The sequence below is a fragment of the Nocardia sp. NPDC051981 genome (assembly GCF_040680715.1).
Taxonomy (GTDB): domain Bacteria; phylum Actinomycetota; class Actinomycetes; order Mycobacteriales; family Mycobacteriaceae; genus Nocardia.
Map to the genome: position 1 here is coordinate 1 of NZ_JBFAXK010000031.1, position 54,907 is coordinate 54,907.

Annotated in this window: 57 protein-coding genes and 2 pseudogenes; 38 read left to right on the forward strand and 21 right to left on the reverse strand. The window is 67.3% G+C overall.

Translation table 11 applies throughout. The features are described 5' to 3' along the window. Positions 1-737: 737 nt before the first annotated feature. Positions 738-1,064, reverse strand: a complete 327-nt coding sequence (locus tag AB0L60_RS35865; protein ID WP_364623701.1) for a hypothetical protein — start codon at positions 1,062-1,064, stop codon at positions 738-740. 695 nt (positions 1,065-1,759) lie between these two features. On the opposite strand from AB0L60_RS35865, the gene AB0L60_RS35870 reads away from it, so the two are divergent. The 8 genes from AB0L60_RS35870 (at position 1,760) to AB0L60_RS35905 (ending at position 7,255) form a co-directional block, all read left to right on the forward strand. Beyond that, on the forward strand, positions 1,760-1,930 hold the full coding sequence (locus AB0L60_RS35870; RefSeq protein ID WP_364623703.1) for a hypothetical protein: 171 nt from the start codon (positions 1,760-1,762) through the stop codon (positions 1,928-1,930). Then, positions 1,927-2,718, forward strand: coding sequence for a hemerythrin domain-containing protein (locus tag AB0L60_RS35875; protein ID WP_364623705.1), 792 nt, complete (start codon positions 1,927-1,929; stop codon positions 2,716-2,718). Before AB0L60_RS35870 ends, AB0L60_RS35875 begins: the two co-directional genes overlap by 4 nt. 244 nt (positions 2,719-2,962) lie before the next feature. Beyond that, positions 2,963-3,292: a plasmid stabilization protein gene (locus AB0L60_RS35880; protein WP_364623707.1), complete on the forward strand. Its 330-nt coding sequence runs from the start codon at positions 2,963-2,965 to the stop codon at positions 3,290-3,292. Between the two features lie 80 nt (positions 3,293-3,372). Then, a complete protein-coding gene (locus tag AB0L60_RS35885) occupies positions 3,373-3,519 on the forward strand; it encodes a hypothetical protein (RefSeq protein ID WP_364623709.1) in 147 nt (48 codons plus the stop codon). 484 nt (positions 3,520-4,003) lie between these two features. Beyond that, positions 4,004-5,035, forward strand: a complete 1,032-nt coding sequence (locus AB0L60_RS35890; RefSeq protein ID WP_364623711.1) for a lysophospholipid acyltransferase family protein — start codon at positions 4,004-4,006, stop codon at positions 5,033-5,035. Between the two features lie 37 nt (positions 5,036-5,072). Further along, complete coding sequence (locus tag AB0L60_RS35895; protein WP_364623713.1) at positions 5,073-5,642, forward strand: hemerythrin domain-containing protein; 570 nt, start codon at positions 5,073-5,075, stop codon at positions 5,640-5,642. A gap of 585 nt (positions 5,643-6,227) precedes the next feature. Further along, on the forward strand, positions 6,228-6,548 hold the full coding sequence (locus AB0L60_RS35900; protein WP_364623715.1) for a hypothetical protein: 321 nt from the start codon (positions 6,228-6,230) through the stop codon (positions 6,546-6,548). Between the two features lie 65 nt (positions 6,549-6,613). Further along, the gene (locus AB0L60_RS35905) at positions 6,614-7,255 is read left to right on the forward strand and encodes an endonuclease (RefSeq protein ID WP_364623717.1); all 642 of its coding nucleotides are present in this window, start codon (positions 6,614-6,616) and stop codon (positions 7,253-7,255) included. A gap of 54 nt (positions 7,256-7,309) precedes the next feature. On the opposite strand, the gene AB0L60_RS35910 is transcribed toward AB0L60_RS35905, so the two are convergent. Continuing rightward, positions 7,310-7,615, reverse strand: coding sequence for a hypothetical protein (locus AB0L60_RS35910; protein ID WP_364623719.1), 306 nt, complete (start codon positions 7,613-7,615; stop codon positions 7,310-7,312). 77 nt (positions 7,616-7,692) lie between these two features. Next, positions 7,693-7,914: a hypothetical protein gene (locus tag AB0L60_RS35915; RefSeq protein ID WP_364623722.1), complete on the reverse strand. Its 222-nt coding sequence runs from the start codon at positions 7,912-7,914 to the stop codon at positions 7,693-7,695. A 266-nt stretch (positions 7,915-8,180) separates the two neighbouring features. On the opposite strand from AB0L60_RS35915, the gene AB0L60_RS35920 reads away from it, so the two are divergent. From AB0L60_RS35920 to AB0L60_RS35930, 3 genes are all read left to right on the forward strand, one after another. Continuing rightward, the gene (locus AB0L60_RS35920) at positions 8,181-8,636 is read left to right on the forward strand and encodes a hypothetical protein (protein WP_364623724.1); all 456 of its coding nucleotides are present in this window, start codon (positions 8,181-8,183) and stop codon (positions 8,634-8,636) included. Between the two features lie 183 nt (positions 8,637-8,819). Beyond that, positions 8,820-9,239, forward strand: coding sequence for a transposase family protein (locus AB0L60_RS35925; RefSeq protein WP_364623887.1), 420 nt, complete (start codon positions 8,820-8,822; stop codon positions 9,237-9,239). A gap of 6 nt (positions 9,240-9,245) precedes the next feature. Continuing rightward, a complete protein-coding gene (locus AB0L60_RS35930) occupies positions 9,246-10,718 on the forward strand; it encodes a lipase maturation factor family protein (protein ID WP_364623726.1) in 1,473 nt (490 codons plus the stop codon). Between the two features lie 112 nt (positions 10,719-10,830). Here AB0L60_RS35930 and AB0L60_RS35935 read toward each other — a convergent pair whose 3' ends face one another. Both AB0L60_RS35935 and AB0L60_RS35940 read right to left on the reverse strand, forming a co-directional pair. Then, on the reverse strand, positions 10,831-11,586 hold the full coding sequence (locus AB0L60_RS35935) for an MFS transporter (protein WP_364623728.1): 756 nt from the start codon (positions 11,584-11,586) through the stop codon (positions 10,831-10,833). An 84-nt stretch (positions 11,587-11,670) separates the two neighbouring features. Next, entirely contained in the window at positions 11,671-12,240 is a 570-nt protein-coding gene (locus tag AB0L60_RS35940) for a TetR/AcrR family transcriptional regulator (RefSeq protein WP_364623889.1), read from the reverse strand. Between the two features lie 23 nt (positions 12,241-12,263). Between AB0L60_RS35940 and AB0L60_RS35945 the strand changes: the two genes are divergently transcribed. From AB0L60_RS35945 to AB0L60_RS35960, 4 genes are all read left to right on the forward strand, one after another. Next, positions 12,264-12,575, forward strand: coding sequence for a cytochrome P450 (locus AB0L60_RS35945; RefSeq protein ID WP_364623729.1), 312 nt, complete (start codon positions 12,264-12,266; stop codon positions 12,573-12,575). Further along, positions 12,544-12,864, forward strand: a complete 321-nt coding sequence (locus AB0L60_RS35950; RefSeq protein WP_364623730.1) for a cytochrome P450 — start codon at positions 12,544-12,546, stop codon at positions 12,862-12,864. Before AB0L60_RS35945 ends, AB0L60_RS35950 begins: the two co-directional genes overlap by 32 nt. A gap of 229 nt (positions 12,865-13,093) precedes the next feature. Next, a complete protein-coding gene (locus AB0L60_RS35955; RefSeq protein ID WP_364623732.1) occupies positions 13,094-14,221 on the forward strand; it encodes a cytochrome P450 in 1,128 nt (375 codons plus the stop codon). A gap of 563 nt (positions 14,222-14,784) precedes the next feature. After that, complete coding sequence (locus AB0L60_RS35960) at positions 14,785-16,560, forward strand: acyl-CoA dehydrogenase (protein ID WP_364623734.1); 1,776 nt, start codon at positions 14,785-14,787, stop codon at positions 16,558-16,560. Between the two features lie 359 nt (positions 16,561-16,919). On the opposite strand, the gene AB0L60_RS35965 is transcribed toward AB0L60_RS35960, so the two are convergent. From AB0L60_RS35965 to AB0L60_RS35975, 3 genes are read right to left on the reverse strand one after another with little or no spacing between them, the layout of a single operon-like run. Beyond that, on the reverse strand, positions 16,920-18,143 hold the full coding sequence (locus AB0L60_RS35965; protein WP_364623736.1) for a cytochrome P450: 1,224 nt from the start codon (positions 18,141-18,143) through the stop codon (positions 16,920-16,922). Continuing rightward, positions 18,140-18,607, reverse strand: coding sequence for a hypothetical protein (locus AB0L60_RS35970; RefSeq protein WP_364623738.1), 468 nt, complete (start codon positions 18,605-18,607; stop codon positions 18,140-18,142). The genes AB0L60_RS35965 and AB0L60_RS35970 overlap by 4 nt, the downstream gene beginning before the upstream one ends. 26 nt (positions 18,608-18,633) lie before the next feature. Next, positions 18,634-19,065, reverse strand: a complete 432-nt coding sequence (locus AB0L60_RS35975; protein WP_364623740.1) for a hypothetical protein — start codon at positions 19,063-19,065, stop codon at positions 18,634-18,636. A 1,636-nt stretch (positions 19,066-20,701) separates the two neighbouring features. Here AB0L60_RS35975 and AB0L60_RS35980 point away from each other — a divergent pair. Then, positions 20,702-21,034 carry an STAS domain-containing protein gene (locus tag AB0L60_RS35980; RefSeq protein ID WP_364623742.1) on the forward strand — a complete coding sequence of 111 codons (333 nt, stop codon included), beginning with the start codon at positions 20,702-20,704 and terminating at the stop codon, positions 21,032-21,034. Between the two features lie 398 nt (positions 21,035-21,432). Further along, positions 21,433-21,915, forward strand: coding sequence for a GNAT family N-acetyltransferase (locus tag AB0L60_RS35985; protein WP_364623744.1), 483 nt, complete (start codon positions 21,433-21,435; stop codon positions 21,913-21,915). Positions 21,916-21,932: 17 nt separating this feature from the next. Here the strand turns inward: AB0L60_RS35985 and AB0L60_RS35990 are convergent, their stop codons facing one another. Both AB0L60_RS35990 and AB0L60_RS35995 read right to left on the reverse strand, forming a co-directional pair. Continuing rightward, on the reverse strand, positions 21,933-22,100 hold the full coding sequence (locus AB0L60_RS35990) for a DUF6372 family protein (protein WP_364623746.1): 168 nt from the start codon (positions 22,098-22,100) through the stop codon (positions 21,933-21,935). After that, a pseudogene (locus AB0L60_RS35995) lies at positions 22,073-22,138 on the reverse strand (DUF6372 family protein); the annotation flags it as partial. The gene AB0L60_RS35990 and the pseudogene AB0L60_RS35995, both read right to left, overlap by 28 nt. A gap of 590 nt (positions 22,139-22,728) precedes the next feature. Here AB0L60_RS35995 and AB0L60_RS36000 point away from each other — a divergent pair. After that, a complete protein-coding gene (locus AB0L60_RS36000; RefSeq protein WP_364623748.1) occupies positions 22,729-23,985 on the forward strand; it encodes an FAD-dependent monooxygenase in 1,257 nt (418 codons plus the stop codon). Then, positions 23,933-24,437: pseudogene (locus tag AB0L60_RS36005) on the forward strand (Hsp20 family protein). The gene AB0L60_RS36000 and the pseudogene AB0L60_RS36005 overlap by 53 nt, the downstream one beginning before the upstream one ends. Here AB0L60_RS36005 and AB0L60_RS36010 read toward each other — a convergent pair. After that, positions 24,377-25,036, reverse strand: a complete 660-nt coding sequence (locus AB0L60_RS36010; RefSeq protein ID WP_364623751.1) for an SDR family NAD(P)-dependent oxidoreductase — start codon at positions 25,034-25,036, stop codon at positions 24,377-24,379. The pseudogene AB0L60_RS36005 and the gene AB0L60_RS36010 sit on opposite strands and share 61 nt — an antisense overlap. 91 nt (positions 25,037-25,127) lie before the next feature. Here AB0L60_RS36010 and AB0L60_RS36015 point away from each other — a divergent pair, with 91 nt between their 5' ends. Continuing rightward, positions 25,128-25,508: a MerR family transcriptional regulator gene (locus AB0L60_RS36015; RefSeq protein WP_364623753.1), complete on the forward strand. Its 381-nt coding sequence runs from the start codon at positions 25,128-25,130 to the stop codon at positions 25,506-25,508. A 313-nt stretch (positions 25,509-25,821) separates the two neighbouring features. After that, on the forward strand, positions 25,822-26,835 hold the full coding sequence (locus tag AB0L60_RS36020; RefSeq protein WP_364623755.1) for a M48 family metalloprotease: 1,014 nt from the start codon (positions 25,822-25,824) through the stop codon (positions 26,833-26,835). A 428-nt stretch (positions 26,836-27,263) separates the two neighbouring features. On the opposite strand, the gene AB0L60_RS36025 is transcribed toward AB0L60_RS36020, so the two are convergent. Continuing rightward, positions 27,264-27,752, reverse strand: a complete 489-nt coding sequence (locus AB0L60_RS36025; protein ID WP_364623757.1) for a hypothetical protein — start codon at positions 27,750-27,752, stop codon at positions 27,264-27,266. A gap of 185 nt (positions 27,753-27,937) precedes the next feature. Between AB0L60_RS36025 and AB0L60_RS36030 the strand changes: the two genes are divergently transcribed. Both AB0L60_RS36030 and AB0L60_RS36035 read left to right on the forward strand, forming a co-directional pair. Next, positions 27,938-28,408 carry a hypothetical protein gene (locus AB0L60_RS36030; RefSeq protein ID WP_364623759.1) on the forward strand — a complete coding sequence of 157 codons (471 nt, stop codon included), beginning with the start codon at positions 27,938-27,940 and terminating at the stop codon, positions 28,406-28,408. Continuing rightward, positions 28,402-28,764 carry a hypothetical protein gene (locus AB0L60_RS36035; RefSeq protein ID WP_364623761.1) on the forward strand — a complete coding sequence of 121 codons (363 nt, stop codon included), beginning with the start codon at positions 28,402-28,404 and terminating at the stop codon, positions 28,762-28,764. The genes AB0L60_RS36030 and AB0L60_RS36035 overlap by 7 nt, the downstream gene beginning before the upstream one ends. Positions 28,765-29,423: 659 nt before the next feature. Here AB0L60_RS36035 and AB0L60_RS36040 read toward each other — a convergent pair. The 7 genes from AB0L60_RS36040 to pcaH are packed head-to-tail and all read right to left on the reverse strand — an operon-like array spanning position 29,424 to position 35,840. Further along, the gene (locus tag AB0L60_RS36040; RefSeq protein ID WP_364623763.1) at positions 29,424-30,089 is read right to left on the reverse strand and encodes a 3-oxoacid CoA-transferase subunit B; all 666 of its coding nucleotides are present in this window, start codon (positions 30,087-30,089) and stop codon (positions 29,424-29,426) included. Continuing rightward, positions 30,086-30,784, reverse strand: coding sequence for a 3-oxoacid CoA-transferase subunit A (locus AB0L60_RS36045; RefSeq protein WP_364623765.1), 699 nt, complete (start codon positions 30,782-30,784; stop codon positions 30,086-30,088). Before AB0L60_RS36045 ends, AB0L60_RS36040 begins: the two co-directional genes overlap by 4 nt. Continuing rightward, positions 30,781-31,974, reverse strand: a complete 1,194-nt coding sequence (locus AB0L60_RS36050) for a thiolase family protein (protein WP_364623767.1) — start codon at positions 31,972-31,974, stop codon at positions 30,781-30,783. Before AB0L60_RS36050 ends, AB0L60_RS36045 begins: the two co-directional genes overlap by 4 nt. After that, positions 31,971-33,227, reverse strand: coding sequence for a 4-carboxymuconolactone decarboxylase (gene pcaC, locus AB0L60_RS36055; RefSeq protein WP_364623769.1), 1,257 nt, complete (start codon positions 33,225-33,227; stop codon positions 31,971-31,973). The genes AB0L60_RS36050 and pcaC overlap by 4 nt, the downstream gene beginning before the upstream one ends. Next, entirely contained in the window at positions 33,224-34,486 is a 1,263-nt protein-coding gene (locus tag AB0L60_RS36060) for a lyase family protein (protein WP_364623771.1), read from the reverse strand. The genes pcaC and AB0L60_RS36060 overlap by 4 nt, the downstream gene beginning before the upstream one ends. Continuing rightward, positions 34,486-35,043, reverse strand: a complete 558-nt coding sequence (gene pcaG / locus AB0L60_RS36065) for a protocatechuate 3,4-dioxygenase subunit alpha (RefSeq protein WP_364623773.1) — start codon at positions 35,041-35,043, stop codon at positions 34,486-34,488. Before pcaG ends, AB0L60_RS36060 begins: the two co-directional genes overlap by 1 nt. After that, positions 35,040-35,840 (reverse strand): protocatechuate 3,4-dioxygenase subunit beta, encoded by an 801-nt coding sequence (gene pcaH, locus AB0L60_RS36070; protein WP_364623775.1) that lies wholly within the window; start codon positions 35,838-35,840, stop codon positions 35,040-35,042. The genes pcaG and pcaH overlap by 4 nt, the downstream gene beginning before the upstream one ends. Before the next feature lie 69 nt (positions 35,841-35,909). Here pcaH and AB0L60_RS36075 point away from each other — a divergent pair, with 69 nt between their 5' ends. The 12 genes from AB0L60_RS36075 (at position 35,910) to AB0L60_RS36130 (ending at position 48,347) form a co-directional block, all read left to right on the forward strand. Next, positions 35,910-36,674: an IclR family transcriptional regulator gene (locus AB0L60_RS36075; protein ID WP_364623777.1), complete on the forward strand. Its 765-nt coding sequence runs from the start codon at positions 35,910-35,912 to the stop codon at positions 36,672-36,674. 66 nt (positions 36,675-36,740) lie between these two features. Next, positions 36,741-37,934, forward strand: coding sequence for a 4-hydroxybenzoate 3-monooxygenase (locus AB0L60_RS36080; RefSeq protein WP_364623779.1), 1,194 nt, complete (start codon positions 36,741-36,743; stop codon positions 37,932-37,934). Positions 37,935-37,939: 5 nt separating this feature from the next. Further along, positions 37,940-38,629, forward strand: a complete 690-nt coding sequence (locus tag AB0L60_RS36085) for an HD domain-containing protein (RefSeq protein ID WP_364623781.1) — start codon at positions 37,940-37,942, stop codon at positions 38,627-38,629. Between the two features lie 54 nt (positions 38,630-38,683). Further along, positions 38,684-39,463 carry an IclR family transcriptional regulator gene (locus AB0L60_RS36090; RefSeq protein WP_364623783.1) on the forward strand — a complete coding sequence of 260 codons (780 nt, stop codon included), beginning with the start codon at positions 38,684-38,686 and terminating at the stop codon, positions 39,461-39,463. 121 nt (positions 39,464-39,584) lie between these two features. Further along, positions 39,585-40,844: a cytochrome P450 gene (locus AB0L60_RS36095; RefSeq protein WP_364623785.1), complete on the forward strand. Its 1,260-nt coding sequence runs from the start codon at positions 39,585-39,587 to the stop codon at positions 40,842-40,844. A 3-nt stretch (positions 40,845-40,847) separates the two neighbouring features. Further along, on the forward strand, positions 40,848-41,960 hold the full coding sequence (locus AB0L60_RS36100) for a PEP/pyruvate-binding domain-containing protein (RefSeq protein ID WP_364623787.1): 1,113 nt from the start codon (positions 40,848-40,850) through the stop codon (positions 41,958-41,960). 26 nt (positions 41,961-41,986) lie between these two features. Continuing rightward, a complete protein-coding gene (locus tag AB0L60_RS36105) occupies positions 41,987-43,804 on the forward strand; it encodes a PEP-utilizing enzyme (protein ID WP_364623789.1) in 1,818 nt (605 codons plus the stop codon). A 4-nt stretch (positions 43,805-43,808) separates the two neighbouring features. Beyond that, a complete protein-coding gene (locus AB0L60_RS36110; protein WP_364623791.1) occupies positions 43,809-44,573 on the forward strand; it encodes an SDR family oxidoreductase in 765 nt (254 codons plus the stop codon). Positions 44,574-44,591: 18 nt separating this feature from the next. After that, positions 44,592-44,906, forward strand: a complete 315-nt coding sequence (locus AB0L60_RS36115; protein ID WP_364623793.1) for a 2Fe-2S iron-sulfur cluster-binding protein — start codon at positions 44,592-44,594, stop codon at positions 44,904-44,906. After that, positions 44,903-46,180: an FAD-dependent oxidoreductase gene (locus tag AB0L60_RS36120; RefSeq protein ID WP_364623795.1), complete on the forward strand. Its 1,278-nt coding sequence runs from the start codon at positions 44,903-44,905 to the stop codon at positions 46,178-46,180. The genes AB0L60_RS36115 and AB0L60_RS36120 overlap by 4 nt, the downstream gene beginning before the upstream one ends. Before the next feature lie 11 nt (positions 46,181-46,191). Further along, positions 46,192-46,863, forward strand: coding sequence for an HD domain-containing protein (locus AB0L60_RS36125; protein WP_364623797.1), 672 nt, complete (start codon positions 46,192-46,194; stop codon positions 46,861-46,863). Beyond that, entirely contained in the window at positions 46,860-48,347 is a 1,488-nt protein-coding gene (locus AB0L60_RS36130; RefSeq protein ID WP_364623799.1) for an aldehyde dehydrogenase family protein, read from the forward strand. The genes AB0L60_RS36125 and AB0L60_RS36130 overlap by 4 nt, the downstream gene beginning before the upstream one ends. Before the next feature lie 1,050 nt (positions 48,348-49,397). On the opposite strand, the gene AB0L60_RS36135 is transcribed toward AB0L60_RS36130, so the two are convergent. Then, the gene (locus tag AB0L60_RS36135) at positions 49,398-50,654 is read right to left on the reverse strand and encodes an MFS transporter (protein WP_364623801.1); all 1,257 of its coding nucleotides are present in this window, start codon (positions 50,652-50,654) and stop codon (positions 49,398-49,400) included. Between the two features lie 76 nt (positions 50,655-50,730). On the opposite strand from AB0L60_RS36135, the gene AB0L60_RS36140 reads away from it, so the two are divergent. Continuing rightward, entirely contained in the window at positions 50,731-51,093 is a 363-nt protein-coding gene (locus tag AB0L60_RS36140; RefSeq protein WP_364623803.1) for a MerR family transcriptional regulator, read from the forward strand. A gap of 83 nt (positions 51,094-51,176) precedes the next feature. Then, positions 51,177-51,971 carry an alpha/beta hydrolase gene (locus AB0L60_RS36145; RefSeq protein ID WP_364623805.1) on the forward strand — a complete coding sequence of 265 codons (795 nt, stop codon included), beginning with the start codon at positions 51,177-51,179 and terminating at the stop codon, positions 51,969-51,971. 607 nt (positions 51,972-52,578) lie between these two features. Here the strand turns inward: AB0L60_RS36145 and AB0L60_RS36150 are convergent. Then, entirely contained in the window at positions 52,579-52,962 is a 384-nt protein-coding gene (locus tag AB0L60_RS36150; RefSeq protein ID WP_364623807.1) for a hypothetical protein, read from the reverse strand. 751 nt (positions 52,963-53,713) lie between these two features. Here AB0L60_RS36150 and AB0L60_RS36155 point away from each other — a divergent pair. After that, the gene (locus AB0L60_RS36155; protein WP_040861373.1) at positions 53,714-53,917 is read left to right on the forward strand and encodes a cold-shock protein; all 204 of its coding nucleotides are present in this window, start codon (positions 53,714-53,716) and stop codon (positions 53,915-53,917) included. The last annotated feature ends 990 nt before the right edge of the window (positions 53,918-54,907 follow it).

The window sequence follows — 54,907 nt, forward strand, 5'->3', positions numbered from 1 at the left end:
ATCTCCGCACCCCCGGCCCCCCCCGACACCCCCACCCGCCCCACCCCCACGCCGCCCACCCCCCCCACCCCCCCCCCCGGGGGGGGCGCCCCCCCCCCCCCCGCGGCCGGGTCCACACAGTCGACGACCAGCGCCGGTCCGCGCGCGAGGCCCGCCCCCGCAGCGCCGGCGCCAGCCGGTCGCAGAATGCGAGGAAAGCGAGGTGATGCCTGTCGAACACAGTGACGTTTCTCGCGTCGGGCGCGGTCGCATCGACCCCGAGGCCTGCACGAGGGCACCGAATCCGCCCGGAACTCCCCGAAGTCCCCTTCCGGGCGTGTGCACCGCCACCCCATGTGGCAGCCGCAGGCAGAAGCGGCCCTCGCCCATGCGAGAAACCCGAACCTTCACGATCTCCTCCGTCGACGGGTGGGCCCGTTCAGCAGCACGCTTGCGGGCCCACCCGGCTCTGTTTCTCGGTCCCGCCGCGTTTCTCGGTCCCGCCGCGCACCGACCACACCGCGGCGTTCCACCAAGGTTGCAGGGGGCTGGGTTCGGGCCACCGGCACGTCGCCGGTCGGCTGCCGCGCTCGGTGTCCGGGCCGGGTCCACCGCACACGGGCGATGAACGAGAAGTACCGGGTACGAGGTTATTCGGTTCAGTCACTTCGGGTGCTCGCTCAGCAGGTGGATCCTTCATTGCGGCATCCACGTCGGATCAGGACGCGCGCGCTGAGCGAGAAGTGTCCAGGTGCGCGTCAATGCCCGCGTTGCTCATGCAATGCCAGCCCCTCTCTGGCCTTGATCCGCCGGTGCTCGAACAACAACCAGCCGACACCCGCTGCAAAACTCGCGGCACAAACCAGCCCGGCCACCATTGCCCGCAGCGCAAATCCGTACCCGGCCGCGGTCAATGCGCATGCCAACGCCACGATCCCCACCGCGCACAAAACCATGCCAGGAATGTTGTAACCATCCTCGATCGTCTCCCCCGCGTGAGCGCGTGTCGTCCGCGCACGGTCGGGAAACCCTCCGCTCGACCTGACCTCCGTCCCCCTCGGCCACATCCTGGACACCTCGGCCATCGCTGTCTCCTCTCCGCTGAAGGCGGCACCCCGTCCGGCCCGCCGGGCTGTCCCCGTGCTACCCACGAGCTGCCTGCCCAATCAAGGGACGGCGGCGGTTCGCACTCCGTCCGGGTGAAATCTGCCACCTCGTTTACCCGAGTCCTCGCAATCGCCAGGACACGAACACGTAGGGTTCAGAACCGCCCACCGTCTTCGAATGCGCCGGTGCCGCTGTTGAATTCGCCGATGTACCCTGCGGCCATCGTCGGCGGATGCTGCCGGGTTCCAGGATCAGCTCGTCGCGCACACCTGCCCGGCGATGGCGGTGTAGGAGAATCCGTGTCCACGTCGTCGCCGGATGATGCCCGTACCGTCGATGGTGCTGCGCCGCAGCTGAATCGGTACCCCGCTCAGTACCTCTGCGGCGCCGCTGGCGGCCGCTGGTCCGCGCGGTGGACGGGGTGGCTGAACATTTGCGTTTCCTGGCCGCGATATCGGTGTGCAGCGGCCGGATGCCCCGCCGCGGCGAGAGCAGACAGGTGAGCTGCTCGTTTGAAGCACCGGGGCCCGGGTACAGCGACCTCACCGAGCACAGGTTCGCAGGCGCGCTGGAGGGCCGTCGGCGGATGCGGATTTGATATCCGGTGCAACGCAATCAGTTTCGCGTTCTCCAGGATGTGGATTCGAGGCATTTCGATGAAGGAGGAGCAGACATGGGTAGCAGGACAGGCGACCCGCGCGAGCGCGCCGATCTCGACGACGATGACGAGGCCGACTTTGCGGACGAACACGAGAACGTGACGACCGATCGCCAACCGGACGGCGAAACCGAGTCGCCGCGGGGATTGGGCGGTATGGACCCCCAGACTGGCGGCGCGGTTTGACCGATGGCGGCATCGGCCGCGCGTCGGCGATTCTGTTCGGCTGTGCGGACTCAGTTCCCGGGCACCTGGCTGTCGGCATGGACCGCATCGAGGACGATGGACGCGGGCCGGGGAGGCGTGTTGTCCGCGTCGGTAACGTTTGGCCAACCATCGCCCGGGTAGGTCGTGAGCGGGTTGCGCCCGCCGCAGCCCGCGTTCTGCATTCGAATCGGAGGGAGAGCCACATGTCGACTGAGCAGGACGATGTCGTTGCGCTGCTGGAGGAACAGCACACGCAGATCAAGGATCTGTTGCAGCAGGTGGAAACGGCCTCGGGGGATGCCAAGCGGCAGCCTTTCGAGGATCTGGTGCGGTTGCTGGCCGTGCACGAGAGCGCTGAGGAGCAGGTCGTGCATCCGGCGTCGCGGCGCGCCAAGGTCGCCGGGGAGGTCATCGACGATCGGCTCCATGAGGAGGATGAGGCCAAGCATGTGCTGGCCGAACTCTATGAGCTCGGTGTCACCCATGACCAGTTCGCGGGCAAGTTCCGCGACTTCGCCGGGTCGGTGATCGAACACGCCGAGTTGGAGGAGAAGGAGGAATTCGCTCAGTTGCGCAGGAGCCTCTCCGAGCGCGACAGCACTCGTCTCGCGACCGCGGTACGGGTCGCCGAGGCCGTTGCGCCCACTCGTCCGCATCCGCAGGCCGGGGAATCGGCGACAGCCAATGTGGTGTTCGGGCCGCCATTGGCATTGTTCGATCGGGTTCGTGACGCTGTGCGTGATTGGCGGACAAAATCCGAGGAATGACCGAGCTCGGCGGCGAATCGAACGACAGCCAATATCGGCTGGCTCGTTTTTCTCTATGATCGCGCTCCAAGCGCGGTCTGAGCGGGCGAAAGATCACCACGGATCGCATTCCCGGTACGTGGCCGTGCGGCGAGAAACCAGAGCCGAATCCTCGCCGCACGGTGCTCACGGCAGTGCACGAGCCACCGATAGCGATGGTGAAGGGGTCGTTTTTCACGAACACTGCAATGACAGGAGTCCCACCATGCCAAAGGAATGGACGAAGAAGCAGGAACGCCAATACGAGCACATCAAGGACTCTGCCCGCGACCGCGGCGAAACCAGCGAACGTGCCAAGGAGATCGCGGCCCGCACCGTCAACAAGAACCGTGCGCAGTCGGGGCAGAGCAAGACCGCAAGCCGAAGCTCCACCGACGACAAGTCGCCCCAGCAGCGCGGGGGACAGCGGTCCGGACGCCGCGGACCCAAGGGGCCCACGCGCGATCAGCTCTACAACGAAGCCAAGAAACGAAATATCGATGGCCGCTCGACCATGACCAAAGCGCAACTGGCCCATGCGCTAGGGCGCGATTGACCACAGATCGGTCGTCTCCGCAGTGGCCCGGATCTGGATGATCGGCTCGCACGTGGCGGGCATTTGAGACACGTGTCGCGATGCTGGCGGTCGCCGCTGGAAACGACGGACTGATCCTGAGCCGCAGCCATAAGCGGCGGCGGCTCAAGGCCCCGCAGCGCGCGGTCGGCATGATCAGCCGGGTGCAGGCCGCGGTCCGCGCACTGCCCGCCCCGGCACTGCCGTAGGACACGGTCGCCACCACGACCGTGGACGATCTCGCCTACCCACGCCCTCGACGCCTGCACCCTGGCCGTCGTCGCCCGCAAAGACCGCCACATCGGCCTGATCGCCGCGATGACCACCGCGCAGCTACTCGGCGTCACCGCCACCGTCGTCGGCAGCGCGATCGCCGTCACCCTCGGCTGACTCTCCGTCACTGGCTCACTGCTTCACCGCGTCAAATGAGGCCACAGCGGTCCCGGTCGGCGATGGTTTCCACCTGCCGAGGTTCGGCAGGTGATCGAACCGGGATACGATCGAAACCGCTTGTCCCGCTTCTGTGTTCCACAACTCCACGGTTCCCGTTTCCCACACGAATCGAACGGTGGTCCACTTCATGCACATCGGGAAAGACACAGTGCAGGCATCCGGCGACCTCGTCGGGCGGCACTTCGACACCACACACGCGACTCCTCGCTCCCGGCCGAGACCGGAACAAGGAGCACGCCGATGAGTGATGTGGCCAAGGTGATTCCACTGCACGACGGCGACTTCCACGCGCGGCAGCGTCCGGCACACCGGCAATGGGCCGGCCAGCCGGCATCGTCGTTACGCCCGGTGACGTCGCTGACCCAGCGAGTAGCGGAGATGACCCCGCGCCAGCCGCGCGGCCTGGCTGATCTGATCCGCGCCACGATCACCGATGGCGTCCGTGGCACCGCCAATTTCGCTCGCCGCCGCCTGACCGGCGAATACCAGGTCGACGAATTCGGCCTGGACGAACACCTGCTGGAATCGGTCCTGCTGCCGGTCCTGCGGCCGCTGTCGGAGCTGTGGTTCCGGGTGCAGGTCACAGGCATCGAGAACATCCCCGAATCCGGGGGCGCGCTGATTGTGTCCAACCACGCCGGCGTAGTCCCGATTGACGCACTGATGCTGCAGCTGGCCGTGCACGACCGGCACCCGAAACAGCGGGTGCTGCGGCTGCTGGCCGCCGATCTGGTCTTCGAACTGCCCATCCTGGCCGGGTTGGCCCGCAAGGCCGGACACACCCTGGCCTGCCCCGCCGACGCCGAACGCCTGCTGCGGGCGCACGAGCTGGCCGGAGTGTTCCCCGAGGGCTTCAAGGGCGTCGGCAAGCCCTATCGCGAGCGCTATAAATTGCAGCGGTTCGGACGCGGCGGGTTCGCCTCGACGGCGATCAAGACCGGCGTGCCGATCATTCCCTGCTCGATCGTTGGCTCCGAGGAGATCTACCCCAAGCTCGCCGACATCACCCCGCTGGCCCGGCTGCTCGGGCTGCCCTACTTCCCGGTGACGCCGACGTTTCCGCACCTGGGCGCGCTGGGTGCGGTTCCGTTGCCCTCGAAGTGGTACATCGAATTCGGCACGCCCATCCCGGCCGACGGGTTCGCCCCACGGGCCGCCGAGGACCCGATGACCGTGTTCGAGGTCACCGACCAGGTCCGCGACACCATCCAGCAAACGCTGTACAAACTGCTCACCCAACGCCCCAACCCGTTCACAGGCCCCAACAGCTAACCCATGCTGACTTCAGATGTATTTCAAGGGAGAAGTTGTGGACATAACCGAGCTGATCCTGGATGACCACCGTGAGCAACGGCGGCTGTTCGCGATCCTGGAGCAGATCGATTGCGGGGAGACCAGTGTGCTTTCCGCGATCTGGGACAGGCTCTCGGCGTTCCTCGAGTTGCACGCGCAGGCGGAGGAGGAGATTTTCTACCCGGCGTTGCTACGTGCCGGCCTTGCGACACGGCGCGCCGGTGGAGTGGAAGGCGAGACCGTCGACGCAATTCATGATCACAATCAGATCCGGGATGCCATCGCCGACGTGGCACGTCATCGAGTCGGTACCGAGGACTGGTACGCCGCCGTCGCGGCCGCGAACCTCGCCAACAGCGATCACATGGCAGAAGAGGAACGCGAGGGCCTCACCGACTTTCGCCGCCTGAGCGGACTGCAAGCCCGCCACCAGCTGGCAGTCGTCTTCGCTGACTATGAGGCGCGAAACTACGCCGGCATCAAACCGGTGGACAAGGACCCCGACGCGTACGTCCGGGCCGTAGAGAGTAGGGACCATGACATCGCGAGCGGATCGTTGAGCGTCGGCAGCCTGAAACACGACTGACCAGGCACCGGGCGTTGACCTGGAACTTCCCATGCGTGCAAGCGCATCGTGACACCACAAGGGTTTGCGGTAGCCCGCCGAATCCAACGAACTTCAGCGCCGGTCCGCACCAAGCGGACTGGTTGCGGCTCAGGAGAACCAAGACCCGACCGAGCGGGGTCTCTGCGATGAAACAGGCCCCCGCCATCGGTGACGCGGTGCCGAGTGGGCCCACATGAGTGAATCGTCTGTTCGGCCGGTGTCGGTGGCGGGTCCGCTGCACGCGGGAGATCCGGAGGCCCGGGGCGCTCAACCTCCTTTTGCAGAGGCTTCATGTACCTGGTGACACGATTCTTACCGGCACCTCTCCTGTGGGTTCAGCCGGACTGAAGCGAATTCAGCTGGAACTCACGGTGTTTCGACGGGCGCACGCACGGAATCGCGATGGGTTCGCAACCGGAGTCTAACGGGTCTCTGGATTCGGCTCCTCGAGTTCATCGGCGAGCAGCCGCTCGGCGATGGAGGTGTAGCGCACCGCGGTCTCGCGGCTGATGTTGAACACCATCGGAGCAGGCGCGGTGGATCTGGGCCGCCGGTCAGCGCCTCGTGCAGGATGCGGTCGGCGCGGATCCGGTCGATGCTGAAACCATTGGGGCCCAAGGAGAACCGCACGACTTCAGGAGACACCGGTCCGGTGCCGAGCGAGGTGCGTTTGCTGATGAGGACGTGCCGATTCGGGCTGTTTGGCCAGGTCACGCGTCGATCTCCCGGAGCGAACACGCGCCGCGCTTCTGCAGCGTCCGCGCGGATATCGATGGCGCGATGGCGCGGGCCTACGCCGATATCTCCGCCGAGGAGCTGGCGATCGCCGCGCGGGTGCTCGCTCGAGTGACCACTCAGCTCAACGCGGTGCCGGAAACCGCGTGACCCGTCGCCTGTGTCGATCTGTCGCCTGCGGGTACGCCTGAAGTTACCGAGGCAGGGAGAACACAATGACTCAGCAGGACGTGGTGAACGCATTGATGGATCGGGCGGGCACGGGCTACGCGGCCGAGGCCGGAATAAACCTGGCCGATAAACCCGCTCCACTGTTTCAACTGCTGATGCTCGCCGAATTGCTCAGCACCAGGATCTCCGCCGATATCGCCGTCGCCGCCGCCAAGGAGCTGGTCAGCGCCGGATATCGCACCCCACAGCGGGTCGCCGACGCCGACTGGCAGGAACTGGTCGACGCGCTCGGCCGCGCCCACTACAAGCGCTACGACGAAAGTACGGCTTCCCGCCTGGGGGATATTGCTTCCCGCATCCTGGACCGCTACGGCGGCGACCTGCGCAAACTGGCCGACGAAGCGGGGCACGACCCGGCCCGCGCCGCCCAATTGCTGCAACAGTTCCCGGGGATCGGCCCCACCGGCAGCGATATCTTCCTGCGCGAAGTCCAAGACATATGGACCTGGGCACGACCGCATTTCGACGAACGCGCGCTGCGCGGCGCCGAACGCGTCCAACTGCCCGCCGACCCGGACCGACTGGCCGACCTCGCCCCCGAAAACCACACCGCCGACCTGGCCGCGGCGCTGGTCCGCGTCACCCTGAACAACGAGATCGCCGATCAGGTCCTCGCCGCAACCTGACCTCTCGACATCAGGCGAAACCGGGCCTGCGCCACGTCGCGACCGAACCCGCTGCTACGGCCACAATTCGTTGTCGGGAGGATGCCGGTCGCCGCGAGACGACACGCGCTGGGCGAAGGTCTGTGTCCACGCGGCCGTCTCCGATTCGTCCTCGATGAGCCCGGACGCGCGCCATCCGGGCCTCGGGCCAGCGGCGCGGCTGTCGTGCCTCGTGCCGGGGCGGGCCTGCAACGCGAACGCGAACAGCCGCGCTTCCCACGACAGGTAGGCCTCCACGCTCATTCCCGCGCACTCGGCCGCATCGTTGAGCGCGAGCCAGTCGTCCTCACACACCGTGACCACAATGTCCCTGCTCGCCATGCCAATCCACGCTAGACCCCGTCCCGGAGCTGGCCGACAACCTCACCGCAGCCGCGGGGCGTTTCCCACGCGGGCTGTCAGTGGTCGGTCAGCTGCTTGTAGCGCAGGAATTCCTCGAAGGAAATCTGCCCTTCGGCCCAGATGCGGTCTTGCTCGATGCGGCGCCCGACGATGTCGCGCACGTGCGGGTCCTGGGCCGCACCCCAGACGAGCGCGTCGTCGAAGGTGATGAAACCGTCGCCGTCGGTATCGATCTCGTCGAACTCCCGCCGGGTCGCGATGAACTGCTGCTGATCCATACCCTTTCTCCTCTACCGGTTGGTTACTTCCCGAACAGCATCTTCGTTCGTCATCGATCCAGCACAAGAGTACGCGGAAAGTTTGCTGACACCCAGATCGGCGGGGAATCGAAACGGACCCCAGCGCCGGTCTCGACTCGGGGCCGCCCAGCATGTCGACGTCCAGGCGGCGGCGATCGCGATGGCGGTTTCGGCGCCGATGGTGGTTTTGTCGCAATAGTGTCGCATCGCTTCGAGCACACAAAGACTGCCTATAGTCGTTCGCTATGAAATGGAGGAGACGCAAGCAGGCAGCCGTGGACCGTGCTGCGGTGGCCGGGGTCGGGGAGGCCGCGCGGCAGCAGCCGGGCGGTTTGACTCCACACCACGGGTTTGCTGAACGGATACTGTCGACGCCGGCGGTCCCGGCGTGGATCCACTGGGTCTATGACCGCGACCCCGAGATCGCGCGTTTCTACTTCCAGCTGCACTATCCCCTCGACGATGGCCACGGCGATGAGCAGCGGACCTTCAAGCGGGCCTACCAGGCCGAGCAAGCCGCACGGTGTGTGGAACGCGCCCGCCGCTTCCACAGCGACAGACCGGTGGTGAGCGCGTACTTTCCCGCGCTGCCCGACGACGAGGACTTCCACGCCGCCTGCGATGCGGGGCGGGAATGGGACGGGCACTGGTACTCCCGCGACCCGCTGCGAGCCTGGCCCGACGTCCACGGCCTCCAATAGGCCGCCAGTGTCAACAGCACGCCAATCCGGGATCTGGCACGGTTTGCGTGATTGCCGCGTTCGAAATGCGCTTGGGCGCTTGATGGTTGAAGATGTCGCGGGTGCTCTGATCTTGGACCGGTGGCGGTCCTGTTCCCGCATCTTGCCCAGCTGTCGATCGAGCGCGTCTATGCCTCCGACCGGGTGTTGTTCATCCAGGCCGGCACTCACGGCGAGCCTGGTGCCTGTCCAGGATGCGGAGCGATGTCGCAGCGGGCGCACAGTCGGTATGAACGGCGGCTATCCGACGCCGCCGTTGCCGGCCGCGAGGTACTGATCCGGCTGCGAGTCCGCCGGTTGTTCTGCGACAACAGTGATTGTGTAGGAAGGACTTCCGTAGAGCAGGTGCCGAGCGTGGCGGTCCGGCATGCTCGGCGCACGACAATCTCGGCGCACGACAATACTGCAGCGGCTGCTGTGCACGGTCGGGCTGGCGCTGGGTGGTCGTGCCGGTGCCCGGCTGACCGCCCGCGTCGCGGCGCCGTCACCGCGACGTCGGAAAGAATCCGGCCGGATCGAGCGTTCTTCTCGAAGAAGCGGAAGTCAGCTATCTACCAGCAGTGACCAGCGATGTTCGGGTTCTACGACTCCGGTTACGTACTCGCCCGGCTGATCTTCGAGCGGCTACTGGGCCTGGTATACCTCGTCGCGTTCTTGTCGACCTTCGCCCAATTTCGTGCCCTGTGCGGGGAACAAGGTCTGTTGCCGGCGCCGCGGTATCTTCGTTTCGCTGGTTTTCGGGCAGCACCCAGTGTCTTCTGCTTCCACTACAGTGACCGTTTCGCCCGCGCGCTGGCGGCGCTGGGCGCGGTCGGCTCAGCCGGAGTCGTCCTCGGTGTGGCCGATGTCGCGCCGCTGCCGCTGGCGATGATGGTGTGGATGGCGCTGTGGGCGCTGTACCTGTCGTTCGTCAACGCCGGGCAGGCGTTCTACGGCTTCGTCTGGGAGATGCTGCTGCTCGAGGCCGGCTTCCTGACGGTCTTCCTGGGGAATGCGGCAACGGCCCCACCAATCGCGGTGGTGATGCTGATGCGTTGGCTGCTGCTCCGGCTCGAAGTAGGAGCGGGCCTGATCAAGCTCCGCAACGATCCGGCGTGGCGTGACTTCACCGCGCTGTGCTACCACCACGAGACCCAGCCGCTGCCGAACCGGTTCAGCTGGTACTTCCATCATCTGCCCACACCGATTCATCGCCTGGAGGCGCTGGGAAACCATGTCGCGCAGCTGATCGTGCCGTTCGGGCTGCTGTTCCCGCAGCCTATCGCCACGGGATCGGCCGCGATCATCATCGCGACGCAGCTGTGGCTGATGGTCAGCGGGAATTTCGCGTGGCTGAACCTGCTCACGATCGCACTGGCCACCCTCGCGCTCGATGGCCGCCTGCTCGCGGCGGCACTACCGGTCCGGCTGGCACACCCCGTGCCCGGTCCGGGGTGGTTCACGATCATCGTGACGATCCTGACCCTGGTCATGGCGGTTCTGAGCTGGGCGCCGGTACGCAATATGGCCTCCCGGCACCAGATGATGAACGCCGCGTTCAACCGGCTGTATCTGGGCAACACCTACGGGCTGTTCGGTCACATCATTCGTCACCGGTTCGAACTGGTCATCGAGGGCACCGATGACGAACCGGGCCCGGAGGCGACATGGAGCGTCTACGAATTCAAAGCCAAACCCGGGACCGTGTCCCGCCGTCCACGGCAGGTTGCCCCCTACCACCTCCGGCTGGACTGGCTGATGTGGTTCGCGGCGATCTCGCCCCTGAGAGCCGAGGCCTGGTTCGTGGCGCTGGTTGTCAAGCTGCTCCGCGGCGACGCGCCGACGCTGCGCCTGCTGGCGAGCAATCCGTTCCCGCAGCGACCGCCGAAGTACGTGCGAGCCCTGCTCTACCTCTACCGCTTCACGACCAGGGATGAGCGCCGCCGCACCGGGGCCTGGTGGACCCGCCGCTACCTGGGCCAATACCTGCCCCCAGCTCGACTGTCCCCGACCACCGAAGCTCCCCCTGAAACCACCAACGGTGAGGATTCCTCAACCACGTGACCCGGGGCTGCAGCTGGCCGTGGCCGGTGGTCGGGCCGGCCATGCCAGTGGTTGGAGCCTGCCTGTGGGGTTCTCCATTGGGGCGTCCTCGGCTCGTGGTGCGGACGTTGCATCACAGGCCGAACAGCAGGCCGATGCCCAGTGGGCTGGCGCCGAAGGATCGGGTCAAGTGCAGTGGGAGCACCGGTTCGATCGCGGCGATCATCGCGGCGCTGAGCAGTACCACTACAACGACCGGGACCGTGCCGGGCACCCGCAGCACCGTCAAGGGCCCGGTGGGGTCATCGGTTCCGGCGTGATCGACGCGGACGAACACCACCCGGGCGATACCGTCGACGACCGCGAGTCCAGCGGCGAGCAAGAACGGAACAACGGTGCCGAAGTGCTCGACCAACAATCCACCCACCGGAGGCCCGGTGAGAATGCCGACGCTGATCATGCTCATCGCCGCACCCATGACCGGTCCGCGTTTGGACGACGGCACCGTGGCCGCGATCAGCGACAAGCTCGCCACCCATGCCATGCCCGCGGCCAGCCCCTGCAGCGTGCGGCCGACGACCAGCAGCCACCACGGCGCGCCGAGCGCGAAAACGACGGTGGCCGCGGCCAAACCGGACAAGCCGATCAACAGCGGCATGCGCGGGCCGTGCCGGTCGACGAGGGCCCCGGCCACCGGTGTGGCCAGCAACATCGCCGCGGCGTAGCTGGCGAACAGCAAGCCCGTCGCGGACGGGCCGGCGTCCACGGTCGCCGGCAACAGTGGCAAGACCGGGATCGCCAAACCGTAGATGAACATGTCGGTGAACAAAGCCAGGCACGCGACGATCACCGCCGCGGTCGAGGAGCTACTGCTCATGCGAGCGGTCACGAAAAACGCCTTTCTGCACCATGACTCGCCCCTGGCGAAGTCACTGGATTCCCGGCGCGCCAACGCGGCCGAGATGGATGGGTTCTAGTCGGTTGCGGCCACCAGACCGTGGACGCACGCGGTGGCCAGCGCGTGCGCGCCCGCGCTGTCGGCGGGCAGCAGCTCGGGTTGGGTCGCCGCGGTCATCGTCAATCCGTGGATGAGGGTCACGATCGCCAGCACCGCGACACCTGCGGTGACACCCGGGCCCAACACGGTGTCGGCCAACGCCTCCCCGATCCCGTCCTCCCACGCCGACATGCCGCGCCGCTTGGCCGCCAGCCCGGCGTCGAGCGCGACGGCTTGCGGCGCAACGATGGTGGACACGATCGCGAGCCGTCGAAACCGGTCGTCGCCGGTCAACGCGAGCACATAACCGGACAAGAACGCAACCAGCCGCTGCCCACCGGATTCCCCGCGAGCCCCCAAAGCGGCCAGCAACGGCGCAGCCGCATCGGCCCACCCCTCGTCCAGGGCCGCCGTCAGCAACGACACCTTGTCGGGAAAGGGGTGATGAACCGCGCCGCGCGTGACTCCCGCCCGCGCTCCTACACCGACGAATGTCGTTCTCTCCCACCCGACCTCGGCGAAAGACGCCAACCCCGCCGCTAAAATGCTCGCCCGCGGCTGGCGACGACATGACCAGCGTTCTGATTACCCACCGCGATGATGACGACGGCTCGACACTCACCGAACAAGAACTCGTCGACGCGTTGCTTCTCGTTATCAGCGCGGGCCACGAAACCACGGTCAACCTGATCGACCAAGCCATCTATCTGCTGCTGACTCGGCCAGAGCAGCGCGCCAAGGTCGGCACCGGGGCCGTGACGTGGGCCGAGGTGATCGAGGAAGCGCTGCGGTTCGGGGCGCCGGTGGCACACCTGCCGCTGCGCTACGCCGTCGAGGACATCGATACCGATGCCGGGCCGGTCCACATTCGGCAAGGGTGAACCCATCCTCGCCTCCTACGCCGCCGCGGGCCGCGACCCCAAGATCCACGGCGACACCGCCGGCGAGTTCGACGTCGCCCGAGAGATCAAGCACCACTTGGCCTTCGGCTACGGCGCGCACCTGTGCCTGGGAGCACCGCTGGCCCGGATGGAAGCCCACATCGCTTTGGCGGCGCTGTTCGAGCGATTCCCGGCGATGCGCCTGGCCAAGAATCCGGCCGAGCTAGGCACCATCAGTTCGTTCATCTCCAACGGTCACGCCTCGCTGCCGGTGTATCTCGGTTCCTGACCGCCACCGACCACCGCTCGTACGGGCACGTCGATCCACGGTCGACGTGCCCGTCGCTTGCTGGGTAATATTTCGCCGCAACCGATTTCATGGCACACTTTGGGAGACTTACGTGGATCCGCAGCACGCGCATCAGGGTGCTACCGCCGGCACGATCTCGCCGCAAGATGTGCGAATCCCGATCTACAGTGCTGAGTTCGCAGCCAATCCCCACGGACACTACCGACGAATGCGCAGCGAGTACGGGGCGTTGGTACCAGTCGAGATGTGGCCGGGAGTACCCGCGACGCTGGTCGTCAACTACGCGACCGCAGTGCGAATCCTCAACGATCCCATCCACTTTCCGGCCGATCCTCGGACGTGGCAGAAGACCGTCCCCGCCGACATTCCGATCATGCCGATGGTCGAGTACCGACCCAACGCCATCCGTACCAGCGGACATGAGCACGCGCGCTACCGCAGAACGCTCTCCGACGCGCTGGCCGGCATCGACCTGTACGCGGTGCGTGACATCGTCGGGCGCTCCGCAGTCGACATCATCAACGGATTTGCCACCCAAGGCCACGCCGATGTCCTCAGCCAATACGCCCTCCCGATGGTCTTCTCCGCCTTCTGCGAAATCCTGGGCTGTCCACCGGACATCGGCCAGCGAGTCGCGGCCGCCAGCGCCGCCATGTTCGACGGGGTGGACACGGCGACGGTCAACGCGCAGATGGCTGAGGCCCTTCTCGATCTCACCGCACTCAAGCGCGCATATCCGGGCGACGACGTCACCACGCGGCTGGTCCAAGATCCCGCCGCACTGTCCGACGAGGAGATGGCCCACCAGCTGGTGCTGCTGTTCGCCGCCGGTGTCGAGCCGCCTCTGAACCTCATCGCGAACACCCTGCTGCTGATGATGACCGACAGGCGCTTCATCAGCACCCTCGACGCGCCTCCCCTGCCGACCAGCGTGGCCATCGACGAGCGTTTGGCGACAGACCCGCCGATGGCGAACTACTGCCTCACCTATCCACCGCAGCCGGTCTTCATCGACAAAGTCTGGCTGCCCGCCCATCAGCCGGTCATCATCAGCATGGCCGCGTGCAATACCGATCCGGCAATGGTCGGCGGCAGCCTCGACAACGGCTGGAACCTCGCATTCAGCTCCGGTGATCACGCCTGCCCCTCACCCGCCCGCTCCTTCGGGCGGCTGCTCGCGCAGGAAGTGATCGACCAACTCTTCGACTACCTGCCCGACGTCAGGCTGGCGGTCCCACAAGAAGACCTCGTGTGGCGCCCCGGCCCGTTCCACCGCGCCCTGACCGAGCTGCCCGTGATCTTCCCGGCCATGCGCTTCCCGTTTCCCGCGACCTAGATCTCCAGCCGCCCGGAACCGTAGCGGCCGCGCCGTGTTGCCAGGCCTCCGGCCGCAGGCTCGGCACCAGCGCGGACGTGGTGCACAGCGATGCCTATCGACCCATCGAAGCCCACCGATCGAACACGTCCTCGGCACGCCCTGTGAAGGTTCACCGCGAACAATCAGACAATTTGTGTAACAATACAATTCGTGAGTAGCGGGCCGAAGGTAACACCGCAGCAACGAATCCCGCGAGCGGATGCGACCGCGACTGCGGTTCAGCAGCACTTTCCCGCCCATACGGCCCTGCCAACCCCCGATCTCCTGCCCACCGACCCGATCCGGTCGGCATCCCGAACCTTCACCGACACTTGCCAGTCGGAACCTCCTGTGAAGGTGTGTGGTGCGTCGAGCTTCTGACAGGTAATCGCTTAGCTCTTTGTTCCGATCCCGCTGCGGTGTCCGTGTAAGCGTGCAGCACCGGCGGCCTCGGCGCACCGACGCTCGGCGATGGCCTCCCATGCCCCCGGCGGATGAGTTGCCGGTGGGATCGAGTTAATGAGAGTAGTAGGAGACGGATCATGCACACCCTTGGGCATCAGGAGCCGACCCCGCTGGCCGGAGTTATCCGCCACGGCAGCCTCGAATTCGACCAGCACTTGCAGAAGATCCTGAGCAACCCCGCCTACTTCGTCACAGAGAAGCAAAGCCAGGAGCAACGCAGGCAGAACGCTTACGACCAGTTACACAACCTGGTCCAGGAAACTGGCAGCACCCGAGACATCGCCACCGACCTGCCACGACTGTTCGCCGTCTTCGATTGGGCGGCGGTATTGGCGACGGACCTGATACCGCTGATCTCCGGGCACTACAACCTGGCCGCGGGCAGCCTGGCCAGCCTCACCGATTCCGATTCGGCCGCACCATATCTGGCCGATCTCGACGACGGCTCGAACGTCGGAGTCATGCTGCTGACCGAGTACGGCTGCGGGTCCAACATCCAGAACATGATGACCCGCGCGACCTGGGACGGCGACGGGTTCGTCATCGACACACCGAACCCGCGGGCCCGCAAATTCATGCCCAGCGTCGGAATTCCCGTGGCACGCGTCTGCGTGGTCGGCGCCCGCTTTATCGACGCCGCCGGCGTCGATCACGGGGTGCAGCTGTTCGCGGCACGTCTACGCGGCCCCGACGGTGCACCCGCGCCCGGCGTGACCATCACACAGCTCGACCATCAACCGCTGGTCATCATGGACAACTCCGTCATCGCCTTCGACAAACTCAAAGTCGATCGCAGCGCCTGGTTGAGCAACGGGCTGGCCACCATCGACGACCATGGCGTATTGACCTGGCGCGACGAGGACAGCCGCAGAAGGTCATTCCCCTCTGCGATCAGTCAGCTCACCGTGGGCCGGTTGGCGCTTTCGTCCTGCCTCAACGCCGAGGCCCGCGCCGCGCTCTACATCGCGCTGCGCTACGCCTCCAAACGGGTAGTGCCCCTGACCCCCGTCGACAACCCGCTCATGGCCGACATTCCGCACGTGCGCGACACACTGCTCACCGATCTGGCGGGCACCGTCGCACGCACAATCTACGGCAACTCGATCAAGACCTCGCTCGGGCGCACCGACAGCGACCTCACCAGTCGCGACACGGTCGTCTCGGTGATGCTGGCCAAGTACTTCATCCAGCCACACGCGCTGCAATCGGTGCAGAACAGTCGCATGAAGATGGCCGCCCAAGGCATGTTCAGCGCCAACCGCGTCGCCGACTACCTCGGTGTCTGCCACGCGGCCATCACCGGCGAAGGCGACTGCCACGTCCTCGGGTCGGTGGCCGGCCGTGTGCTCGCCAAGGACCTCGCCGGGAAACTGCCGCCTGAGTCCCGCGTGCACGATCCCGCCGACCCGGGCGACCGCCTGGCGCTCTTCAACGCGCGCACCCTGACAATCGTGCAAGAGGCCCAGCGGTACCTGGCGACGCCCGGGCTCGACGCCCGCCTGGCCATCATTCCGGAAGCTCTCGACCTAGCCGGGGCATACTGCGCCGAGGAGACTCTCCAGCTTCTCCACCAGTACGCCGAACATCCCGAAATCCTCGCCGTGCGAGACGTGTTCGCGCTGAGCTACCTCGATCAGCACAGCACCTGGTACCTCATCCACGGTCTGCTGGACGTCGACGCGGTCAAGACAACCAAGCAGCAGCTGCACCGCGCCCTCAACGAACTGGCCGACAACCTGCCCCAGCTGCTGGACGCTTTCGGCTTCGACGACGAAATTCTCGGCGCACCAGTGCTATCCGAAGATCTGCCCGCCGCATGGGAAGCCCGCTGCCACAATCCGCGACGTCGCTGATCCAACCCGCCCCCGGACAAGCCGGCCGGCAGACCATCCGGGGGCGGGCAGGGGTCCGCTCTTGGGCTCCGGCGTCGATCTGCTCGTTCATTTCCAAGGGTCCCGGCTCGTTACCGGTCTGCCTCGACGCCTAATGGGCCCGCGAGGGTTCTTCTCCCGAAGAGCGTCGAGCCGCCACGGAAGTCAGGGGCACAGACCCTCCGACCTGCATACTTCGCATCTCGACATTCGATCCTGAAAACCTTGATTGCCGCGGGGGCCTGGCTTTCCTGCCGGGCCCCCGCGGCGTGTCAGCGATCAGCTGCTCGCCGAAGCGATGCGGCCGATGCTGTCTTGGCCTCGTTCCCGAATACCACCGCTTATCTCAGGAAAACCGGCAGGCGGTCGTGCCCGTTGGCGATGAAACCGGCTACCGTGCCGAGTTCGTCGGGCGAGACGGCGAGTTTCATGTGCGGGAATCGCTGGAAGAGGGCGGGAAGGCCCACGAGTGCCTCGAGCCGTGCCAGTGGTGCCCCCGGGCAGCGATGGGGACCGTGCCCGAACGCCATGTGGCTTTTGTTCGTCCGAGTGGGATCGAACGTACCCGCGCTGTCGCCGTAAATCTTCGGGTCCCGATTGGCGCCGGCAGGACACGAGAGGATCGGATCGCCTTCGGTGATCGACACATCGCCGAGGACGAAATCCTTCACCGCGTAACGCAGCGGGGCATGCGCGATCGACGGCTCGAACCGCAGCGCTTCCTCGATCACATCGGCCCAGGGCAGACTGCCATCGAGCGCAGCAGCCAGGTGGCCCGGGTGGGTGAGCAGCAGGAAGATGGTTTGGTCGATCAGGTCCACCGTGGTCTCGTGCCCGGCGTTGATCGTCAGGTAGAGCGTCCCGATCAGCTCCTCGGCACTGAAAACCGTTGTGGGATCGTCCACGTGGGCGATGAGGGTGCTGGTCATATCCTCAGCGGGATTATCGCGACGATACGCGACGAGCTCCTGCAGCAGCCCGATCATTGCCTGGTAGTTGGCTACGGCTTCCGCTTCGCTCAAGGCGACGTCGAAGATTCCGTCCACGCATTTCCGCAGTGGCTCGATCAGGGGCTCGGGAACTCCCATCAGCTCGTTGATCACACGCAACGGCAGCGGGTAGGCGAACTGCTCGCGGATGTCGACGGGGTCACCTCCCGGCCTGGCATCCAGACCCGTCACCAGATCATCGGCGATCGCCTGGATGCGGGGCTTCAGCGCTGCGGTGCGCCTGTCGGTGAACGCCGGCACCAGAGGAGCGCGCAGCCGCCGGTGTTCTGACCCGTAGGCGGTGAACATAGACCACGTGTTCACCCAGTTGAGGAGCGGGAAGTCTTTGCCGATCTTGCCGTCCCGGAACGCTGGCCAGTGCTGGCGCGGGTCCTTGGAAACCAAGGAGCTGGAAAGAATCTCCTTGAGCATCGCCGTATCGGTCACCGACCATGCGGGCACTCCGCCCGGGAGCACCACCTGGGTGACTGGTCCCCGCTCTCGGATGCGGGCAATTTCGCCCTGAATGTCAGGACCTTCGGGATCGAGGACTATGGGGTCGTTGTGGCTCTTCATGTGAACTCCAATCTGACCGTGAACCCCGCCTGCGGCGGCTTGCGTGTTGCCACTCGACTTCTGGGTCCCTCACAAAAGTAGCCGATACCGTTGGGCCTCAACCACTTCCGGGAGATTTGCGCAGCAACCCGCAACACTTCCAGTGCCAGCATCTTGGATTTGATCACGCTGGCAGTAGGCGTGTCGGTAGTGATCTGCGCGGCCAGCAGCGCTCGCGCCGTGTCCAGCTCGTGCTGCGCGACGACGGGTTTCGTGACCGACTCGTCAGGTTCGGACTCTCGACGGACGGACTCCAGAATTTGTACTCGCTGCACACCGACACCAGCCTCGTTCCGTTGCTCGACTCGCTGGCGCCGCGGCACGAAGATGGTCAGGCGATCTGGAGGCGACATCATAGTGTCCCTGCCCTGAACATCGCTGCGCACGTGCATGATTCGCGGCAGTGAATGGGGTGGAATGCCCATTCGTTCTCGCGGGGCTGGCCGCACACTCAAACCGCGAGATGGCGATCACCCGCGGTTGGTTGGCGGACACCTGCGTCGGGGTTGTGAGTAGAGGTAGCAGCCCGGCACATCGTGGCCGGGTCTGCCGAGCTCTGCTCGCCGGGTCGGTGCCTACTGGTGTGTGGGCTGAAGGACACGTCGGGTTCTCCTTCGACAGTGCCGAATTCGGCTTCCAGCCACGTAAGATGGCGGGCCAGTTCCCGTGCGTTGAGCACCATCTTCTCCGACAGCGGTTCGGCGGTGCCGAAACCGGTTTCGGTGTCCGTGGCAATCTCGGCGGCCGCAGCCAGTGCACGTGACGCGACGAGCAATGCCAATGTGGCGGTGGAGAATTGGCGTGAAGCCAAGGGCTGTTCGGTGATACCGTGCCCGGCGACGTGGGCGAGATCTAGGACCTGTTCGCTCAGTGCGCCGAGCACGGCAGGGGTGTTGCGCTCGTAACGGTAAGCCAGCCTTTTTGGAACTGAGTATGCAATCCTCCACCACGCAGGCCGGTTTCGATCTGCGCTATGGTCGTGGCCAAGATACCCGCGTATTGGGCTGCGTCGCCACGCTCGCCGAGGGGATTAGCGACCGCGTCGAGGCTGAAGGCGATGATTCCCAGCGATTGGCTCGGCGCAGTCGGCTTGCCTCCGGCAGCGGTTGCGCGAAGGTGCGTGCCCCGTCCGGGGCGGCCATGTAGATGCCTTTCCATTGTTACGCTGCTGTACAACGACTTTCGCATAGATTCTCACGCCGACAAACAACGGCCGACCGCACTGTGGTCGAGTGGATCGCCGCGATCCGGGAACAGCTGATGAAGAGCGTTTCTGCCCGCGATCGCCATCGGAGGTGCACGCCCAGATATCGGCGGCCGCCGATGCCGAGCACAGTCGTTTCCCCAGTCGGCGTGAGAGTTACCCGCGCATAGTCGGAAACTGTGCGCGGCAACAGCTTCGCGCCGGTTTCCGCGGAAATGGGCCGGTCACCGGGAAATCTGCTGGTCACGACGTTGCTGATTACGCTAGCGCCGAATCCGACTGACTTGGACTCCATGGGCCTACTGAAGGCCAGAGAATCTACTCTCGGGCCGCCGCGTGCCACGGTGGCCGCTATCTGCGGTCACTGTGTCCGGCGATGCCGACTCCTTTCCCGCGATGAGGAGGCGAAATCCGTCAAGAACGGCATCGCTACCATCAGCGGCAGGATTTCCGCCCTCCGGCAACTCGTCTTGCAGGCACCGGCGCCGGTGGTCGCCGACGCTCTCGGCATCCACTACACCACCGCAGATCGGTATCGCGACCAAGCCGTTGGTGGGGTCGTATGCGGCGTTCCCGGCCGGCGCGCGGGTCCGTCACCAGGTGGTTCGCGTGGGGTTGCTGTCATGGCCCGCCTCCGAAATCCCTGGCCCGGCGCCCGGTCTCCGCCCGGTCTCACCGGGGCGGGCTGGATTCTCAACTCGCGGCGGCGGTGTACGCCGAGGTCGACCGCGCGCGAGGAATGCCACGAACACCCAGGGGCAATGCCGAAGGGGTCTGCGCCCCGCAGAGGGGCCGACGTGGGCCAGGGTAGGCGTTCAAGGTCAACGGCAGGCCACGTCCGAACCGGCCGGTGATCACTCGATAGAAGCTGGGCGGCCCGGACGCTGTGGGATGGGCGTCCGGGCCTGGGCCCGGACGATGGCCGCTTGCGCCGCGGCCTGCCCGGGGAAGCCGACCGGCACCCGGATGTCCGGGATCCGCAGACATCCGGGTGCCGGCCTGTGCTTACCTGCTCTGTCCAGCCGTGCAGTCCACCGATCCGGACCGACCGGCGGACACCTCACACCGGTCGCCTTCAGTGTGAAACACCGCCGCCGACAACACCATCCCCTGCCTGCTACCGATGCTCGGCCCGGTTACACCCGATGGTCAGGATTGGTGAGTCCGGGTGGCTGCCGTGCGCAAGGGCGTAGCGGGTGGTTTGCGGAGTACTATTTGTTCGGGTTCATAAAAAAGCCTGGTCACTCGCGGCTGTGCAGGGCGCTGACCGCGAACGGCTTTTCAGCCCCACGTGCTCCGAAACCAGGTGATGGTGATGAGTCACCAAACCGATCCCGTTCTCCTGTCCACCGCGGCCACGACGTCCATGCTCGATGGCGCCCATGTCTGCACCGTCTGCGGCGAGATCGACGTTCTGACCGCGCCCACGTTCGAGCAGGCGTTGTGCGACTGTCTCGACCGCGGCGAATCGACCCGCGTCGACATGACGGGGGTGACGTTCTTCGGCGTGGCCGGCATCCGTGCCCTGCTCGCGGCCCGCGACTTCGCCGACCGGCAGCACTGCGCGCTGAGTATCAAGGGCTCCTACTGCGTCACGCGGGTACTCGAAGTGGTAGGCCTGGCAACAGAATTCGACATCTGCCAGTAACGCACCAACCCCCCGACGGGCAGGGAAACGAAGACCGCCGGTCGCGGCATCGTTCGACCGCATGCTCGCGGCCGTGCACGAACGCTGCGAGCCCGACCCCCGGGTGCGTGCACCCGGGGGTACGCATATTTTTCGCAGCGGTCATCCGAGCAGGCATGTCTCGGATGACCGTCCGTTCATCGTAGGTGCGCGACCGCCGAACCGGTCCCCCCGCCACGCCGCGGCGAAAGTCCCCACCATTACAGCCCCAACTCGGTGTCGGGGGGATGCCGGTCGCCGCGATCCGACAGGCGCTGTACGAAGGTTTGCGTCCACGCAGCCGTCTCCGATTCCTCGGTCGTGCTCGCCCCCTTAAAACGTTTGCCAACGCAGCTACTGCACAGCGAAAGTTGTTCTTCGTGACGACTCCCAGCGCCGACGCGCCTGCCCCACTGTCCGAACCGACCTCCGTGGTTATCCGTCCCTACCGCCCCGAGGATGAGGAGGCCGTGGTCGGGCTCTGGAGCCGCGCCACCCGCATCGCGCATCCCTTCATCGCGCAGGAGGGCACCGGGGAGCGCGAGCGCAAGCTTCGCCAGATCTATCTCGTCCACGCCGACAACTGGGTCGCCGAGCTCCCGAACCGGGGCGTGGTGGGACTGCTGGGGATGCTCGATGCCGAGATCGGTGGCCTGTTCGTCGACCCCGGCGTCCAAAAATCGGGCATCGGAAGGCAATTGGTCGCCCACGCACTACGCCTGCACCCCACGGTCACCCTCGACGTCTTCGAGCTCAACTCCAGCGCCCGAGCCTTCTACGCCCGCTTGGGTTTCGGTGAAATCACCCGCCACCTCGACCCCGACACAGGCTTCACCCTCATCACCCTCGAGGTCACCGCCTGACCCACATCGGACAGGCATCACCGAGGCTGGGGGTCCTCGGCGATCGCGTCGTAGCAGCGACGACACACGGTCAGCGGCCCGATGGTTTCGCCGTCGGCTTCGACCCGGATCAGCAGGCCTGGCTCGGCCCCGGCGAGACAGGTCGCCGCGCCGCGTCGCCGGGGTGGTAGAACGCACACACGCATCGGCAGCCACCCGGGCGATGCTGTTCCCAGGAGACCATTGCCCGCGTGGCTCTCGATATTCGGCTACACCACCATCGGCGAGCAGCCACTCGGCGATCTCGTGGCTGATGTTGAACACCATCGACAGGAGCAGTGGATCTGGGCCGTCGGTCAGCGCCTCGTGCAGGATGGGGTCAGCGCGGATCGGGTCGATGCTGAAACCATTGGGGCCCAAGGAGAACCGCACGACTTCATGGGAGAACGGTCCGGTACCGAGCGAGGTGCGTTTGCCGATGAGGACGTGCCGATTCGGGCTGTGGCCAACTCGCGCGGCGATGGTCGAGCCATGCTCGCATCGCGCGATGGGTCAGGTCGCCGAGTCGCTTCCAAGGGTCCTGACCACCGGCGCACTGGTCCTTGCCTTCACCCGCAGTGAGGAATCGTCGGTCCGATCGCAATCTGGTCGGCCACGGAGCAGCCGGACGTTCGATAGGTAGCGGAGTTCAGGGTGTTCGCGGGAGCGTGGATGCGATTTCGGCTGCACCGATGAGTTTCGGGTGGATCCGTAGTCGATACGGCTGGATACACCGACAGCGGTGGGCCTGTGCGGGGAGCGTTCCGGTGCGGGAGGAAACACATGGAGGCAATGATGAGTGTCGACGACCTCGGGCAGGAGTGCACGATCCTGACCGGTGAGCAGGAGCCGCGGGTGAGCGGTGCCAGGGTGTTGGTGGCGGGGGCGAGCATCGCCGGGCCCGCGCTGGCCCACTGGTTGCGCCGACGGGGAGCCGAGGTGACCGTAGTCGAGCGAGCGCCCGAACTGCGTCCAGGCGGGCAAGCGGTGGACGCGCGCGGAGTAGCCAAGGAGGTCATCCACCGGATGGGTCTGGACGCGGCGGTGCGCGCGGCCCGCACCGAGACCGCCGGCGCGTACACCGTGGACGCGGACGGGAACGTGCTGGAGACCTTCCACGCGGACGACGACGGCGGCGACGGGTTCATCGCGGAGATCGAGATCCTGCGCGGGGATCTGTCGCGGGTGCTCTACGACGACACCCGCGCCGGTGTCGAGTACCTCTTCGGCGACCGGATCGCCGAACTCACCCAGGACGCGGATGGGGTCGACGTGAGTTTCGCAAGCGGCGACCGGCGCCGCTTCGATCTGGTGGTCGGGGCGGACGGGCTGCACTCAGCGCTGCGCGCGATGGTCTTCGGGCCGCACGAGCGGTTCCTCCGCCACCTCGGGCACGTGCTGGCCTTCTACAGTGTGCCCAACGAGTTCGGGCTGGATCGCTGGCTGCTCGAGTACCAGGAGTCCGGGCGCTCGGCCCTGCTGCGCCCCATTCAGGACGCTACGCGGGCGATGGCCATGTTCTACTTCGCCGCGGCCGACTTCGACGTCGACTACCGTGACGTCGAGGCCCAGAAGCGCCTGCTGCGTGAGCAGATGGCGGGCCTGGGCTGGTTGACCCCGGACATCCTGGCGCATCTGGACGACACCCCGGACTTCTACCTCGACCAGGTCGCCCAGGTGGTGATGGACCGCTGGTCGATCGGACGGGTGGGGCTGCTCGGGGACGCGGCGTTCAGCTCATCGCCGATGTCCGGGCAGGGCACCGGGTTGGCTCTGGTCGGCGCCTACCTGCTGGCCGGTGAACTGGCCGCCGCCGGATGGGATCCCGCGGCCGGATTCGCCCGCTACGAGGCGCGTATGCGGTCGTTCGTCGAGGCCAACCAGGAGATCGGCCGGTTGAATGCCCGCAGCCGCGACGTCCCCGGGCCGGACGCCGAGCCGGGTCCCGATTTCGCCGGCGAATGGTTCACCGAACTGCTCGAGCGCGCCATCAACGGCGTTGAGCTGCCCGACTACTCCGGGGTGCCGGACACTCACCGATCCCTTTGGTGATCCCTTCCGTGACTTGGATCGTTTGACCCGCGCCGTGCTCGGGACCCCGGCGCAGCCGGTGGTGATGCCGATGGATGCCTGGCGCGACGGTGACGAGTTCTTCGTGGAGTTCGACCTGACCGGCAACGACCCCGACTCGGCGACCGGGATCGACAACCGCAGCACCCCGTCCTGATATGACGGTGAATGCCTCGCGCCCGGAGCTGGATCCGGGGCGGTCGATGATCGCCGCGGAACGCACCCGCGGCGTGTTCTCCCGTCAGCTGTTCCTGGGTGAGAACCTCGACCCCGAGCGGATCATTCACTGCCAGTGGACGGGCTACAGCTGTATCGTCAGCCGGCGCAAGGCGAAGGCGTATCAGTTGTCGGCTCCGCAGGAACGGCCCGCTGTTCAGACCGGAGTCGAGCCCGTGTGCACGACCTCCTGCTGCCACCGCTCCTTCGGCTGCTGATGCAACCTCCAGTAGTGCTCGGCGACGAGATCGGGGTCGGAGTCGGTGCCGGGCACCATGTGGCAGTCGACGATGACGGTGGCGACGTGGATCCCGCCGGGCCGGTACTCCTGGTCGAGCAGCGCGGTGAGCGCCCGGAGTCCGGCCTTGCCGAGGGACAGGCTGGCGTAGCGGGCGTCCGGGAGCGGCATGCCGCCGGTGAGAAGGATCGTGCCGCCGCCGTGCCCGGCCATCGCCGGCGCGAGGTGGCCAGCGGCGTCCATCGCGCCGAGCACGTTCACCTCCCAGGCGCGCAGGTGCTGCTCGCGACTCAGCTCGCCGGGCCGGTCGCGCTGGATGATCGCGGCGTTGTAGACCAGCACGTCCGGCACCCCGTGGGCGTCCACCGCCGCGTCGAGGGCGGCCCGAAGGGCCGAACCGTCGGTGGCGTCGGCGCGCAGGGCCACGGCCTTCCCACCGTCGGTTTCGATCGCCGCCGCCAGATCCGCTACCCCCGCGCCTCGGGCGATCAGCGCGACCGGCAGGCCCTCGCGTGTGAACCGGCGCGCCACCGCGGCCGCCAGACCCGGACCCGCACCGATGATGACCGCTCCTGACATGGGAATCTCCTTCCGTCGTCCCGTGTTGGACGCCACGACGTTAGGACCTGACATCCGTGTCAGGATCAAGCCGGAGTGATGGAGGCCATACATGCAGATCGGGGAGCTGGCGGCCCGCACGCAGGTCCCGGACCGACTGCTGCGGTACTACGAACAACGGGGGCTGCTGTCGCCTCGGCGCACGTCCGGCGGGCACCGCATATTCGAGGACGCCGACGTGATTCGGGTCGGGATCATCCGCGCGCTGCTGGCCGCGGGCCTGAACACCGCGACCATCGCGATCGTGCTCCCGTGCACCGAGTACCGGGCCGGTCAGCTGCACGCGACCTGCTCGGAGATGGCCGGATACCTCATGCGTGAACGGTCTCGCATGTCGGAGGCGATCAACCGACTGGAACGATCCCGGCAAGCCCTCGACAGCCTGCTGTCAATCTCTGAAGATCAGTCGGTGTCCGGGACGTTTGACCTCTGAGGGGTCCCTATTAATAGGGCACTCGTGCGAGCTCTGCGTCGAGGGCTCGCACCGCGTCACACGGGGCCTGTGCCGCCGCCCCCGAACGGGTCAGCGGCGCAGTCGTTTCCACACCTTTCACCCGGCCCATGCCTCCCAGGGGAGCCGTTGTGTGAAGCGGAAAGCCTTCCAATGCATCGGCTGCGTCAGCGCCGTGATCGCCGCCCTGCCCATTCGAACTGGGGGCTATGCGGCCGCTCGGCCGGTTCGTATCGTGAAGTGATCGCGAGCGCTAGGAACACAGCGCCTCACCCGCACGGAGGGCTGATCCGCCATGTCGGTCGAATCCCGCTCGGCCACACCCGAATACCGGCTCGGCGGCCTCTCGCTTGTCGAGGCGAGACTGCTGCCACTCACCCGCCTACTGGTAGCGCTGCCCTGGGCCGCGGCGACCTTGGTCATTCTCCGGAGTCTCGCGGTGTGGGTCGGCCTGTGGGCGGCCATCGCCGTCGGGGTCATACGCTGCGCGGCCTGGTTGTTCATGCGCCTGCTCAGCTGGGCACTGCCGGATGACGAATATCGTCGCCGCTCGACTGCACGACACCCCGACGAGGCGGTGTATCCGCGGAAGTACGAGGAGCCCCTCGCGGCGTTGATCGCGGCCCGGCACGATGTGCTGGCCGCGGCGGGCATGCCCGAATCCCGTCTGCGACTGATGGTGCGGGACAAATCCCAAACACGTGGGATGCCTGCCTACGCACAATCGCATCGCTTGGTCGTGGCATCGATATCCGCGGTCCGTGAGCTGCCCCCGGTCCAGTTGCGGGCTCTGGTCGCACATGAGCTCGGGCATCATGTGATCGGCGGCTGGCTTCTGCGGACAATCGAAATACTGTGCACGACACCGGCCCTCACATTCTTCGGCGGCCCGACGAAACTGCTGATCGAAACGTTGCCCCGGCGGGATCGATGGACCATGTATCACGCCCTCGTCCTGTTGATCGCCTATCCGATCCCCTTCGCCACCCTGGTAGCGCTCATGCTCCCGGCCGTCGATGTCCGCGTCGCCGTCGCCCTGGCCGCACTCTGCGAACTGCAACTGTTTCCGATGATGTGGCTCAGCTGGCGCAAGGAATACCTGTGCGACCGAGTGGCCGTCGACCTTGGTTACGGCCCCGCGTTCCGCGACTTCCTGCTGTCGCATGCCCGAACACACGATCCGCACTTCACGCTGACCCACCCTTCCGTCGCAGCCCGCATCGCCAGGATCAACCTGCGCATGCGACGCGGGAACTTGCGTGGCGAAGCCGTCGCTGCCCCACTCGAAGCGCCCGCCGACCCCTGCTGACGGATCCGCCCGAGGTGGGATCAAGGACCGCAGCGCCGGACCGCTGTTCATCACCCACTGCCGTCCCGGGCCGGGAAATACCTCGCCTACCGCGACACGGGGCGCGGGGACCATCGGTGCGAATAGTGCCGAGTTGTCGGCGGCACGTGAAAAATGACCACCGCGGTCAGGGTGCAGCTCATCGCAACGCCGTGGTCGGTGTTTCGATGAGCGCAAGTAGTGCAGCCCTGATGCTTCAGGAGCGCCAGGCGGCACGCAGTGTGATCGAGTGATCGACGGGTAGTCCTCGTCGACGTCGCCGCCCGCGCATCATCCTTCACCAGTTCCTGCCGTTGAGCCTCGGTCACCGTCGGCTCGGCCTTCTTCGGCCGACCGGTCTTTACTGGCCGCGAATCTCCAATTGCACAATGGATTTCAGGCGCAGAACACTAGCGGGTTTTGGCGCGTGTGACAGCTTCGCGGAATGTGGCGAGAAATACCTGTCCGGCTTGGTCGTTTCCGAGGCCAAGGTAGAAGCCCGCCATCGCCTGATTTGCGATCTCGCCAGACCAGTGGGCGACGACGCGGATGCCTGAATCGATATTGGCGGCGATGCCAGGGTTGACGGAGATCGCTTCCAACCGCGCTGAGCGGACGTGGATCCCGCGCTTTTCGCCAGCCACGACGATCACGAGGCAGGTGGGGGTGAGCAGGGCAACGGTCCGGTGCTCGCGATCGGGGTCGCCCGACCCGGTCAGCTTGGCCAGAAGACCGTTCCTGTACAGCCGTACGCTGCGGGTTTCGCACACGGTCGTCGCGTCTGCCAGCACATTGCCGAGCTGGTTCGCTTCGGAGTGGACATTGATCGCATCCCGCAAGGTCGTGTCCAGACGATCGATTGAGCTCATCGTGCTGGTGCGCTCGTACAGCGGATTCATTTTCGCGCTTCCCCTCGGTTCAACGACCCGATTCGCCAAGGGCCGGTCTCCGAATGATTGCAGAACCGCGCCACTGACGCTGGAAGCGGTTGGGCCGCCGCCTCGTCCGGCCGCCCCGTTCGACCGCCTACCGGTTCATCCACCCCGACAACAACACGCTGCCCAAAAGCCGCGATCAGGTTCTGATGTTCTTGCATGCCTGCCATGCGCCAACTCAGCAGATCCGGGTGCTGCTACGGGTATGGGATCAGCTCAGCGGCAACGGCGGCCCCGACGGTCTGGTGCCCATCGAGACTTCCCGGCCCACACCAGGCAACCCGGCGCCCCCGGAGCTATTCGTCACGGCAGAGCCCCCCGAGGACCGATACAAGGTGGCCTCGGCGGCCATGCACGCGGTGGGCTCCCTCGCCCGGGAGATGCGCCACGCTTACCAGGCCGCTGCCTACGAGCACGGCGAACCAGGGATCGAGGTGTTCCTCGACATCGACGGGGCCGTGCACCTGCCCGGTGTGCACGGCACCGGTCACACTCACCTCCGCCGACTGCGATGCGGTCGCCGCCGCGGCTGTGTTGGGGCGGCCCGGCCGGCGCACCGCCTGGCAGCTGCGGCTGCTGGTCGCTGCTGTCACCGCTGGACTACCCCGTCACCTTGTTGACGACCTTCACCCACTACCAGACCAAGCTCGCGGTGATCCCGTTCCTGTTCCTCGGGATCGGACTGCTGCTGTTCTTGTCGAGCGCCTTGCACCGCTCGCTGTGGAACGAGGTGGTCACCCCATTACGGCTCACAGTAGTGGCCGCAGCCAGTGCTCTCGCCGGCGCGCTGGCGTGGCTGGCCACCGGCACCTTGCTGATGGGGTTGCTGAGCGGGTTCAGTGTGTGCGCCAAGGCGCCGATCTGGTTGAGCCTGGCCCGGGTGCGCGGTCTGGACACCGCCACCCGCCGCTGGTTCACCAACCTCGCCGCCGCTTGGTTCGGCACCGCGCTGGCTACACCACACGAGCCGGGCTGACACCGGCGCCGGAGACGCCGGTGAGCAAGATTGTGAAACACCGGTCGCTGGTACGCATCCCGAACGGTGCCGACAAGCCCGACCGCGCGCCGGGAGCTCAGTTGTGCTCGGGCACTGAGATGTCCGCTGGTGAGCGGTCGAAGCGGAGTCCGCGCCAGGACGGGTGGCGCAGGCCAGCACCGGCGGCCGGAACCTGGTGCGGTGCAGAACATCCGCTCATGCTGATGATCAACGACCCCGCGGCGATCTCGAGCTGCACGTCGGCGGCGGACAGCTCCCGTTAGTAGGTCGCCTGTACGCCAGGTCTCTGAGGCGACCAGCCCCGACCGAGCGCGGACCGGATCACCTCCGCGACCAGCCCAGGGGCTATCACTGTGTCGTGATTGACCCAGGTCGCCATTCGCTGTCCAGGACCGTCGGCGATCTCGACGACGATGGCCAGTCCCCGTTCATCGTTCGGAGCCACCACCCATCGGTAGTCCACGCCGTCCACGTGGATAATTCGAGTCCCTTTGCGTGCCAAACCCATGGGGGTGATCAAACGGCACCTCAGCCACGACTGTCGAGCAGTTTTCGCTCCCAACACACAAGAGTCAGTGGGTAAATCCGCTCCGAGAAGGCCGCTTTCCTGCGCTGACCGAACCCACCTCTGCTGACCTTCAACAGTCCAATTCCAACCCCGTCCTGCTGCGCAGCTCGTCCAGCGAGATTCCGTAGGTTGCGCGGACCCGCACCCGCTCGGGACCGAGCTCGAACACTGCGTGGTCCGTGTAGACCCGGCTGACGCAGCGTCGTCCGGTGAGCGGGTAGGTGCACTCCTCGACCAGTTTCGACGTGCCGTCGCGGGTGAACAGCGACATCATCACGAAGACCTGCTTCGCACCGATGGCGAGATCCATAGCCCCGCCGACGGCAGGGATGGCGTCGGACGCGCCGGTGTGCCAGTTGGCGAGATCGCCAGCGCGAGACACCTGGAACGCACCGAGCACACACACGTCGAGATGGCCGCCGCGCATCATGGCGAACGAGTCGGCATGGTGGAAGTAGGAGGCCCCGGGCGTCTCCACGATGGGCACCTTGCCCGCATTGATCAGGTCGGGGTCGACCTCGTCGCCGACCGCGGCCCGACCCATGCCGAGCATGCCGTTCTCGGTGTGCAGCACCACGCCCTGCTCGGGTGCGAGATGGTCGGCGACCGTGGTGGGCTGGCCGATACCGAGGTTGACGAAGGCACCCTGCGGGATACCGGCCGCGATCAACGCGGCGAGTTCATGTTTGTCCAACGGACCCCGGTCGATGTGTTCGGTGCACGTTCCACTGGTCATCCCGCGGCTCCTTCCTGGGCCAATTCGGTCGGACCGGACAGACGCACCACCCGGTCCACGAAAATGGCGGGGGTGATGATGTTCTCCGGGTCCAGATCGCCGGTCTGGACGACATCACCGACCTGGACGATGGTCGTGCTCGCGGCGGTCGCCATCACGGGACCGAAGTTGCGAGCGGTCTTGCGATAGACGAGATTTCCCATGCGGTCGGCGCGATGGGCCTTGATGAGCGCGAAGTCGCCGCGGATGGGGTATTCGAGCACGTAGTCGCGGCCGTCGATGGTGCGCTGCTCCTTCCCTTCGGCCAGTGTGGTGCCCACCCCCGTCGGCGAGAAGAACGCGCCGATGCCGGCACCCGCGGCCCGCAGCCGCTCGGCGAGATTGCCCTGCGGCACCACCTCGAGTTCGATGCGACCGGAACGGTAGAGCTCGTCGAAGACCCATGAGTCGCGCTGACGCGGGAACGAGCAGATGATCTTGCGAACGTTGCCGGTTGCCAGCAGTGCCGCGAGCCCGTGATCGCCATTGCCTGCGTTGTTGTTCACCACGACCAGGTCCCTGGCGCCGTGGCGGCGCAGCGCGTCGATCAGTTCCATCGGCTGCCCGGCGGTACCGAACCCGCCGATCAGCACGGTCGCGCCGTCGGGGATGTCGGCGACGGCGGCATCTGCGTCGGTCAGATGGGCGGTTGTCACGCGGCCTCCTCGTTCTCCAGCACGACGGCCATGCCCTGCCCTACGCCGATGCAGATGGCGGCCACGCCCCAGCGATGGTTCTCGGCGCGCAGCACCGCGGCAAGGGTGCCGAGGATGCGGCCACCGGATGCGCCCAGCGGGTGACCCAGGGCGATCGCACCGCCCTTGATGTTGACGATGTCCGGATCGACCTTCCAGGCATCGAGGCAGATCAGTGACTGCACCGCGAACGCCTCGTTGAGCTCGATCGCGCCGACCTCGGACCAGCCGATGCCCGCCCGGGCGAGCGCCTTCTCGGCCGCATCGACCGGGGCGTAACCGAAGCGATGTGGTTCGACCGCGTGGGTGCCGCGGCCGGCGATGCGGGCCAGCGGGTCCCGGCCGATCCGGTCCGCGGCGGCCGCGGAGCCCAGCAGCACGGCCGAGGCGCCATCGCTCAGCGGTGAGGCGTTGCCGGCGGTGATGGTGCCGTCCGCCCGGAACGACGCCTTCAGCCCGGCCAGGGTCTGCGGGGTCGTATCGGGTCGGATGCCCTCGTCGCGGACCAACCCGACGCCGGGAACACCTACGACCAGGTCGTCATAGAAGCCGGATTCCCAGGCGGCGTGGGCGAGCCGGTGCGAGCGCGCGGCGAACTCGTCCTGACGTTCCCGGGAGACGCCGTGGATCTCGCGCAACTGCTCGTTGGACTCGCCGAGCGAAACCGTCCACTCCTTCGGCATCGCCGGATTGACGAGTCGCCAGCCCAGCGTCGTGGAAACCAGCTCGGCATCGCGGGCGGGGAAGGCGCGGGAGGGCTTGGGCAGCACCCAGGGCGCGCGCGTCATCGATTCGACGCCGCCGGTGAGGACGATATCCGCGTCGCCGGTCTCGATCGCACGCGAACCGGCCACAGCGGCGTCCAGCGAGGACCCGCACAAGCGGTTGACCGTCGAGCCGGGCACCGACACCGGCAGGCCTGCCAGCAGAGCGGCCATGCGGGCAACGTTGCGGTTCTCCTCGCCCGCCCCGTTGGCATTGCCGAGCACGACCTCGTCGACCGCGGCCGGGTCGAGCCCGGTGCGGTCGATCACCGCATTCAGCGTCACAGCAGCCAGATCGTCGGGCCGGGTTTCGGCGAACGCGCCGCCGAAGCGCCCGAACGGCGTGCGCACCGCGTCGTACAGATAGGACGGCGGAGAGCCCGTCATCGGGTGTTCCTTCCTCTGGGTTCGGTCAGTGTCTGCTGCGCGATGCGGAAGGCGGTGTTCGCGTCCGGGACACCGCAGTAGATCGCCGACTGCAGGAGAACCTCGGTGATCTCCTCGTCGGTGAGACCGTTCGTCCGGGCCGCTCGCAGGTGCATCGCGAGTTCGTCGTGGTGGCCGCGGGCGATGAGCGCGGTGAGCGTGATCATCGACCGGCTGCGGCGATCCAGCCCGGGCCTGGTCCAGATGCCACCCCAGGCGTAATCGGTGATGAACTCCTGGAATTCGCGGGTCAGATCGGTCACCGCCGCGGTGGCGCGGTCGACGTGAGCGTCGCCGAGCACGGCGCGGCGCACGGCCATGCCCGCCGCTCGCCTGTCGTCCACCGTCAACGCCTGCGCCTCAGCGTTCTCTCCGGAATGGGGCCCGGTAGCAGGTCCTGCCGCGGCGCCGGGGCCGGGCTCGAATCCCGCCGCCTGGCGAATGATTCGCGCCGTGTCACCGGGAGACTCGGCGGGGGCCAGGTGCGCGACCCATTCCAGGACGACCAGTCTGCCGTTGCCGACACTGTGCGCCAGCTCGGCCATGGCGGCCACCGGGGTGGCGAGGTCGTAGGCGCCGGCCAGCGCCACGAGCGGAGTCTCGATCCGGTCCAGGTCGGCGCGTACATCGAAGGTTGCCAGGGCGTCACACACTGCGGCATACCCCGCCGCGTCGGCGTCGGCGAGCGAATGCAGCAGCGCTGCAACGGTTTCCGGGCGCTGATCGACGAATCCTGGGGCGAACCAACGTCTGGCCGAGCCTTCGATCATGACCGGGGTGCCCGCGGCCCGGACCAGCTCGGCACGCTCCCGCCACATCGATTCATCGCCGATTCGTGCCGCGGTACAGGCCAGCACAGCGCCGGTGACCCGGGCCGGGTGGCCGAGCAGCAGCTGCAGTCCCACCGCGCTGCCGACCGAGTCACCGGCGTAGAAGAAGCTGCCGCCGGGCTCGCCGCGCTCGACGAGCACGCCGTCGACGAAAATGCGTACGCCCTCGGCCAATTCGGCCATCGTGAACCCTGCCGTCACGTCGGCCCTGTTGTGGCCGTGGCCGGGCAGGTCCCAGCCGACGACGTGGAAGTGTTCGGCCAGCAGACCGGCCGCGTCCGACCACAGCGCGGCCGCCGACGTGCCCAGCGAGGGGCCGCAGACCAGCAGAGGCAGATCGGCGGACCCGCCGAGCTGCACGCCGGTGACAGTCGGGATCGTCATCGTCGTCCCCCCGAACGTGTGCGGTCCGCGGTCCGGGCGCGACGCACGATGTCGTCGATCAGGGCGTCGGTGCCGCCGAGATAGTGCGCCGGGTCGAAATCCGGTTCCGGGGGTCCCTCCACCAGCGCGGTGAGGCTGCGCTGTTCGGCCAGCAGACCGGATGCGGTGGCCTGCACGAGCCGCGCCATGCGGCCGGTGTCGACGTGCAGCCCGGCCAGCAGTTCGGCCGTCTGATCGGCGGCCGTCAGGCCGAGCCTGGCGAGCTGGACCAGCGGCATCCACTCGGTGTGCCACGCGCCGTCGGGACGTTCGTCCACGGCGTCTGCGGCAGCGAGGTGAAGCTGAGCGGCCAGACCGGGGGCAGTGAGGGCGGCCCGGCGCACCAGGATCGATAGGATCGGATTGGCCTTCTGCGGCATCGTCGAGGAGCCGCCGCGCCCGCTACCGGCCGGTTCGGCGAGCTCGGCGATCTCGGGTCGGGCGCGCACCAGCACGTCGGCCGCGATCTGGCCCCAGGCATCGACGGCCCGGGTGAGGGCGTCGGCGAGCCGGGTGAGTGGGGCACGCACGGTGTGCCACGGCGGCGCCCAGGGCAGGTCGAGCCGTTCGGCCGCGGCGCGAGCCAGGGCGAGCGCGTCACCGCCGACGCCGCTGCGGCGCAGCAGCTCGGCCGGGGCGGCAAGAGTGCCTGCCGCGCCGCCGATCTGGACAGGCAGCCGGTCGCGTGCGTCGCACAGGTCGTCGCGGGCCTCGAGCACGCCGTAGAGCCACCGAGCCGCCGTGAGGCCGAAGGTGACAGGGACAGCGTGCTGGGTCAGGGTGCGACCGGCCGCCACATCGGCCCGGTGCCGCTCGGCGAGCTCGGCCAGCGAGTCCACCTGCGCATTCATCCTCGCCAACATCGCGTCGGTGGTCTCGCGCACACCGAGCACGAGCGCCGTGTCGAGCACGTCCTGACTGGTCAGGCCACGATGCAGCCAGCGCGCGGTCTCCGGATGGGTGCCGGCCAGGCGTTCGCGCAGCTGCCGCACGAGCGGGATCACAGGATTGCCGCCCGCCTCGGCCGCCACCGCCAGCGCCTCCGGATCGACAGCGCCGGCCTGCTCGCCCAGATCGGCCGCGGCGGCTGCCGGGGCGATGCCGGCATCGATCAGCGTTGCCAGCCAAGCGCTTTCGACCCGCAGCATGGCCGCGACCACCTGCGAGTCGCCGAGATGGTCGCCCGCGCGGTCGTCGCCGGGCCACAGCAGGGCGGGCATCAGCGATCCCCGAAGTCGAGGAAGACTGTTTCGCCGGGACCCTGCAGCCGGATGTCGAACACGAAGCCGTGCTCGTCGGGGCGAACGATCAGGGTGGCGCGCCGGTCGCGCGGCACCGTCGACAGTAGTGGGTCGGCCGCCACGGCGTCGCCGTCGAGCGGCAGGTAGGCGCGGGTGCACAGCCGGTGCAGCAGGCCGCGCGCGAACACGGTGATCGCGAAGAACGGCGCGCGGCCCGGTTCGGTCGCCCCGGGCCGCAGCGTGGTGAAGCTGTAGTGGCCGGTGTCGTCGACGGGGGTGCGGCCGAAGCCGGTGAAGGTCCAGCCGTCACGGGCCCGGGAGCCTTCGACCTGTGCGACCGTCCCGTTCTCGTCGGCCTGCCACAGTTCGACGAGCGCGTCCGGGATCGGTTGGCCCGCACCGTCGAATACTTTGCCCTGCAGGCGGATCGCCCGCGGATGGCCGGGCGGCACCAGTTCGGCGCCGCCGTCGAAGGGCAGCGCGTAGCCGAAGAACGGGCCGACGGTCTGGCCTGGGGTCGGCGCGAGTGTGCTCATGCGGGGTCCTCCATCGGGGTGCGGCGGCTGCCGGTGAGCACAATGTCCCAGCGGTAGCCGGTGGCCCACTCGTGTCGGGTCACGTCGTGGTCGTAGGTCGCGACCAGTCGCGCGCGGGCGGCCGGGTCGACGATGGACTGATAGATCGGGTCGAGCGAGAACAGCGGATCGCCCGGGAAATACATCTGGGTGACCAGGCGCTGAGTGAAATCCGTGCCGAACAGCGAAAAGTGGATGTGCGCTGGCCGCCAGGCGTTGTGGTGGTTCTTCCACGGGTATGGGCCCGGCTTGACGGTGGTGAAGCGGTAGCGGCCCTCACCGTCGGTGAGGGTGCGTCCGACACCGGTGAAGTGCGGGTCGATCGGGGCCGGATGCTGGTCACGCTTGTGGATGTAGCGACCGGCGGCGTTGGCCTGCCAGATCTCGACGAGCTGATTGCGTACCGGACGGCCCTCGCCGTCGAGCACCCGGCCGGTCACCACGATCCGCTCGCCGATGGGTTCGCCACCGTCCTGGATGGTCAGGTCCGACTCGAGCCGGGCGACGTCGCGCTGACCGAACACCGGTGCGAACAGCTCGATCGTCTCCGGGTCGGCATGGTGCGGGTCCTTGGTGGGGTGGCGCAGCAGGCTGCTGCGGTAGGGCGGGTAGTCCAGTCGCGGCTGGGTCTCGACGGTGCCGGCGGCCGCGTAATCCGCTGTGATCGCGGCGATTTCGGCGTTGATGTCGTTCTGGCTCGCCGATGCCGAGTCGGGGTCGGCCGACGGTGCGACGGACGTCTGCTGGGTCTGGGTCACGGCCGTACCGTAAGCCCGGCACGGCCACGGCGACTTGCCTGCGCTTCCACTGGACGGAAGGCTGTTGCCATGGCAGGCAACTCCACCCGGCACGGACTCTCGGTGACCAGTCGCGCACTGGCGATCCTGGGCGCCTTCGATCAGCAACACCGGCGGCTCACGCTCACCGAACTCGCGACCCGCGCCGACATGCCACTGCCGACAGCCCACCGGCTGGTCGGCGAACTGATCGCCTGGGGAGCGCTCGGCCGCACCGAGTCGGGGCATTACGTCATCGGACGCCGGCTCTGGGACATCGGTCTGCTCGCGCCCGTGCAGTCGGGACTACGCCGGCTCGCCTCGCCCTACCTGCACGACCTGTACGGCGCGACCCTGGCCACCGTGCACCTCGCCGTGCGCGACGGCCGGCAGGTGCTCTACGTCGACCGGCTCTCCGGGCACGCCTCGGTGCCGGTGGTCAGCTCGATCGGCTCACGACTTCCGTTGCACGCCACCGGCGTCGGCAAGGTACTGCTCGCGAACGCACCGGCCGACGTCCGCGCCGAGGTGCTCGCCGACCTGCCGCGCATAACCCCCTTCACAGTGAGTCAACCGGGTGTCCTGAGCCGCCAGCTCGACAAGGTGCTCGCCGACGACTACGCCACCACGGTCGAGGAGATGAGCCTGGGTGCCTGCTCGGTGGCCGTCCCGATCCGTGCGAGCGGGCAGGTGGTGGCCGCGCTCGGCGTCGTCGTGCCCGGCCTCGATCGCGGGAACCGCCCACGGCTGGTCAGCGCACTACAGGTCGCCGCCCGCGGCATCGGCCGCAGCATCCCCGGACCGCTCGCAGACTGACGCTGGTTCCGCTGGACGGAAGAACGGCATGGCTCGGGCGGGCGTGCCGGTCCCAGAATTCCGGCCATGTTCCCCTCATACACCCAGAGTCGTACGCAGATCGCGATCGTCGGCGCGGGCCCCGCCGGGCTCATGCTCTCCCACCTGCTCGCCCAGGCGGGCATCGACTCCGTAGCGGTCGATGTGCGCGCCCGCAGGGAGATCGAGGAAACCCATCGAGCGGGCATTCTCGAACAAGGCTCGGTGGACCTACTGGTCGACACCGGCGTCTCCGACCGGGTGCACCGCGACGGCTACCGCCACGACGGCATCGAACTGGCCTTCGGCGGCGGCGGTCACCGCATCGACTTCCAGGGCCTGGTCGGTGCGTCGACCCAGCTCTATCCGCAAACCGACGTCTTCGCCGACCTCGCCGACGCCCGCCGCCGCGACGGCGGCGACGTGCGGTTCGGCGTCACCGACGTGTCGGTCGGCGACCTCACCACCGATGTCCCCGTGCTGCGCTTCACAGACGCGGACGGAATCGGCCACCAGATCCGTGCGGACTTCCTCGTCGGCGCGGACGGCTCGCGCAGCTTGTGCCGCCAGCAGGTGCCCGCCGACGAGCGGCGACAGTACTTCCGCGAATACCCCTTCGCCTGGTTCGGCGTCCTCGCCGAAGCGCCGCCGAGCGCGCCCGAACTGATCTACAACCACTCCCCCCGCGGCTTCGCGCTGATCAGCCAGCGCACCGAAACCCTGCAGCGCATGTACTTCCAGTGCGATCCGGCCGAGAACGTCGACGACTGGTCCGAAGACCGGATCTGGGCCGAACTGCAGGCCCGCGTCGGCGCGAACGGCTACCACCTCAACGAGGGGCCGATCATCGCCAAGACGGTGCTGCCGTTCCGCAGCTTCGTCCAGGAACCCATGCATCATGGTCGGCTCGTGCTCGCCGGCGATGCCGCCCACACCGTCCCGCCCACCGGCGCGAAGGGCCTCAATCTCGCCCTCGCCGACGTGCGCGTGCTCGCGGAAGAACTCCAACGCGCGCTCGCGGCGGACGACATCACACCGCTGGCGACCTACAGCGAACGGGCGCTGGACCGGATCTGGAAGGCCCAGCACTTCTCCTACTGGATGACCACCATGCTGCACACGCTGCCCGACGCCACTGCGTTCGACGTGCGCAGGCAGGAAGGCGAACTGGTCGCGCTGACCAGCTCGATCGCCGGATCGACCTACCTCGCCGAGGCCTACACCGGCTGGCCGCAGTGGTGACGAGCGTGCCCGTGCCGCGCCGGCTTCCGGCCGGAAACCAGCTCGGCCACGACGTGACCGGGTTTCTCCCCGATCTCGCCGATGTCCCCGGCATCACGGGCTTCCGCGCGCAGGATGACGCGGTCTGGCAGCGGGCCGTGCATTACCTGCACGTGCGCAGCAACGACGTGCACACCGCCTATGCCTACGGCCTGGCCGCCGCGCTGTGCGACCTGCACCCCGAGGCCGACCGCGACATCGTGCTGCCGGCGATCATCCTGCACGACACCGGCTGGTCGACGGTCCCCGAAGACCAGGTGCTCGAGGCCATCCAGCCTGGCGCGGGCCGCATCGACCTGGTCCTGCGACACGAGAAGAAGGGCGCGGCGATCGCTGCCGAGATCCTCGGCGACCTCGGCCACGACCGGGCGAAGATCGACCGGATCGTCGCGATCATCGACGGCCACGATTCGCGCAGCGTCACGCTCGGACTCGAGGACTCGCTGGTCAAGGACGCGGACAAACTGTGGCGGCTGACCCCGCACGGCGTGGAGACTGTGATGGACTGGTTCGGCCTGACCCGGCCGCAGGCGCGTCTGCTGATCAGCAGCAGGGTCCACGACCACCTGTTCACCGACGCCGCACGGACCATCGCCCGAGCGCTGGCCGCGGTCGCGACGATCGACAGCGTTCCCCAGCGGATCGCCCTCGGCTGAGAACACACCCGCGGCATCCGCGGGTGGACACTCGACGACCCCACAGGAGGCCCGATGCCCAGCGGCCGCACGGTGACCTCGAAGGCGCTGGCCTTGCTCGGCGCCTTCGAGAGCGGTCCGAACGCGTTGTCGCTCAGCGACCTCGCCGAGTTCGCCGACCTGCCGTTGCCCACCGCGCACCGGCTGGTCGGCGAACTGGTCGAATGGGGCGCACTCGAACGCGACGACCGTGGGCGCTACACCGTCGGGCTGCGGCTGTGGACGGTGGCCCAGAACGCGGGCCGTCATCTGCGCGACACCGCCCGCCCCCATCTCCAGGACCTGTTCTCCCTCACTCAGGAGACCGCGCACATCGCCATCCGCGACGGCGACGAGGCCCTCTATATCGACCGCATCTACGGCTCGACCCGGGTTCCGCGCGCCTCACGAGTCGGCGGCCGCCTGCCGCTGCACGCGACCGCAGTCGGCAAGGTGCTGCTCGCCTACGAGGAGGACTGGGTCCGTGACGCTTACCTGGCGCACCGGCTCGAGGCAGCCACCAAACACACCCACATCAATCCCGGCCGGCTGGCGGCCGAACTCCAGAAGGTGCGTGACGAGGGTTACGCCACCACTCAGGAGGAGGTCCGGGAAGGATCCTGCTCGATAGCTGTGCCGGTGCGGCTGGACCCGCATCCGGCGGCGATCGGTCTGGTGATGCTCTCCACTCGCGGCACGAACATGACGCGCCATCTACCGACCCTGCGCGGCATCGCGCACCGCATCGAGGTCGCTGCGAGCCGGCCTCAGCCCAGTCTGGCCCAGATTCCCAGACGTTCCCCGCGACGATCCTGAGCGGGGGGAACTCCTATCCACTTCCGTTCAACGGAAGTACTGCGTGGACGCGGGCTGTGACGCCCACCACGATGATGGGGGGTCGTCACACGACGACCTGCGAGACATGACAGGAGGCGGGATGACCCCGACCCCGACCCCGGACCGGACCGCCACCGGGTGCCCCGTCCATCACGGCTACCGGCCGTTTGCTCAGGACGACCCGTTCCCGGCCTACGCCGCCCTCCGCGCGGAGGACCCGGTGATGTACGACGAGCGGATCGGCTACTGGGTGGTCAGCCGGTACGACGACATCAAAGCGGTGTTCGAGGATTGGAAGACCTTCTCCTCGGAGAACGCGCAGGCGCCGGTCCGGGAACGTGGCCCGCAGGCCGGCCAGATCATGGAGGACGGCGGCTTCACCGCCTACTCCGGCCTGTCCGCCCGGATTCCGCCCGAGCACACCCGGATCCGCAAGGTCGCCGCCAAGGCGTTCACCCCCCGCCGGTACAAGATGCTCGAGCCGCAGATCCGCGCCAATGTCGTGCAGCTGCTCGACACGATGCTGGCTCGTCCGGGGCGGCGCGGCGACCTGGTCCGCGATCTGGCCTACGACGTGCCCACCGTCACGATCCTCACGCTGATCGGTGCCGACGTGACCAAGATCGATACCTTCAAGCGCTGGTCGGATTCCCGAGCCGCGATGACCTGGGGCGATCTGACCGACGAGGAGCAGATCCCGCACGCCCACAACCTCGTCGAGTACTGGTCCGAGTGCCGCAGGCTGGTGGCCCACGCCCACGAGACGCAGCCCGACAGCCTGGTCGGCGACTTGGTCCGCATGCAGGCCGGCGGCGATCCGATCAGCGATCATGAGATCGCCTCGCTGTGCTACTCGCTGCTGTTCGCGGGCCACGAGACCACCACGACGCTGATCTCCAACGCTCTGCGGGTACTTCTGTCGCATCCCGAGCAGTGGCGCGCGATCGTAGCGGACCCCTCCCGCATTCCCGCCGCGGTCGACGAGGTGCTGCGCTACAGCCCCTCCATCGTCGCCTGGCGCCGACGGGCGCTGCGCGACACCGAGATCGGCGGCGTGGCGATCCCCGAGGGCGCCGACATCCTGCTGCTGATGGGTTCGGCCAACCGTGACGAGTCCCGGTTCGATCAGGGCGAGCAGTTCGACATCGACCGTCCCAACGCCCGCGAGCACCTCGCCTTCGGCTACGGCATCCACTACTGCCTGGGAAACATGCTCGCCAAACTCCAGGCCAGGGTCGCGCTCGAAGAGGTCGCCCGCCGCGCGCCCAATCTCCGTCTCGCCGATACCGCCGACATCCGTTTCGGCGACAACCTCTCCTTCCGCGCCCCCGTCGCGGTTCCGGTCACCTGGGAGGACTGATCCGTGAACGACTACATCGTCTTCTTCGACAGCGGCTGCGAACCCAGCCTGCAGCTGCTCGGCGGCAAGTGCGCCTCGCTGGTCTCGCTGACCGCCGCGGGCATGCCCGTGCCGCCCGGATTCGCCGTCACCACAACCGCTTTCGATCACTTCGTCGACGGCACCGGCTTGCGCGAGGAGATCCGTGTCAAGCTGGCCGAGATCGACCCGGACGATGTCGCGTGTGTCGATCGGGTCTCGGCGCAGATCCGCGCCGGCATCGAGGCCCGCGCGGTCCCCGAGGACATGCGGGGCGTGTTCCACACCGCCTACGACCAGCTCATGTCGCGATTCGCCGAAGACGTGCCGGTCGCGGTCCGCTCGTCGGCGACCGCCGAGGACCTGCCCGACGCGAGCTTCGCCGGCCAGCAGGACACCTACCTGTGGCTCACCGGCTACGACGCCGTGAACGAGCACCTGCGCCGCTGCTGGGCCTCGCTCTACACCAGCCGGGCCATCACCTACCGGCTGCGCAACAGCATCCCCGAGACGGACCTGTCGATGGCGGTCGCGGTGCAGAAGATGGTCAACGCCCGCGCCGCCGGCGTCGCCATGACCCTCGACCCCGCCAACGGCGACCGCTCCAAGATCGTTGTCGATGCCTCCTGGGGCGTCGGGGAGATGGTCGTGTCGGGCCAGGTGACACCGGACAACATCCTGCTCGACAAGGTGATGTTGACCGTCGTGCGCCAGCACATCGGCGACAAGCACGCCGAACTCGTGCCCGACCCGCTCACCGGCGCGCTCGTCGAACGCGAGGTCCAGGCCGAACGCCGCGCCGTGCGCTGCCTCACCGACGATCAGCTGCTCGCTGTCGCCGCCATGGCCAAGCGCGCCGAGAAGCACTATCGCTGCCCGCAGGACATCGAATGGGCGCTCGATGCCGACCTGCCCGACGGCGAGAACCTCCTGCTGCTGCAGTCGCGCCCGGAGACGGTGCACTCGGTAAACCCTACGACGGCGGCCACCGCGGTGGCCGCCACCCCGAAGGCCGGCGCCACGAGCACGAAGGCCTCGGGCATGCCCAGCTTCTCCTTCGCCGGCCTCACCGGCCCGACCGCCCTCAGCCGCCGCTGAACCCGGACTCCCGCAAAGGAACTCGAATGACGATCGACCAGACAATGAAGTCTTTCCCGAAGCCCTCGGAGATCGAGGTGCCGACCGGGGCGGAGGGCTGGGAGCAGCTGTATCCGTACAACCTCGTGTTCGACAACGCCCCGGGCGGTGACGAGAAGTTCTGGTTCTGCGACAGCCAGCACTGGCCGACCGTCTTCAAACCCTTCGAGACGATCGGCGGTGAGTTCGCAGTGAAATGTCTCGGCCAGTACAACACCCGGCATCTGCTGATCCCTCCGGCCAACGGCATCGAGTTCAAGATCCACCTCGGCTACCTGTACATGAGCCCGGTGCCGGTGCCGGAGGACCAGATCGCTTCGCGGGTACCGGAATTCGAGCGCCGCGCCGGTCATTACTTCCAGAACTGGGACAGCCTGCTCGCGGCCTGGCGCACCAAGGTCGGCGCCACCATCGACGAGATGGAGTCGCTCGAGTTCGCCGCACTACCGGACGCGGTGCCCTTCGACGACATCGTCGCCGGTGTCGCAATGGACGGTTCCCAGGTGCTGATGGAGAACTACGACCGCCTCATCGCCCTGCTCTACCGCAACTGGCAGTACCACTTCGAGTTCCTCAACCTCGGCTACCTGGCGTACCTCGAGTTCTTCGGCTTCTGCAAGGCGGCCTTCCCCGGCATCCCCGACCAAGCCATCGCGAAGATGGTCCAGGGGGTGAACATGGAGCTGTTCCGTCCCGACGACGAGCTGAAGAAGCTGGCCGTCAAGGCCGTCGAGATGAATCTGCAGGCCGCTTTCGGCGACACGGATGATGTCGAGGCCACGCTGCGCGCGGTCGCCGAGGCCGGCGGGCACGACTGGCTGGCCGCCTACGAGGCCGCGCAGGACCCGTGGTTCAACTTCACCGTCGGCAACGGCTTCTACGGCCACGACAAGTACTGGACGGAGTACCAGGAGATCCCGCTCGGCTACATCGCGGACTACATCCGCCGCCTCGACGCGGGCCAGGACATCATGCGTCCGGTCGCGGAACTGATCGCCGAGAAGGAGCGGATCGTCGCCGAGTACCGCGACCTGCTCGACGGCGAACTGCGCGAGCAATTCGACGCCAAGCGCGGCCTGGCCGCCACCGCCTACCCCTACGTCGAGAACCACAACTTCTACATCGAGCATTGGACGATGGGCGTGTTCTGGCGCAAGGTGCGCGAGCTGGCCCGGGTCTTCACCGCGGCCCGGTTCTGGTCCGACCCCGCGGACATGCTCTACCTCAACCGCAACGAGGTCCGCGACGCCATCTTCGACCTGGTCACCGGCTGGGCGGTGGGCGCCGAATCCACCGGCCCGCACTACTGGCCCGCCGAGATCGAACGCCGCCGCGGCATCATCGACGCTTTGAGCACCCGGCGCCCGCAGCCGGCCCTCAATACTCCGCCGGCCCAGATCACCGAGCCGTTCACCATGATGCTCTACGGCATCACCACCGAGCAGGTGCAGCAGTGGCTGGCCGGCGAGGACAGCGAGGACGGCGCGATCACCGGTATGGCGGCCTCGCCGGGCATCGTGGAAGGCGTTGCGCGCGTGGTCACTTCGGCCGAACAGCTCTCCGAGGTCCGAGATGGCGAGATCCTCGTCGCCACCATCACCGCGCCATCGTGGGGCCCGATCTTCGGCAAGATCAAGGCCACCGTCACCGATATCGGCGGCATGATGAGCCACGCCGCGATCGTGTGCCGCGAATACGGCCTGCCCGCCGTCACCGGCACGGGTTCGGCCTCGACCGTGATCCGGACCGGCCAGCGCATCCGTGTCGACGGCAACACCGGCCGCGTCGAGATCCTGGAGAGCTGAGCCCATGTCGTTCTCCGCTCACCCGCAGGCCGCCCGCACTGTGCTCGTCACCGGCGCGGCGGGCGGCCTGGGCCGGGCCTTCGCCCTCGGTTTCGCCGAACGCGGCTACCGGGTCGCGGTCGCCGACCTCGACGCCGACGGCGCGGCCGAAACCGCCCGCCTGGTCGAGAAGGCCGGCGCCGACGCCTGGCACGGCCGAGTCGATGTCACCGACCCGGCCGCCACCGCCGAAATCGCCTCGCGCGTGGCCGAATTCGGCGGCGGGACCATCGACGTGCTGGTCAACAACGCCGCCGTCTACGCCACGATCACCCGCTCCGCGTTCGAGGACATCGACCCCGCCGAATGGGATCTGGTGATGGCGGTCAACCTCAAGGGTCCGTGGCTGATGACTCGCGCGGTCAGCCCCTACCTGCCCGAGGGCGGCCGCGTGGTCAACCTCTCCTCCGCCACCGTCTACAGCGGTTCCGAGCAGTGGGCCCACTACGTCGCGTCCAAGGGGGGCGTCATCGCCTTGACCCGCGTGATGGCCAAGGAACTCGGCCGCCGAGGCATCACCGTCAACGCCATCGCGCCCGGCTTCACCCTCACCGAGGCCAGCCGCGGCCTGCTGGCCGACGCCGAGTCCTACGGCGTGGACCGCGGCGCACTGCGAAGGGCGAGCCAGCCCGGCGACATCGTCGGCGCCGCCCTCTATCTCGCCGGCCCCGACAGCGGCTTCGTCACCGGACAGACCATGGTCGTCGACGGCGGCCGCCAGTTCATCTGAGACTTCAGGAGAAACGACATGCCCCAGGTCACCTACACCGACCACACCGGCCGGTCACGCACTGTCACCGCGAACGTCGGCGACTCCGTCATGGAGACCGCTGTGCGCAACGGCGTACCAGGCATCGTCGGCGAATGCGGCGGCTCGCTGTCGTGCGCCACCTGCCACGTCTACGTCGAGGAAACCGCCGCGCTGGCGCCCATGGAGAACATGGAGGACGAAATGCTCTGGGGCACAGCCCAGGAGCGGCGCGACAACTCCCGCCTGTCCTGCCAGTTGAGAGTTACCGAAGGCTGCGAGCTGCACGTGACCACCCCCGCAACCCAGGGGTGAGGGCTGTGACGGACGGACTGCTGATCATCGGCGCCTCCCAGGCCGGAGTCTCGCTCGCGACCTCGCTGCGGGCCCTCGGCTACCAGGATCCGATCACCCTGCTCGGCGACGAGAACCACCGCCCCTATCAGCGCCCCGCCCTGTCCAAGGAATGGCTGCAGGGCGAGATCACCAATGAGTCACTGATGTTCCGGTCCCAGCAGTACTGGGCCGAGCACCGCATCAACGTGGTGAAGAACGAACGCATCATCCGCATAGCCGAGCGCGGGGACGGCTCCGGCGTTGCTCATTCCATGTCCGGTGCCGAGTTCCCGTTCGACCGGCTGGCATTGGCCGTCGGCGCGCGCCCGCGCCGGCTGCTGCTCCAAGGTGTCGACCTACCGGGTGTGCTCTACCTCCGCAACGCCGACGACGCGCTGGAACTCAAGGCACGCGTGCCCGGCGTGCGCGAGGTCGTCGTCATCGGCGGGGGGTTCATCGGCATTGAGGCGGCGGCCTCCCTGAACACCATGGGACGCAGGGTCACTCTGCTCGAGGCCGCGCCGCGCCTGGTGCCCCGTGCCGTCGGCGAGCAGACCGCGACGTATCTGGCCGAACACCACCGCGCCGCGGGCATCGATATCGTCCTCGGCGCCACCGTCCGCCGTGTCCTGCCCAGCGGCGACCGCGTCGGCGGTGTCGAACTCGCCGATGGCCGCGTGATACCCGCGGACCTGGTGCTCGTCGGTGTCGGTGTCATCCCCAACACCGAACTCGCCGAATCGATCGGTCTGGTGTGCGACAACGGCGTTCGGGTCGACGAGACCGCGATCGCCTCCGACGGCGTGACGGTCGCGGTCGGCGACTGCGCCAACCTCCCCAACCCGTTGCGCGGCGCGCCCGAGGGCGATCGGGTGCGGTTCGAGAGTGTCAACAACGCCATCGAACAAGCCAAGGTCGCCGCCTATGCCATCACCGGCCGCCACGGGGAGTACGCCGGCGTCCCTTGGTTCTGGTCCAACCAGGCCAAGATCAAACTGCAGATCGCCGGCCTGTCCTCCGGCCACGACCGCACCCTGGTCCGCGCCAACCGCGAGCTGGGCAAGTTCTCGGTCCTCTACTACCGCGGCGACCAGATCCTCGCCGCCGACTGCATCAACAACCCACTGGATTTCATGGCCGTCCGCACCGCACTCGCCCAGGGAGCGGTCATTCCGTACGAGGCTGCCGCAGACCCCTCCGTGCAGCTGAAATCGGTAACCGTCACCCCTGTGCCGCTGGTCGCGGCGGACTGAGAGGGAACACCATGCCCACCGCCCTACCCACAGACCGCCCGATCCCCGCTCCCGGGCCGGTCGACACCTCCCCCATCACGCTGACCCCCACCCTCGGCGCCGACCTCGACCCCATCTGGAAGGCCGTCGTGCCCGAGACTCGCGCCCGCTCCAACGACATCCACCTGCCCATCTCCCTCGCCTACGCCGAGCGCCTGTGCGTCGCCTTCCCGCACGCCGATCGCCAGCTGGTGCGTGTCGCGATCCAGTTGCACGACACCGGCTGGGGTCGCGTCGACGAGGACCGCATCCTCTCCGAGGGCTTCTCCGGCGAATGGCGCAAGGCCGAGATCCGTTTCGAACACGAACGCCAGGGCTGTCTCATCGCCCGCGAGGTGCTGCCACTGCTGGGCTACGGCGACGAGTTCGTCGAGCAGGTCTGCGCCATCATCGACGGCCATGACACCCGCCAGGTCGCGCACACGCTCGAGGACGCCCTGGTCCGTGACGCCGACCGCCTGTGGCGCTTCGACCACGCCGGAATCGCCCTGGCTTCCGGCTGGTTCGGCATGGACCCCGCCGCCTACACCGACCGCCTCGAAACCCAGATCATCCCCGAATTGCTGACCGCCCCGGCGATAGCGATGGCGTATGCCGACCTCGAACGGTCGCGCGCCCTGCTCAAAACGGCGGTGATCCGTTGAACGCCACCGATGTTCGGCAACCAGCGACCCGGCCGGAACCGCGCTGGACCTACGTCGACGATTTCTACCTCGCGGGCTGCTGGACACCCTCGAGAGCCACGACTCGACTCCCCTTGATCGACCCCGCCACCGAACACGAATGGGGCGCGGTCCCCGACTGCTCGGCCGAGGATGTCGATGCCGCGCTCGCCGCAGCCGACCGCGCCTTCCGCAGCGGCCCGTGGCCGCGGACCACTCCGGCCGAGCGTGCCGCGCTGCTGCTGCGCGCCGCCGATGAGCTCGAAGTCAGGGCTGCGGACATGGCCATCACCAACACGCTCGAGAACGGCTCGCCCATCAGCGAAACACGCGGTGCCGCAGCCAATGCCGCGAGTATCTTCCGGCACGTCGCCGGTCTGGCCTCCTGGCTCGATACCGAGGACGTTCGCCCGTTCCCCGGCGGCGGTGCAGAGACCGTCGTCCGCAAGGACCCGGTGGGCCCGTGCGTGCTGATCGCGCCGTGGAACTTCCCGATCAACCTCATGGTCGTCAAGCTCGCTCCCGCCTTGCTCGCCGGCTGCACGGTCGTGATGAAGCCGGCACCGAGCACGTCGCTGTCCATCCGCTTCGTAGTGGAAGCGTGCGCAGCGGCCGGTGTGCCCGCCGGAGTGATCAACCTGGTGACCGGCGGGGGTGAGGTCGGCGACCGGCTGGTGCGGCATCCCTTGGCCGCCAAGGTGGCTTTCACCGGCTCGACGCCTGTCGGCCGGCGCATCGCCACGGCGTGCGGCGAACTGCTGCGACCGGTCACGCTCGAGCTCGGCGGAAAGTCGTCCGCGATCGTGCTGCCCGACGCCGATCTCGAGCAGTTGTCGTCGGTGTTGATCCGCACCTGTCTGCGCAATACCGGGCAGACCTGCTACATCTCGACCCGCATCCTGGCGCCCGCGACACGGTACGACGAGGTGGTCGACGCGGTGACGCGGACTGTCGCCGCCGCGCCGCAGGGTGATCCCTTCGACGAGCGCACGGTGTTCGGCCCGATGGCATCCGAGGCGCAGTACGACATCGTGCGGGGTTACCTGGATTCCGCGCTCGAGGAAGGTGCCCGCGCCACCATCGGCGGCCGGCCCGCGCGAACCGATGCCGGGTGGTTCATCGAGCCGACAGTGTTCGCCGATGTCACACCCACTATGCGGATCGCGCGCGAGGAGATCTTCGGGCCGGTCCTCAGCGTGTTGCGCTACGACGACCTCGACGAGGCGGTCGCGCTCGCCAACGACGGCTCGTTCGGCCTCGGTGGTGTCGTGTTCTCCTCCGATCCTCTTGCGGCGCAAGGGGTTGCCGAACGAATGGATACCGGCTCGGTCGGGGTGAACTTCTTCGCCTCCAACCACAATGCCCCATTCGGCGGGCGGCACGACTCAGGACTGGGAGTGGAGTACGGGATCGAAGGCCTGTCCCAGTACGTCACCTACAAATCCATCCACCGCCGCGTCGGCTGAGGGGCTCATCAGCTCCCAGGGATGTCAGGTCATCCCGGTGTCGGCGAATGGACCCAGCGTCAAGACCGATAGCACCGTGCCCCTGTCCGGCCTTCATGTACCAGGTAGCACGATCCTCGCCACCACCCCACATTCGGGATGTACCTCTAATCTGTTGCAGTCCAACCGGTTACGGCATATCCGCCCGATCTTCAGCGAAACTACCCCACTCGTCGGCGCGGTAGTCGTAGTGCGGGTTTATCTGGACCGCGTGCGCCTCGGTCAGGTCGGCTGCCAAGCCGCGGACCGGGGCTACGCGCGTGTTCCTCAGCGATTCCGTACCGAGTGAGATCGGCAACCGGTTCCTCGCGGCCGGTGCGGTGGATTCCGGCTTCGCGGCAGAGCAGCGCGCTGGCAACACCGTTCCGGCACCGACTGTGGCGCGGTCCGGGGTCGCCGCTCGGGTCATTGGCCGGTCTCGGCGAGTCGCTGCGCGATGAGCGCGGCCTGCAGCGCTGTGATGCCGTCGACGGTAAAGGGACAGTGCGGCGGTATCTCCGCCAGGCGGTTGAGCCGGTGGAGCTGACTGGGGGCGATCCTGCGCAATGAGCGCGGCGCACGGCTACGAGTAGCACCCCGCTTGCCGCCGATCAGTTTCGGCCCGTCCCCGTGTCGGTGCTGTCCTGATCGGGCCCGACCACCTCAGGGAACCTCGCGAGAGAGCAAGTCCCGGCGCAACGCGTGCAGGGATAGCGTCGCGGCGCCGGCCCACACCGCCGCCGCGACGGCCCGCCTGTCGTCGCGGGAGCGAGAGATCCACCACCCGGCCCGGACCCGGCGTTCTCGGCGGTGGTGATCACCAGATCCGCCGGGGTGCAGGCCAGGATGTCGCAGAGCACCGAGAGGACGTGCGCGTGCCGAGCTCTGATCGAAGTCGAAGTTCAAGCGCAACAAGAGGCAGCGCCGGCACCATCGTCTGATGACGGATGGCGGAGCGAATGGTGAACCAGCCGCGCGTGATTCGGCATTACACCGACCCGGCGGACAGGACTGTCGACCGCTGCACCCGAATCAACGAGGCCAGCTCTTCGTCGATGGCGAAGGACCGGCTCTGCGAGCGGCGGCCGCCGCCATGGTCCAATGTTTCGGAAACCCATGTCGGCGAGCGGAAACGGTGACAGCGAGGCTGATGATGGTCAGCGCCAGCACGATCCAGGACAGGGATTCGCTGCCGAGCCAGGCCAACACCAGTCCGCCGATCGAGCCGCCGCCCGCGATGCCCGCGTTCCAGCCGGTGACGAGCAGCGACTGCGCGGTGTCGGCGTGCGGACCGGCGGCACGGGCGAGGGCGGTCTGCAGCAGGGTCGCCGCTCCGCCGAAAGCCAACCCCCACAACGCGACTCCGGTGTATACCAGCACCGGCACGGTGCGATAGACCGCCAGAATGGCAACCGCCGCTGAGAAGAGTGCGCAGGCCGTGATCGTTGTCGCTCGTAGGTGCCGGTCGATCCACAGCCCAGTGAGCCAGATGCTCGGCAGCGAGAAGATCCCGAACACGAGCAGTACCAGGTCGACCTGCGGGGCGAGGTCGACCGGTGTGAGATACGCCGCGATATAGGTGTAGAGGATGTTATGGGCGAGGACGAACGCACCGGTCACGACGAGAACTGGAAGGACGCCGGGGATGCGGGCGGTGCGTGGAATCGATGAAGCCGAACCGGTCGGTTGTGTCGGTACGTCCGGCACCGCCACCACGGTCCAGACCATCAGCGCGAGAGCCAGGCCGCTCATTGCCGCGAAGGTCCAGCGCCATCCGATCGTCGTGGCCAGCACGGTTCCGATGGGAAGGCCGAGGGACAGCGCGATCGGCGTTCCGGCCATGGCGACCGCCAGCGCCCGCCCCTGTTGAGCCGGAACCACCATCCGGCGCGCGTGACCGGCCAGCAGGGCCCACAGCAGTCCCGCGACCACGCCCGCGACGAACCGGCTCGTCATCATGACAACGTAGGAATTCGTTGCGGCGGTGACCAGATTGGTTCCGGCGAATCCGGCAATGGCTGTGAGCAGCAGGCGTTTTCGCGGCCATCGGGCCGTGGCGGCGGTCAATGGGACCGCGGCCAGCATCGAGCCGATCGCATAGGCTGTCACCGTCTGCCCGGCGGTCGATTGGCTCACGCCGAGGTCGGAGCTCATCGCGGGGAGGATCCCGGCCGGCATCGCTTCGGTCATGATCGTGACGAACCCGGCGGTTCCCAAAGCCGCGAGACCCGGCCACGGAAACCGCGGCATCGCGGGCGGTAGGGGTGGGGATGATTGTTGCTGCGTCATGATCGACAGCGTCTAAGATTGACATGTATGTCAAGGTCCATACCGGGGCGCGCCCCAGGAACGTGAGGGTGCACACATGCGCATCGGAGAATTGGCCCGGCTGACCGAAACACCAGCACGGTCCTTGCGGTACTACGAGCAGCAAGGGCTCCTCTCACCCAACCGGCAGGCCAACGGCTACCGCGATTACGACGACTACCTCGTCGAGCGGGTTCTGCAGATCCGCGGACTGCTCGAGGCTGGACTGCCGACTCGCATCATCAAGCAGATCCTGCCGTGCCTCGGCACGCCCCGCACCATCCATTTCGCCGACGCCACACCGGAGATGATCTCCACCCTCGAACACGAGACCGCGCGCATGACCAGGCGAATCACCTGCCTGACCCGCAATCGCGACGCCATTGTGGAGTATCTGTCGGTAGTCAAGAGCCTGGCCTGACTGCCCGCTCTGGGCTGCGGGGTACATCACACCCGGCGTGGGGTTGACCTTCACATATGTGTCAAGGTTGAAAACTGCACGACATGAACAGCTCCCGCATCTGGCATACCGAGATCGGCTCCGGCACACCGCTGGTCATGATCCACGGTTACACCGTCGATCACCGCCTGCTCCTGCCGCTCGAACCCCTCTTCACGAGCCACCCGGGCTGGCGACGCCTCTACCTCGATCTCCCCGGCCACGGCACCAGTCCCCGGCTGAGCGGACGAACAACCGCCGCCTCACTCACCGGTTCGGTCCTCGACTGGATCGCCGAGAACGTCGGAGACCAGCGATTCGCGGTGGTGGGTCAGTCTTTCGGCGGACAGATCGCCCGCGCCGTCACCGCTCGATTCGGCGATCAGGTCCTCGGCTCCGCACTTCTGGCACCCGTTGTCCGGTGGGGCGAACAACGCACGCTGCCCGGTGCCACGACCATCACCGCCGACACGGACCTCCTCGCCGCGCTACCGGACCCAGACCGGCAACTATTCCAGATGGTCATGGCCGCGCACACCAGACCGAACTGGTCGCTGTTCGAGCAGTACGTTCTTCCGGGCTGGCGCGCCCATGACACCGACGCGGCGACCGAACTCGAATCCGAGTTCCTGCTGCCGAACTGGCCCGAAACCTCGGTCCCGCCCCACCGCGGCCCGCACCTGCTCATCACCGCCCGCCAAGACGCACTCGTCGGATGGCGCGACCAACTCGACCTACTCGACTTCTACCCCCACATGACCGCCACCGTGATCGACGGCGCCGGCCACAACCCCCAAGTCGAAACCGCGGAGACTGTCAGGCAATCGGTGCACCACTGGCTCCGCGCCCTCGAGTCCTGACCGATCCCATGGCCAACCCCGGAGCAGCCCGCCGCTCAACCCAATTGCGCGCCGGCAAGTAACCCACACCGCGGTCGGATCCACCGTTAATGATCGTGGTGGCTGGCATCTCGAATGGTGCGACGGGCCCACCCGCCCCGGCGTGGCCACACTGCTCGCCGCACTCTCGACGACGACCGCTTGCCGAGTCTGGACTTCGCCGTGATCCGGCTCTTCCGTGCCCTGACCGACACCAGCGCGCACAGGTCGGAAGAATTCGGTATTTCCGGAGGTGGCGGTGTCCCGGCAGCAGCAGACCCGCAGTACCGCACCGAGTTGTCCCGCCGCGCCGAGACTTCCGGAGGCCACGCCCCGCGGGCCGCATGGCTCGAGCCGGTGTCCGTGGCCGCTACGACGCCTCGAGTTCTCCGCCCAGGGCCTAGCGCAGGAGCGCTTCGGTCTGCTCGAGCAGCGCCTCCATCCGGGTGACCGCGTCGTCGAGCAGGTCGGGGATCTCGGCGAGGGTCTCATGGTCGCGACGGCGTGCCGCGACACCGCGGGTGTAGTAGTCCGGGTCCAGGGCGATGTCGTCGACATCCTGGTCCGGGACGGCTCCGGTCGCGGATCATCATTCGAACGGCTTTGGCGCGTGGGGTATTTGGGCCAGTGCCCGGCCAGGTGGCGGGTGACGATCACCGCGATGGAGTCCGCCGCCATCGGCGGTAGGGCGGGCGGTGTCCCGGGCCGGTCGGTGTGGGAAGGGGCGCGTACCCGTGCCGGTCCACGGTGACGAACAGCGGCTGCCGGGGTCGACGGGCGCGGCGGGACTCGGTGGCAGCGTGCGGGATTCGAGCGCCGTCTCGAACAGGGCGTGGCCGTTGCAGCGCTGCAGCGCCGGGCGCACGGCCAGCCAGCCCCGCAGGGCGGCCGCCGCGCACCGGTACGGGGCCCACACCCGCAGCGTCGCGTCGGCGGGGTCGGCGGCGTCGAGGAACGGATGCTGTTCGGCCATTCGGTGCCAGCGCGATCCGGACAGCCCGACAGCGCAGTCCGGATTCGACGAGCGAGCCGCCGACGCGGCTGACCGCAACGAAGACGACTGCGACGATTGGGCTTCCGGCATCGCCGGAGGCCCTCAGCGTGTAGTCGAGAGTTGTTCTCGCGAAGCGGTTTTCAACCAACTGGACCGCGCGCATGCGGCGCGCGGACCACCAACGAAGCCCATCCACGGATCGTGGCTAATCGACTGATACGGAACTGGGACGGGCCGTGGTGGCGTAGGGTCGGATTAACGAGGTCGTCGAGGCTTCCAAACAAAGGACCAACCAGTTGTCCGACAAATCTCCGCGTAGCAAGATGTCCAAGGCTCAGGGCAAGTCCCTGAAGGAGAAAAGAGCGGAGAAGAAAGCCAAATCAGCCAACCCGCACACCGGGATCGAAGGTTTCGAGAACAAGAGCAAGAAACACCGCTGACCCCAGACACACCGAGGACGGGCCAGGGCACACGCCTCGTCTGGATGTGTTGAAAGCCTCATTTTCACCATTCCCTTCGTCGAACCGTGCGGTCATCCGACTGGAGAGCAGCGAGATCGTCTGCGGCGACGCATCTTTCGGCCATCATCCATACCCGCGGCGATGCCCGGCCGGGCATCGCCGCCGCGCGATGCGAGCGATCGCCGACGGTCGTGGCATAGTGAGGGTTGAGAACGGGCTTCTCACCAAGAATTTGCCCGGCTCACTACAGAGAAGAAGTTGTTTACAGCATGGCTCAAGGCAGTGTGAAGTGGTTCAACGGTGAAAAAGGCTTCGGCTTCATCGCTCAGGACGGAGGCGGCCCGGACGTCTTCGTGCATTACTCGGCCGTGAGCGGCGCGGGTTACAAATCCCTCGACGAGGGCCAGCGTGTCGAGTTCTCGGTGGAGCAGGGCCAGAAGGGCCCCCAAGCCCAGGACGTCCGCGCCATCTGATTCCGCGCGAACAGTTTTCGTGAAGAGCTTCGCACCGAGGTCGGTGCGAAGCTCTTTGCATTGGCCCGGTCGACGTTACCGGCCCACAGACCTGTCCACGGGACCTCGGAGCCGGCACCACCAGAATCACCAATGTGCAAGTCCTCGAACACCGTTCGTCATGAGCACCGCTGAGTGTCGATTTCACGCCCGTGGTGGCGGCCTGCGTGCAGTTCACCTTGGGCGGCGGCACGGTTGGCTCCGAAACTCTGATGACCCCGAAACCCACGCCTCCGGTTGGGGTTTCGGGGTTCCTGGCCGTTGTTGCCGCCCTCACCGCGGGTTGGCGGCAGTCTGGTGAGCACCTGGGCACGACCGCTACCTGGACATGTGTGGCGGGTTGCCGTAGCGTGAATGCAGGCGTCCTATCCGGACGGCGGCGCGCGGTTCAACGGGCGGCTGGCCTTGCTTGTCCGGAGTTGGCATTACGGTCGTGATCAACCAACATTCGATGCCCGGACGACCGCCTTCGATCGGGCGCCGCTCACACGTATTTCACGACGCGTACCCGTCAATCTCGATCGAACATTTGATGGCTGCTCTAGTTCGGGTCGAGCTGACATTGACACGCGAATTCCGGCGTCGATCCGGCTGTCGGAGCCCAATCAGCGCTCTGGCGGAGTTCCACCCTTGCAGCAGTTCCAGGAAAGGAACGAATGGCTAGAACCGAGGTCGCGGCCTATGCGCACCTCTGCGACGCTGATATCGCTGGACTCGGTCGCGAGCTCGACGTGATCCGCCGTGATTTGGCCTACGAGCGGCAATTGCGGTGGGGCACGGCAAACTGGCCTGGGCGCTGGAGGTTCTAGGGCTGACCTTGGCCAAATGTGCGGAGAACATAGAACTCGGCCACAGAATCTGCCATGGCCAGCGGAACCGGACGAACGACCAGGAACCCGTAGTCGCGCTGTGGCGGAGCGCAAATTCCGCACCTCGAGTTCCACGATCTGC

What these genes read in the sequence shown, in the direction of transcription:
- AB0L60_RS35865 (WP_364623701.1), bottom strand. Translation starts at nt 1,064, where the DNA reads ATGGCCGAGGTGTCCAGGATGTGGCCGAGGGGGACGGAGGTCAGGTCG.
- AB0L60_RS35870 (WP_364623703.1), top strand. Translation starts at nt 1,760, where the DNA reads ATGGGTAGCAGGACAGGCGACCCGCGCGAGCGCGCCGATCTCGACGAC.
- AB0L60_RS35880 (WP_364623707.1), top strand. Translation starts at nt 2,963, where the DNA reads ATGCCAAAGGAATGGACGAAGAAGCAGGAACGCCAATACGAGCACATC.
- AB0L60_RS35885 (WP_364623709.1), top strand. Translation starts at nt 3,373, where the DNA reads ATGCTGGCGGTCGCCGCTGGAAACGACGGACTGATCCTGAGCCGCAGC.
- AB0L60_RS35890 (WP_364623711.1), top strand. Translation starts at nt 4,004, where the DNA reads ATGAGTGATGTGGCCAAGGTGATTCCACTGCACGACGGCGACTTCCAC.
- AB0L60_RS35905 (WP_364623717.1), top strand. Translation starts at nt 6,614, where the DNA reads ATGACTCAGCAGGACGTGGTGAACGCATTGATGGATCGGGCGGGCACG.
- AB0L60_RS35910 (WP_364623719.1), bottom strand. Translation starts at nt 7,615, where the DNA reads ATGGCGAGCAGGGACATTGTGGTCACGGTGTGTGAGGACGACTGGCTC.
- AB0L60_RS35915 (WP_364623722.1), bottom strand. Translation starts at nt 7,914, where the DNA reads ATGGATCAGCAGCAGTTCATCGCGACCCGGCGGGAGTTCGACGAGATC.
- AB0L60_RS35920 (WP_364623724.1), top strand. Translation starts at nt 8,181, where the DNA reads ATGAAATGGAGGAGACGCAAGCAGGCAGCCGTGGACCGTGCTGCGGTG.
- AB0L60_RS35930 (WP_364623726.1), top strand. Translation starts at nt 9,246, where the DNA reads ATGTTCGGGTTCTACGACTCCGGTTACGTACTCGCCCGGCTGATCTTC.
- AB0L60_RS35945 (WP_364623729.1), top strand. Translation starts at nt 12,264, where the DNA reads ATGACCAGCGTTCTGATTACCCACCGCGATGATGACGACGGCTCGACA.
- AB0L60_RS35950 (WP_364623730.1), top strand. Translation starts at nt 12,544, where the DNA reads ATGCCGGGCCGGTCCACATTCGGCAAGGGTGAACCCATCCTCGCCTCC.
- AB0L60_RS35955 (WP_364623732.1), top strand. Translation starts at nt 13,094, where the DNA reads ATGCGCAGCGAGTACGGGGCGTTGGTACCAGTCGAGATGTGGCCGGGA.
- AB0L60_RS35960 (WP_364623734.1), top strand. Translation starts at nt 14,785, where the DNA reads ATGCACACCCTTGGGCATCAGGAGCCGACCCCGCTGGCCGGAGTTATC.
- AB0L60_RS35965 (WP_364623736.1), bottom strand. Translation starts at nt 18,143, where the DNA reads ATGAAGAGCCACAACGACCCCATAGTCCTCGATCCCGAAGGTCCTGAC.
- AB0L60_RS35970 (WP_364623738.1), bottom strand. Translation starts at nt 18,607, where the DNA reads ATGGGCATTCCACCCCATTCACTGCCGCGAATCATGCACGTGCGCAGC.
- AB0L60_RS35980 (WP_364623742.1), top strand. Translation starts at nt 20,702, where the DNA reads ATGAGTCACCAAACCGATCCCGTTCTCCTGTCCACCGCGGCCACGACG.
- AB0L60_RS35990 (WP_364623746.1), bottom strand. Translation starts at nt 22,100, where the DNA reads ATGCGTGTGTGCGTTCTACCACCCCGGCGACGCGGCGCGGCGACCTGT.
- AB0L60_RS36000 (WP_364623748.1), top strand. Translation starts at nt 22,729, where the DNA reads ATGAGTGTCGACGACCTCGGGCAGGAGTGCACGATCCTGACCGGTGAG.
- AB0L60_RS36010 (WP_364623751.1), bottom strand. Translation starts at nt 25,036, where the DNA reads ATGTCAGGAGCGGTCATCATCGGTGCGGGTCCGGGTCTGGCGGCCGCG.
- AB0L60_RS36015 (WP_364623753.1), top strand. Translation starts at nt 25,128, where the DNA reads ATGCAGATCGGGGAGCTGGCGGCCCGCACGCAGGTCCCGGACCGACTG.
- AB0L60_RS36020 (WP_364623755.1), top strand. Translation starts at nt 25,822, where the DNA reads ATGTCGGTCGAATCCCGCTCGGCCACACCCGAATACCGGCTCGGCGGC.
- AB0L60_RS36025 (WP_364623757.1), bottom strand. Translation starts at nt 27,752, where the DNA reads ATGAATCCGCTGTACGAGCGCACCAGCACGATGAGCTCAATCGATCGT.
- AB0L60_RS36030 (WP_364623759.1), top strand. Translation starts at nt 27,938, where the DNA reads ATGTTCTTGCATGCCTGCCATGCGCCAACTCAGCAGATCCGGGTGCTG.
- AB0L60_RS36040 (WP_364623763.1), bottom strand. Translation starts at nt 30,089, where the DNA reads ATGACCAGTGGAACGTGCACCGAACACATCGACCGGGGTCCGTTGGAC.
- AB0L60_RS36050 (WP_364623767.1), bottom strand. Translation starts at nt 31,974, where the DNA reads ATGACGGGCTCTCCGCCGTCCTATCTGTACGACGCGGTGCGCACGCCG.
- pcaC (WP_364623769.1), bottom strand. Translation starts at nt 33,227, where the DNA reads ATGACGATCCCGACTGTCACCGGCGTGCAGCTCGGCGGGTCCGCCGAT.
- AB0L60_RS36060 (WP_364623771.1), bottom strand. Translation starts at nt 34,486, where the DNA reads ATGCCCGCCCTGCTGTGGCCCGGCGACGACCGCGCGGGCGACCATCTC.
- pcaG (WP_364623773.1), bottom strand. Translation starts at nt 35,043, where the DNA reads ATGAGCACACTCGCGCCGACCCCAGGCCAGACCGTCGGCCCGTTCTTC.
- AB0L60_RS36075 (WP_364623777.1), top strand. Translation starts at nt 35,910, where the DNA reads ATGGCAGGCAACTCCACCCGGCACGGACTCTCGGTGACCAGTCGCGCA.
- AB0L60_RS36080 (WP_364623779.1), top strand. Translation starts at nt 36,741, where the DNA reads ATGTTCCCCTCATACACCCAGAGTCGTACGCAGATCGCGATCGTCGGC.
- AB0L60_RS36090 (WP_364623783.1), top strand. Translation starts at nt 38,684, where the DNA reads ATGCCCAGCGGCCGCACGGTGACCTCGAAGGCGCTGGCCTTGCTCGGC.
- AB0L60_RS36095 (WP_364623785.1), top strand. Translation starts at nt 39,585, where the DNA reads ATGACCCCGACCCCGACCCCGGACCGGACCGCCACCGGGTGCCCCGTC.
- AB0L60_RS36105 (WP_364623789.1), top strand. Translation starts at nt 41,987, where the DNA reads ATGACGATCGACCAGACAATGAAGTCTTTCCCGAAGCCCTCGGAGATC.
- AB0L60_RS36110 (WP_364623791.1), top strand. Translation starts at nt 43,809, where the DNA reads ATGTCGTTCTCCGCTCACCCGCAGGCCGCCCGCACTGTGCTCGTCACC.
- AB0L60_RS36115 (WP_364623793.1), top strand. Translation starts at nt 44,592, where the DNA reads ATGCCCCAGGTCACCTACACCGACCACACCGGCCGGTCACGCACTGTC.
- AB0L60_RS36125 (WP_364623797.1), top strand. Translation starts at nt 46,192, where the DNA reads ATGCCCACCGCCCTACCCACAGACCGCCCGATCCCCGCTCCCGGGCCG.
- AB0L60_RS36135 (WP_364623801.1), bottom strand. Translation starts at nt 50,654, where the DNA reads ATGACGCAGCAACAATCATCCCCACCCCTACCGCCCGCGATGCCGCGG.
- AB0L60_RS36140 (WP_364623803.1), top strand. Translation starts at nt 50,731, where the DNA reads ATGCGCATCGGAGAATTGGCCCGGCTGACCGAAACACCAGCACGGTCC.
- AB0L60_RS36145 (WP_364623805.1), top strand. Translation starts at nt 51,177, where the DNA reads ATGAACAGCTCCCGCATCTGGCATACCGAGATCGGCTCCGGCACACCG.
- AB0L60_RS36150 (WP_364623807.1), bottom strand. Translation starts at nt 52,962, where the DNA reads ATGGCCGAACAGCATCCGTTCCTCGACGCCGCCGACCCCGCCGACGCG.
- AB0L60_RS36155 (WP_040861373.1), top strand. Translation starts at nt 53,714, where the DNA reads ATGGCTCAAGGCAGTGTGAAGTGGTTCAACGGTGAAAAAGGCTTCGGC.